We start from the raw sequence: 57,671 nt of genomic DNA, 5'->3' as shown, positions 1-57,671 counted from the left end.
CTGATCGCCCAGTTGAGAATTCCGATAACTTGATCGAACTCAAGCATGTTCAATTTGGATACCAGGGCAAAGAATTGCTGCTGACAGACTATAATTTGGAAGTTAAAGCGGGGCAGCAGGTGGCGATCGTTGGTCCAACCGGTGCCGGCAAGACGACGATCATCAATCTGCTGGAAAGATTCTACGATATCAGCGGAGGCAGTATTCGGATGAAGGGTGTCGATACGCGTGACCTTGACCGTGAAAAAGTGCGGCAGCATTTTGCGATGGTCTTACAAGACACCTGGCTCTTCTCTGGAACAATCTATGATAACATCAAATACGGCCGCGAAGATGCAACTGATGAAGAGATCATGGCTGCTGCCAAAGCAGCGCACGTCGATCACTTCGTTCGTACTCTTCCTCAAGGTTATGACACTATTTTGAATGAGTCAGGATCCAATGTTTCCCAAGGACAGCGACAACTGATCACGATCGCTCGAGCTTTCTTGGCTGACCCTGAGATCTTGATCTTGGATGAAGCTACCAGTTCCGTTGATACGCGGACTGAAGTGCATATCCAGCATGCGATGGAACGACTCTTAAAAGACCGGACTAGTTTCGTCGTTGCCCACCGGCTGTCAACGATTCAAAATGCTGACAACATTATCGTGATGAATCACGGATCTGTTGTTGAAACAGGAACGCATGATCAGTTGTTAGACCAGGATGGATTTTATGCTGACCTTTATAACAGTCAGTTTGCCAGCGGCTTGTCATTTTAGTGAAGGAGAGATGTGCAAATGAAAAAAATTAGTGGGATCGCCGGGGCGTTTCTTGCAGTCACATTACTCCTAGCTGGATGCGGCCGCGATCGGCTTTCGGTTTCAGATCAACATTTAAAAGCTGATGGTTTGGCTGTCACGGTCAAAGGAGAAACAAATCAAGATCATGTGACTTACCAGATCGATGACGGGAACAAAAAAACTGTCAAAGTGAAACAATCTGCTTTTACAGTGATGGTTCCAGTGCAAACTAAGAAACAGACGGTTCATTTGACCGCCGGTTCACAGAAAGAAACTGTGACTGTCGGCAAGGTCAAAGCACTGGGAAAATATGCCGCGATCAAGCAGAGCTATGACCAAGGACTGGTGATGACTCATCTTTCCAGCAAAGATCAGCAGACTTTAGCTGCATTAGGCAAAAAAGGCCAGCAGCTCAAAAAACAAAGCCAGTTGGTGCAGCAAAAAGTCGCCGCTGCTAAGAAGGCATTAGCCCAAGGCGACAGCACCGCAGCAGTTGAATTGCAAAAACAGGCAACAGCAGGTCAGAAATTGCAGCAGCAAGCAGCGGCATTACAGCAACAGCAGGCTGCACTTCAGCCAAAATTGGCTCAGGCCAAGAAAGCAGTGAAGGGTGATCAGCTGCCAAATTCTGCTCAAGCTGGGATCCATAACCTGGTTGATCAGCAGGACTTTTTGTTACGGGCTAACGTGAAGGGTGACCAAGTCAACGCTTTGGTTTTGGCAGTTCCTGTGAAGGCGATCAAGGATAAGGCGCAGGCAAAAACTTTCTTTACTAAATTTGCTTTGATCTCATCCAGCGTCGGCGCCGACCCTCAAGCTGTGATGAAACAATTTAAGAAACAATCGGACTCTAAACAGTCCACCAAGACGACTGCCAAAACGATCCATTCCAACGGAGTAGCATTTAGTATTGGCATTTCCTCTGATCGTCTCTATATTTATTTGAACAAATAACACTCTTAGTGGATCTTGAGAGCAGCAGACCCTGTAGTTATTGCTTGGCAATGGCTATGGGGTTTTGTTATATTTGAGTTAGGAATTGCTGACATCAGTTGGAAAGATGATAAGTGTTCCCGATTACATTTTAGTGAAGCTTAGTGTATAATCAATTTGGTATTAAAACAATGGAGGTGCTCTAGTATGCAAAAGTTCTTATTAGGTGTTAGTTTAACAGCTAACGCAATTCTAGGTTATTTGTTGTTGAAAGATGAAGACACAGTTGAAGAGCTCAGAGAACGTCTTGAACATGCCAGCGATGAGGTCGTTGGTAAAGTTAAACAAGTCAAAGGCGACCTGACCGGAGATACTAGCGATAAGGTTGCAGGTGCTGTCCAAGAAGCTAAAGGAACTGTGGCTGATAAAGCCCAAGACGTTAAAGAAGACGTCAAAGATGCTGTAGAAGACTAGCAGGATCTGTACAATCGAAATGATAGCCTCGAAAGTGAAAACTCTCGGGGTTTTTTAAATTTAAAAAGAAAGGCTGCATGAGAGCAAGTTCAAGGTCAGGGTGCAGCCGAGGTGAAAAAAGTGAGCAGTGTTTTAAAGAAAATTAGTCGTGACAAGATGTTTTTAGTGGCTTTCACAGTAACTGTGTTAAGCATGGTCTTTAGCCGACCGCAAGTTTCAGATATCGATTGGCAAACGATCAGCTCTCTTGCAGCCATGCTGGCCCTTGTTGCAACCTATGAAAGGCTTGAGGTCTTGAGCTATGGAGCCGCCTGGCTGACCAGGAAGGCTAAAAATAAACGGTGGCTGGTCCAAGTCTTAGTGGCAGTTGCCTTCTTTTCAGCGATGTTTCTAACTAACGATGCGGCTATCATCGCTGTCACGCCAATTTTAATTTTGGTTGCTAGAAAAATCGACTTGCCGGTGATCTTGCCGGTAGTTTTAGTCAACATGGCTGCTAACCTGGGCAGTATGGCAACACCTTTTGGTAACCCGCAAAACCTTTTTTTACTGAATCATTTCCATTTAAGTCTGCTGGATTTTTTACAAATGTCGCTTCCCATCGTATTAGCCAGTTTGGTTTTATTAGGACTTTTTTCACTGAAGATCCCCTCGACACCCGTGACTGAGATCAAGTTGCCGTCTTTGTCTCTTAAATGGAGTAAACTTGGTGTGACGTTGGTGGGGACGGTACTTGTGGTCGCAGGGATCTTTTCGTTGGTCCCGAAGTTCGTAATGTTGGCAGCAGCAGTAAGTGTCGTTTGGCTAGTCGATCCCCAAATTTTTAAACGGATCGATTATGGACTGTTGTTGACTTTTATCATGTTTTTTATCGCCGTTGGTGATCTGAGCCGTTTTCAAGCGATCCATGACTTCATGCAATTAATTGGTCACAGTCAAACGGTGACCTATCTCAGCGGTTTAGCAACCAGTCAGGTGATCAGTAATGTGCCAGCGGCAATTTTACTAGCACCATACACTCACCATGCCTATGCCTTATTTTTAGGAGTCAATATCGGAGGTTTGGGCACTTTGATCGCATCGTTAGCGAACTTACTGGCTTACCGCGAATATTATGCCCGTGCCAGCGAACCAAGTCCCAGGTATTTTAAAGTATTCTTGCAGGTCAACTTGTTAGGCTTGTTAGTATTAGGCGTGTTAGGCTGGTTCTTGCTTGGTTTGAAAGGCTAGTTCTAGGATAACCTTTAAAGAGCAGTAATTGGTTGGTGTTTAAGCCAAAGACCAACCGAAAGAAGAGTAATCGGTTGGTGTTTAAGCCAAAGACTAACCGAAAGAGGAGTAATCGGTTGGTGTTTAAGTCAAAGACCAACCGAAAGAGGAGCAATTGGCTGGTCTTTATGCCAAAGACCAACCAAAATATGACTATTTGGGCGCAGTCTTTCAATGTAGTTGACTACAGGAGCCGCAAACCGATAGCAGTTGACCAAAGTCACTAAATCTTGGCTTAAAAGCCAACGTTTAATTTTTTGATATGAGGAGTTTTTGAAATGAAGAATGATCCGCGCTGGCAAAAAGCGCTCTATACAACCGAAACTTATAACGAAGAAGGGCTAGAAGGCCACGCTTTCGTGGCTGATGGTCTGAAAGTTGCTACAAGCAGTCCTTTAAATGACCATCCAGGGACTAACCCAGAGCAATTACTGGGCATGTCACTGTGTACTTGCCTGGAGGCAACAATGCAGGCTGTCGAAAAGGAACACGGGCTCAAGCATACGTCCAAAGTGAGGGCCAAGATCACCTATATCGGCGAACGAGCCCACTATGAGTTCTTAGTTCATGCTCAAATTTGTGTCCCAGGTGTGGATCTTGACCAGGCTTCTCAGCTAGTTGCCGAGACAGAAAAGCGTTGCTGTGTTTCACAGTTGTTGAGCGGAAGCGAGAATTATAGCGTTGAAGCTGTCAAAGAATGGGATTAAGAACCAAGAGCTTAATAAAAGGTAAAAGTTGGTCAAACTAGGCGTGCATCATTGCCATTAAAGCCTTTTCTTGCTATGCTAATGATAGATTTTTAGGGCTTACGCTATTAACAAGATGATAGAAAGGTGAACTGAATGCCATACTACGGTTTTTTTGATCCAACTTATATTTTGGTCATTCTGGGGTTAGTACTCTCCATGGCGGCTTCCAGCTATGTGAACTCAACCTTTAAAAAGTATGACCAGTACCGCTCGCAAAAAGGTGTGACGGGGACGGATGCTGCGAAGTATATCTTGCAGCAGTCGCTGATCACCGATGTTTCTGTTCAGCGGGTCCAGGGTGATTTAACCGATAATTACAACGGGAGCAATAAGACACTGAATCTTTCGGACGCAACAGCTGATTCACAGTCTGTCGCTGCTATCGGAGTCGCTGCCCATGAATGCGGGCACGCAGTCCAGGATGCTGCTCATTATTGGCCAATGCGGTTACGGACCGGGTTGGTGCCAGTTGCCAATCTAGGTTCGACACTCTCAATGCCTTTGATTTTGATTGGACTGGTCTTGGGTTTTAACCAGACTTTGATCCACTTAGGGATTTTCCTCTTTTCATTTGCATTGCTGTTTCAGTTGGTGACCTTGCCAGTAGAATTTAACGCTTCGGCACGTGCGGTCAGGATCTTGTCTGAAGGTGGGCTTTTGACGGCTGAGGAAGTACCGATGGTCAAGAAAGTTTTGTTCGCTGCCGCACTGACCTATGTTGCTGCTTCTTTAGCAACATTCCTCCAGTTACTGCGGTTGATCTTACTTTTCGGCGGCGGCCGCGACAGGGATTAACTAATAGTACAGCTAAATAATTTGCACAGCACTTAGCTTTTTTTGTCGGCGGAGTGCTGTTTTTTTGACCAAATTTTTCTCTTGCTTAGTAAAGAAATGGATGAGTTTTTACTAAGAAACAAGGCGCTAACGGTCAAAATTATCAAAAAATGTGAAAGTTCAACTTAAATTATTCAAAATTGAATAGGATAGTTAGTAACCTCAAATTATTGTCATTTATTTTAAAGGTTGTGCAAAATTTTGATAATAAAAATTTTAAAACAAAAAAAATCATGCCAATAATCCGCTATACTATTGATATAGTTTCTTAGCAAAGATTTTTTAATCGTAGCATAAAATAGTTCAGCAAGGCTTTAGGGCTATTCCGGAAATATAGATGAAAAGGTACGTTTAGAGTAATTTGTACTTGATTTGGAAATATACTTATAAAAAGTGTGCCGTTCGCTTTTATATTCCTGATTTAAATGTTTTTTGGGGGTAAATAAGGAGGACCAGTTAATTCTGGACCTCCTTATTTTTTTGCATTCTTTTTTGAATTACGACACTTTTTAAAGCATTCCAGTCTTGCGAAGTTGGGGGACAGTTCCAGGTGATCTGGTCATTTTTGACGCTGACATCGTATTTATCAGATAAGTACAGGTCAGTACCGTTGTCAAGCTTTGTATCGATCACGATGTTGGCTTCTGTCATTTTTTTAAGCTGCTGTTGGATATAACGCGTGAAAATTCTGCCAGTCGAAAAATCGGCAACGATGTGGATCTGATCATTATAGGCGGAATTCGGGATCGCGGTCAGTAATAAGAGCGAGTAATGGTAGTAAAGTTGTAAAGATGAAGTTTCGGAGATCTGCGGATCTTGGATCTTACGGCGTAATTTGACAAAATGCGATGCTAAAACATTGATCAGCGGATAAGAATGTTTTAGACCTGAGATCGTAGCAGCATCGATATAAGTATTAATGAAAAAGAAAGGCGAAAGTGACTTGACGTTGATTTTACGCAAATAGCAGTAAAATTCAGGAAATTCACGCCGGCAATCCTTGATGTGCAGTTGTGCTTCGGTAAAATGAAGTTGCTGCTCGGTCAGCTGTTCAATTTCCGGATCCCTTTTTAACAAGGCTTGTTTATTGTGCAGGCTGTCATCATAAACGATGAGGTAGGTGTTAAAAATCATGGCTTCATGATAAGCTTGTTCTTCGGTCAATTCCCAGTTTTTTTGCAGGTATTTCTGTGCCCGCTGAAATTTAAGATCAGTGGGTGGCAGCAGTAAATCATCTTTTGCAGTTAAGATCTTGCGTCGATTTTTGATCCGAAATAATTGGACTGCCATAAAATATGTAACTTCTTTACGCTCGGAGTTGGTGAGGTCAAGGTTCCAGTTACGAGTCACGAAATTTAGGGTGTCTGTGATTTGTTCGCGGTATTCATTAAAAGGAAATTCTCCGCTGGCAAAAAAGAAAAAGGTGATGTGCTGGAGGATAGCCCGAGCTTCGATCTCATTTGAGATCTGGACAATTGGAAAATCAACTTTAATATTTTCAGACATCTTGTGTCTGATCCGGTAGTAAGTTGATTGGCTGACCCCATAGTTTTTTAAAAAGTTAGCCCGTGAACCGCCGATCCCTAGGCTTCCATTGAGCAGGACCTTTAGTGTGAGAGATTTTTTGGCGAGCAGGACGGTTAAAAACTCGATTGTTTGGGTCGTGACTCCTGCTAAAGTCAAACCTGCTTCCTTATCATAAGTGAAGTCAAAATGATCATCGCCCGCTCCAATTTCGTGCAATTGTTGACAAGCAAAATTTGCCTGGTAGGTGCTGATATTAAGCTGCATTCGCAGTTCCGTGGTCGTGATGTGAGAAATGTTGTGGCGGTAAAAAAACATCACGATCCGAACCAATAATTGCTGGTCTATATCGAGCAGGCTATAAAATCCTCGAAACATAAATTGTACTCCTTTACTCACTAATATCTGTATCAATTATTGTAAATCATTTGGCTAATAAAAGCATACAATACGCCCTATACAGACAATTAAGCAGCCAAACAGGCCAGTTATTTCCCGAGGCTTAATCTTTGATGGTGTAGTTTGGGGAAAACTGTTTTGTCTGCGACCCCGACGAAATAGCCTTGGAAGAGAAACGAAAAGACGGTCCCGATATTGATCGCCCAAATATCGCGGTTTAAGATCACACAGATGATGATCAAGCACACTGGGACCAGAAATGAACCTGTTTGAGCTTTAGCAGCGTTGCCGTGCAAAAATTTGAAACGAATTATCTGCATGAAGTCATCGTTAGGATGCAAGATCAAGTTGACCCGCTGATAGATCGAAACTCCGGCGGCAATAAATAAGATCCCAGTCAAGTCTAGCAAGATTTTAACGACGAGCGGCAGCTGGTTGAGTCCGGTGGTAGAAAGGAGATCTGCTAACATCCCAACGAGGTAGCTGAACGGCAGCATGAACACGAAGTTGCCTAAAATACGCTGCAGGTCAAAGCGGCGTAAAAGCAGTGCATTGGAGAGAACAACTGCGACCCCCTCCCAGAACAAGATCCCAGTCAGACTGAAATTTAACAGGTGGGAGAGGTTGACTGAAGATGCAGTCCATAAGGCACTCCCTAAGTTGAGTGAGACTGTCAGCGCATTGCCGAAAGAATTGAGCAGGATCGAAATTAGTAAAAAGAAAATATCACCGCTCACAGTTAGAGAGCCGTCTTTTTTTAACATCAGAGAAACAAGACCTTTCTAGGTTTAGATTGGCTATATCAAGCTGCCAGTTAATAATGTCATTATAAGCCTAAAACCAGCTTTTCGGGGGCAGCAGACTAATTTGTTGAGCAAAAAAGTCGGGATTTGCTGAGAAATAAACTTAAGTCATGGGCAGAATGACTTGAAAAATTAAGCTAAAGATGATAGTTTCGCAGTGAGCAAGAGTGAAAGCTTGCTTTTAGTGTACAACAGAGAGTTTGGAAAAGAGTGTGGGAGAAGATGATGTATGATGCTGCTCGTTAGATTCAAAGTCCCTTCACCTAAAGATGTGTACAATGAAGCTAAAAAGAAGCTTAAGGAGCGAAAAAAGAAGAGAGAAAATAAAGAAAAAGGGCCATTTGCAGTCCCAGTCTAAGGGAAGAAGACAACAGAAATTGGTCAAGTATGGTAGAAAGTATGGTGATGTGATGTGCTAGAGCAACAATGGCTTTCGCAGCTGCCGCTGGAAAATATCAGTGGGGTCACCCCTTTAGCAGGCGGCGATGTTAATCAAGCTTATCGGATCGAAACCCCGGATTGTCCCTATTTTTTGTTAGTGCAAGAAAAAAGGACTGCGGATTTTTATAGCGGTGAAATCGCCGGACTAAAGGCATTTGCCGCAGCCAAAGTCGCTGCGCCGGAAGTGATCGCTAACGGACAAATCGATGGGGATGCATATCTTTTATTAAGTTATTTGGAAAGTGGGCAAGGAAAACAAGCTGATGTAGGCCGCTTGCTGGCCAAGTTGCACCGGACAGTTAGCTCGAACCACAAGTTTGGTTTTTCTCAGCCCTATGAAGGGTCCAGTATGACTTTTGCGAACACGTGGACGGACACTTGGCGCGAATTGTTTGTTGATCAACGCTTAGATCAGCTGCGCGATGCTTTAGTCGAGAAAAAATTATGGGGCAAGTCCGAATTGGATATTTATGTCCGCGTTCGGCAGGCGATCACAGATGCTTTGGACAAACACCAGAGCCGGCCAAGTCTCTTGCATGGTGATTTTTGGGGTGGAAATCACATGTTTTTAGCAGACGGCAGTCCAGCATTGATCGATCCCTCTGCTTTTTATGGTGATCGCGAGTTTGACTTGGGATGCAGCTTAGTCTTTGGTGCCTATGATCAAGAGTTCTACTCAGCTTACCAGGCCGCTTATCCGCTTGATGAAGGCTATCAACAAAGATTGAAGTTTTACAGCTTTTATCTCTTAATGATCCACCTCGATAAATTTGGCGGGATGTATGCGAATGCCGTTAATAACATGATGCAGCAGATCCTTACTGATTTCGCACGGTAAGTGTGATTTGGCCGAAAAATTATCTGACTTAATTTTCGACTTTTGCTGTTGAGCAATGTATAATGAAACTGTACTGGATATGACCGGTATAAAAAATTAATCGCGTCACAATTGATGTAAAGTAATGCACACAAGAGTTCCCAGCCGGTTACTGGGAACTTATTTTTTTGCGTTCGTATTTAATGACGGTCGGTGAAATTGTGTGTAAAATAAACAATGTAATATAATTCTAGAATACTTTGAATAAACTTGGTGGAATGGGGGAGACTTCATGGCAGAAAATGACCCAAAAAATAGTAAAAAAAGCGAAGCGGGCAAATGGTCTAGTTCCTGGTTCTTTTATTGGATCATCAACAGCCGCTTAGCCATTTCTTTGACTGTGGTTTTACTGATTGCCCTGGTTATTTTGACACTCAGCAAGATGAAGTGGATCTTCAGTCCGTTGCTCGTAATTTTAAACACAGTGGCTTTACCGCTGATCTTGGCCGGTGTTTTTTACTACATTCTCAACCCGCTGGTCGATTGGTGTGAAAAAAAGTTCCCCATTAAACGAGTCTGGGTCGTAACCATGATTTTTATTATCTTGGCAGCTTTGCTTGCTTGGGGGATCGGCTCTTTGATCCCGTTAGTCCAAAAACAAATCACGGATCTGCTGGAAAACTGGCCAGAATATTGGCAGAAACTTGAAGACTTTGTCTTAGGTTTATTTTCAGCCAGCGGTGTTAAAGACCTGCAAAATAAATTGAGCTCGTTTAACAGTGAACTGGGTAATCTTTTCAAGCCGGGAAAAGCTGCCGGCTTACTGCCGCAATCGCTGAATTCGATCAGTAACATTATCTCCCGTGTAGCGTCAGTCGCAATTTCTATTGTGACTTTCCCGCTGGTTTTGTTTTATTTGCTGAAAGACGGACACAACTTGCCGGATTATTTGGTGGGGTTCTTTCCGAATAGGTATCGTTTGGGTTTGAAACGGGTGTTTAAAAACGTCAATACTCAACTGAGTAATTACATTCGCGGTCAGCTGGGAGTGGCTTTCTTCGTGGCAGTCATGTTTTGGATCGGTTATCTAGTGATTGGGCTTAAATTTGCCTTGCTGCTGGGGATCATCGCAGGCCTTTTGAACCTGATCCCATATCTGGGTTCGTTCTTGGCGATGGTTCCGGCTGTGGCAGTCGGACTTTTCACTTCGCCTTTTATGCTGATCAAGGTCCTCTTGGTCTTTGTGATCGAGCAGACTCTGGAAGGCAGACTAGTCTCTCCGCTGATTTTAGGCAACAGTATGAAGTTTCATCCTTTAACGGTCCTGTTTGTCCTCCTAGTTTCTGGCAAGATTTTAGGCTTGGTCGGAGTTATTTTAGGGGTCCCAGGGTATGCAGTGCTTAAAGTCCTAGTTTCAACTTACTTTGATTGGTTTAAACGCAGCCACCCGGATCTTTACCTGGAAAAACAGACTGGGGTGCGAAAAATACCCAAAGATGACTAGTGATCAAAATAGAATTTGTGTTAACAAAGCCCCTTGCTTTCTGCTAAGCAGTCTCCAAGGGGTATTTGAGTCCAAAAAAACACGCCTTTCAAAAAGACGTGCAGGGCTTGACAGATAGTTATTGAGAATTAAATTTTTCGTCAAATTTATTGACTGCATCAACCGACCCGATCACGGCTAGTGTGTCACCGAAATGAATAATGCTGCGGGCTTCGGGGTAGACGTTGACGTTATCTTGTTGAATGATCGCGATCGCATTGACATCGAACTTGTTGCGCAAGGAAAGCTCCCCTAAGGTACGTTCGGTGTACTTCTTATTAGTGACTTGGACTTCTGCCAGGGTCACATCGGCGCTTAGATCCAAGTAATCAATGATATGCGGCTGCCGGTGGTGCATGATGATCCGCTTGGCCATGTCAGATTCCGGCTGGACGATCTGATCGGCTCCGATCCGTTCGAGGATCCGAGCATGACTGCGGTCTTGGGCCTTGCAGATCAAGTCTTTGACACCTAGGTCTTTGCAGTTCAGCGCCGAAAGAACACTAGCTTGGATGTCTGAACCGATGGTAATGAAGACATGGTCAAAGGAAGCGATGTTTAGTTTGCGCAGCGCTTCTTCATCTTGAGCGTCAGCGATCACAGCTTTATTTGCGACGTTCATGTATTTATTGACTAGTTTTTCTTTAGTGTCGATCGCCAATGTGTCTTGGTGTGCAGCGGCCAATTCCCGACACAAGGCACCGCCGAACTTTCCCAGCCCGATGATCGCATAATTTTCATCGGCACGGGTGACAGTGTTTTTCTTGCGAAATTTATCCATAACTTACCGTGACAACTCCTTTTTGATTGTTTCCTAACCGATCAGTACACTTTCTTCTGGATACCTAATGTCTGCTTGGTGGCTATGGGCGTTGAGGACAGTGTACATCACGTTGAAAATTCCGACCCTGCCGATGAACATCATCAGCATGATAATAATTTTGCCAAGCAAGGTCAAATGTTCTGTTAGTCCCAAGCTGATCCCAGTCGTTCCAAAGGCAGCGAGAACTTCAAAAATAATGTATTCAAGGCCCATTTTCTTGGTCAACGGCTGCGTCATGCATAAAAAGAAAGTTGCAGCAGCGACGATCGTTAAGCCTACGACGACCAAGGTCAGCGCGCGATAAATATTTTCACGCGGAAAACGGCGGTTGCTGAAGACGACGTCATGCTGACCGCGCAATGTCGCCCAGGTCTGGATCGCTAAGAGCCCGATTGTGGTACTTTTGATCCCGCCAGCAGTCGAACCGGGAGTGCCCCCAATGAACATCAAGAGCATCGTTAAAAAGATCCCTGCTAGCGACAGGTTAGTGTAATCAAAGGTGGTCAAACCTGCCGTTCTAGGTGTAACTCCCATAAAAATCGTGTTGACAACTTTGTGAAAAGTAGATGCACCTGGTGTGATGTTGGCGAATCCGCTTTCAGTAAACCAATACAAGATAATACTCAAAGTTGTGATCACTGCTCCAGTTCGCAAAGAAAGTTTGGTGTGCAGGGAAAGATGATGCCTTTTAGGATAAGTTAACAGGTCCCGCCACACCAAAAAGCCGACAGAACCGCTTAAGATCAGTAACCCCAGGACAGTTAAAACATAGGTATTATTTTGAAAATCGCTGATGCTGTTGTCAAACAAAGAAAAACCAGCATTACAAAAGGCTGAGACTGAATGGAAGACACTGTACCAAAGACCTTTTAGCCAGCCGTATTTTGGATAAAAGTCAAAAAATAACAGCAATGCACCCAGCCCCTGGATCCCGAGTGACAGATTCACGATCAATTTGACCAAGCGGATCTGGGAAAGATGCTGCAGGTTCAACGATTCTTGTGCGAGCAGCTGAGTTGAAAGACGTAACTTCCGCCGGGCAGTAGTAAACATTAAGACCATGAAAGTCATGAAACCTAAGCCGCCGATCTCACTTAACATCATGATCACGAATTGCCCAAAAAAAGACCAATAGGTGGCGGTATGAACTAAGGTCAATCCAGTTACACAGGTTGCACTGGTCGATGTAAAAAGAGCAGTAATAAACGATGATTCGACCCCATCAACCGTGGCGATCGGAAGTGTCAACAGTGCTGCTCCGATTAAAATGACCGCCACGAACCCGATCGTCAAGCTTGATGACAGTGTGAAGTGACGGTTAGCGAATGTGAACAAGAAAAAACCTCCCTTGCTTTATCGCTTTGATTATACACTTTTGCCATTTAATTTGAAATAAGGCGGTTCGAGAAGGCTGAAACGAGCAGACTCTAAGGGATGAACTTGCGATTTTGCTGGACATATATGTTAGAATGTTGGCATGGAGGTTGAGTTTTATGACAACAAAACGAATTGATCAGCTGCTCAACATTGTGAATCAGAAGCAAAAAATTGCTGTCAAAGATTTAAGCGAGATGTTAAATGTTTCAAAGGTCACTGTGCGTAAGGACTTGTCCGAACTGGAAGCCAAGGGGCTCTTGGTCAGAAAACACGGCTTTGCGATCATTAATAACCCGAGTAAACTGAATTATCGTCTCGCCCAGAACTATGAGATCAAGCAAAAGATTGCCCTTGCGGCAAGTGAGCTGATCAATGAACAGGAAACGATCATGGTAGAGTCCGGGTCGACGTGTGCTTTACTCGTGCAAGAATTAGGCAAGCAGGGTAAGCATGTGACTGTAATTACTAATTCGTACTTTATTGCAGACTTTGTGTCTGAATATTCTAATATTGAGGTTTTCGTGTTGGGCGGCAAATATCAGCCTGAATCAGAGGTGGTAGTTGGCCCGATTGCTAAAGATGTTTTGAAAAACTTTCAGGTAGGGCGGCTCTTTATTGGCATGGATGGTTTCGATGAGCGCAACGGCTTTTACGGGCGGGACATCATGCGTGCTGATATTGTGCAGGCGATGGCCCAGAATGCCCAACAGTTGATCATTTTGAGCGACTCAACTAAATTTAGCCAGTTTAGTCTGGTCAAATTAGCTTCCTTTGAGGAAACAGACCAGATCATCACTGACCAGCAGATCCCAGACACCGTCAAAAAAATCTTAGAAGAGCAGCAAATTATTGTCCAAGAGGTTGACTAAAGTTAGCGGGGTGAAAGCATGTGCGGACGTTATCTGTTTGAACCTGAAAAAAGTCCAGAAATTGCCCGGATCTATGATCTAGCTGATCAGGCGGGGTTTGCGCCCAAAGTCGGTGAAGTTTTTCCTGGTGATCAGACAGCAGTGATCGTAGCGGGGGCAAGACAAGTCCAAGTCGTTGCGATGGAATGGGGTTTCCCTGGTTTTAGCCAAGGCCAACGGCTGATCAATGCGCGTGCCGAAACGGTGCAGGATAAGCGGATGTTTGCGCAGAGCTTTGCTGCGATGCGCTGCGTTTATCCAACGACCGGTTTTTTTGAGTGGACCAAGCAAAAGGAAAAAGTCTGGTTCAATTATCAAACCAAAGCACAGCCGCTTTATCTAGCCGGCTTTTACGGCCAATTTTCCGGTCAAGACCGGAGTATTATTTTGACGACCCAGCCTAACCAAGCTGTGGCGGCAGTTCATGATCGGATGCCGTTGCTTTTGGAAAAAAAGCAGATCAACCGTTGGATCTATGACCATGACTTTGCCAGACAGTTCTTGACGGCAGCAATGCCTGATCTGGTGGGGCAGAGGTGGGTAGAAAATTAGCAGAAAGCAAGGCTTTGACCCGCTGGCAGTAGAGCAGGTCAATTATTTTGACCAAAATTAAGAGAGCAATTCAAAAAACAGGGCAAGATTCTGTTTTTTTTGAGGAGAAAGGAAATTGATGTGAGAAAACAGGGAAAAATCTTGATCATAGGGATCATTTTGTTTGCAGGCGTAATGAGGACACCGATCGGAATGGTGTCGCCGCTGTTAAGCAGCATTCAGCATAGTTTGGGAGTCCCAGCCGGCCTTCTAGGCAGTATTACAACCATTCCGCTTTTATGCTTTGCCTTCTTTTCACCCTTTGTCCCACAGTTAGGCAGAAAATACGGCAATGAATTAGTCATGTTTCTAGCAGTGTTAATTTTAGCAGTAGGTAATTATTTCCGCGTCTTTTCAACCGCCTGGCTTTTAGGGGGAACGATGCTGATCGGTCTTTCGATCGCAGTTTTAAATGTTTTGATGCCCGTCACGATCGCCCAGAAATATCCGCAACGGGTAGGGGTTATGACTAGTCTCTATACTTTTTCGATGACGCTGTTTAGCGCCTTGGCTTCGGGTCAGAGTGTGGTCATGGCTCAACGGTTCGGCTGGCAAAAAGCAATGCAAAGTATTTCACTTTTAGCTCTGATCGGGATGGTATTTTGGCTGCCGGCACTTAAAGGCATGCACCGGGCAAAGGCTGGCAAAAAAGGCGGCAGCTCGGTCTGGAAAGCACGTGGTGCCTGGTATCTTTCATTATTTATGGGCTTGCAGTCACTATTGTTTTATACAACCTTGACCTGGGTCCCATCGATCTTGGTAGCCCACGGTCTTTCACAGGGCGAGGCGAGCCAATTATTTGGATTGATGCAGCTGGCTTCGTTGGTCCCGAGCTATGTTGTTCCGATTTTAGCTTACCGTTTCAAACGTGTGCGGGGCATTATTTTGACAATGACGGTCAGCTTTTTAGCCGGAATTGGATTATTGATGGTTCCGACTGCCAGTTTCGGCTTAACTGTCGTGATAGTGATTGTTTTGGGGGCAGCTTCAAATATTGCTTTCAGCTTGACGATGGCATTATTTAGCCTCAAAACCTCGACACCTGAACAAACAGGAGACATTTCTGGGATGGCACAAGCAGTTGGTTACGTGCTTGCGGCGATCGGTCCCGTTAGTTTTGGCTACTTGCAGCACATCACCGGCTCTTGGACGCTGCCTTTGTCCATTTTACTGGTTGTGATCATAGTGTTGACCTTCTTTGGGCTGGCCGTGGATCAAAGAGAAACGATTTTTGATGATTAGGTACCGGCTGATGGATTTTCCTTGCCCCTCGTCACTATGAGCAATGATAAAATTATACATACCACGGTGACAGGTGGATGTTAATGCCATTAAGTGAGTGAGTAATCTGGCAAAACGATCCTACTAGCGCCAGATATCCCGTAGCTGAAAATTTATATCGAACAAAAAAGCCGCATTCCACAGTTGTTGGGGTGCGGTTTTGTATTCTTAGTTGATTTAAAATTAATGCGTTGTTTCAAAAAGTTCTTTGTATTGGCCATAACCGGCTTCTTCTAAGTCAGCCACCGGAATAAATTTTAAGGCAGCTGAGTTGATGCAATAACGTAAGCCGCCTTTTTCTGTGGGGCCGTCAGGAAAAACGTGGCCTAAGTGTGAATTAGCCTCCTTGCTGCGGACCTCAGTGCGGTGCATGAAGTGGGAAAAATCATTTTTTTCGTTTAAGTTTGCGCTTGAAAGAGGTTTGGTGAATGACGGCCAGCCGCAACCGGCGTCATATTTATCTAATGAAGAGAAGAGAGGTTCTCCACTCACGACGTCTACGTAGATCCCATCTTCATAAAAATCATCGTACTTGCCTGTGAAAGGTGCTTCGGTAGCGGCATGCTGGGTGACTTCATATTCTTCATCTGTTAATCTGTTTTTTAAATCGTCTTTTGTAGTCATAGGAAGCTCTCCTTTATTATTAGCCAGAATAAGGTCCAACAAAAAGTCAGCGGCAATTCTGTTCCCTAAGCTTATTGTCTACAACCTATTTCACTTAATTATTTGTGTTTTGCGTTCAAAGCGCAAGCAACTTGCTTGGTGAGTGAACGAAGGTTGACTTTCTTGTGTCGGTGTACTAGTGTAGTAGTACACCATTGTGAAGTGTGAAATACTAAATTTTAGTAGAATTTCAATTACTGGGGAGTATGTTTGTTTTACTGTTCTGTTTAAGGAGGGACAGCTGGTGAAATTCATGGATGATGTGCCGATTTATCGACAGATCGCTCAATTTCTTGCCCGCGAGATCATTAGCGGCAGGATCCAGCCCGGTGCTCAGCTGGCTTCAGTACGGCAGCTGGCATTACAATTTTCGGTCAACACTAACACAGTCCAGCGCGCTTTACGCGAGATGATCGCAAATAATATTTTGCAGTCGCGGCGTGGAACGGGAAATTTTGTTACACAGGACTTGGAAGTGATCGAGCGAATCAGGGAAAAAGCGATCCAGCAGAGTATTTTGGGCATGTATGATCAATTGCATGCCTTGAACATCAGTGATGAGGACATCAGAGAAAGATTGAATAAGTTTTTGGAGCAAAGGAGAGATGGAGATGGAGAACGCGCTCTCACTAAAGGGTGTCTCTTATAAACGTAATCGTCGTGTGATTTTAGCTAATATTAACCTAGATGTCGCTCAAGGAACAACACTTGGCCTGCTCGGCGAAAATGGTGCAGGTAAGACGACCTTGATGCGCAGTATTGCAGGGGTCGCTAAGGGTGCTAAAGGTACGATCACAGTCAAGGGACAGACAGGTACTATCGAACGTAAGGGGCTTGTTAGTTATACCGATAATTTGGATGGTTTTTCTCGCGGAGCCAAAGTGGCTGATATTATAGAATTTTACGCTTCGGTTTATCCAGATTTTGACCAGGATAAGTACCGAGAATTAAGCGACTTTCTCGATTTTGGAGATACCACGAAAAAAATTGGTGAGTTATCCAAAGGGATGAAAGAAAAATTTGTGATCAGCCTGACCTTAGCAAGGAAAGCGGCTGTCTATCTGCTGGATGAACCTTTTGAAGGAATTGACAGCATGACACGTAAAAAAATTATCAATAGCCTGATCCAGTGGAAAGCAGCAGAATCAGTTCTGGTGATCAGTGATCATTATGTCACCGAAATTGCCGGCCTGCTGGATGAAGTTGCGATCATTAAAGATGAAAAACTGATCGCGCATGAAAAAGCCGAAAAAATCAGAGAAAATGGAAACAGTATTGAAGACTACTATGAGGGACTGTATGAAAAGGGGGCTGCTGATAATGACAAGCTTTAGAAAAATCAACCGTGTTTTGCTGGCAGATAAAATTCAGACCTCTGTCTGGGTGATTGCTGCCTACCTAGCAGCAATCGTTCTTTCATTGATCCCCACAGCCTTTAATGGTGAGCTGTTTAGCAGTCATTGGAGCGGTTACGTGATGGCACGAGCTTTAAGCTGGTCCGGGCTTGCTTTGTTATTAGCCTTCATCTTCTTGACTCGTGCGAGTGAAAAGGTTTATACCACTAACAAATACCGCTTGATACCAGTCAGTGATACTAAGCTGTATGGAGCCAATCTTTTCAGCTCGTTTGTTGCCTTTATTTTGGTATTTTTGATCCCGATTATTTTTATGCTGTTATATTATCTTTTTAATGTGAAGACGGTTAATCGGATCGTGAATTCCAGTTTTGCGGGTCTCCAAGCAAATATCTGGCTGTTCTTACTTGGAATATTGTTGGTTGGGATTGCTGGCCTGTTGTTCTGGTGGACGACAGTCAGTTTGATCCACCTCCTGACCACGGCAATCTCACGGGCTTTGCCGGCTAATAACCAGAAGTTCTATAAAGCAGTGATCTATATTGTTTTGATTTATCTGGTTGTTTGGATGTTTGGCAAAGTTCAAAATTGGTTCTCGCAATTAGCATATTTGCAATACATGCTGGGGTCTTCGAGTATTTATACTCAGCCAATGTGGACTGCACTGCTGCTGTTTGTCTTGGCTGTTGTGATCTCTGTTGTCAATGTTCTCTTAATGAATAAGCAAGTTGAAACTAAACAGTAAACTTTTTTGACCTTGCCCATAAAGGGCGGGGTTTTTTTTTTGGACTTTAGGAGTGGTACCATCCAATTTTAGAAAGTGATAGTTCCAATAAAAACAATGGCTGACAAAAGTTCGCTTTTTATCTCTTGATAATTATGCAAGTTTTCTTGTTAGTTCGTACACGATTAAAAAGCGAACTTTATCTAGAAAAAGGCAAAAAATATATTGCTTTTGAGACGGAAACAGGTATACTTATTTAAGGAAAGAGCAACAAAACATTTTCTAAGGGGTGCACATAATGAAGAAGAAAGCAACTGCGCTTTTAGCCGCAACACTGATGTTAGGAACAGTTTTAGTAGGATGCGGGAATAAGAATTCCAGTTCCTCGAAAGGAACGAAACACACAGTTGCGTTAGTTACTGATGGCGGTGGGATCGATGATAAATCATTCAACCAGTCCGCTTGGAAAGGTATGAAAGCTTGGGGAAAACAGCATAAGTTAAGCAAGGGTGTTAACGGCTATAACTATGCTCAATCTAACTCTGATTCAGATTTTACACCAAACGTCAATAAGTTGATCAAAGCTAAGTATCAAACGATCTTTGGGATCGGCTACAAGTTGGCACCAGTTATCGATAAGTCAGCTAAGCAGAACCCTAAGACCAATTTTGCCATCATCGATGACGTTGTCAAAGGTCACAAAAATGTGGCTTCTGTAACATTTAAGACAGAACAGTCCTCATTCTTGGCTGGTGTTGCCGCTGCTAAGACAACTAAGACTAAAAAGGTTGGTTTCGTTGGCGGGATCAAGAGTGACGTCATTACGACCTTTGAAAAAGGTTATATCCAAGGTGTGCATGCCGTTGATCCTAGCATTAAGGTTGATGTGAAGTATGTTGGCTCATTTACTAAAGCTGATGTCGGCAACTCACTTGCATCTGCAATGTACAATAACGGTGAAGATGTGATCTTCCATGCAGCTGGCGGTTCAGGCTCTGGTGTTTTCACTGCCGCTAAAGACAAAGCTAAAAATAGCAACAAGGTTTGGGTCATTGGTGTTGATCAAGACCAAAAAGCCGATGGCAAGTACAAGGGCGGTAATGTTACTTTAGCTTCTGCAGTTAAGGAAGTCGGCAATTCTGTTAAAGACTTGTCCAACAAGGCTATGAAGGGTAACTTCCCTGGCGGTAAAGTTGTTACTTATTCTCTGAAGGATAAAGGTGTTGACTTAGTTAACGACAATATGTCAGCAGCTACGCAAAAAGCTGTGCAACAATATAAAGATAAAATCATCAATGGTGATCTTAAAGTTAAAGCGGAGTAAACTTTTAGCTGCCAGTTAGTTAACAGCTTGTCATTGCAAGAGGCAAGGATAGCTTGAGCAGCTTACGGCAGCGTAAGAGGTGAAGGATCGGATGACCGATCCTTCACTTTTTTTCTAAGTAATTTTCGGTTTCCATGCTAAAATTGAAGTAATACTTAGTTAAGCCGTTAAAAAATAATATATTAGGAGGCAAACAATGGCGGAAACAGTCGTTGAAATGAGACATATCACCAAGAAATTTGGCGAATTTAAGGCAAACGATGATATTTCGTTGAGCTTGCACAAGGGTGAGATCCTGGCCTTGTTGGGCGAAAACGGCGCCGGGAAATCAACTCTGATGGGAATGCTGTCAGGTTTGCTGGAAACAACTTCCGGGGAGATCTTGATCAATGGTAAAGAAGTCAAGATGAAAAATCCACGGGAGGCCAAGGATTATGGTATTGGGATGGTGCATCAGCATTTTATGCTGATCCCAGCTTTTACAGTCTTGGAAAATATCATCTTGGGAGATGAACCGATCAAAAAAGGTGTCCGGATCGACTATACCGGTGCAGCCAAAAGGATCAAGGAATTATCTGAGCGTTATCAATTGGACATTGATATTCATGCTAAAGTTCGGGATATCAGCGTTGGGATGCAGCAGCGGGTGGAGATCATGAAGGCTTTATACCGTGAAGCGAACATCTTTATCTTTGACGAACCAACTGCAGCCCTGACTCCACAGGAAATTAAGCAGTTGATGAAGATCTTCGGTGCCTTGGCAAAAGAAGGCAAATCAATCATTTTCATTACCCATAAGCTCAAGGAAATCAAGCAAGCAGCGGATCGCTGTGTTGTTATCCGGAGCGGCAAGGTGATCGATACGGTCAATGTTGCGGATACAAGAGAAGAAGCAATGGCAGAAATGATGGTCGGGCGTAAACTGCGTAATTCCGTTGAAAAGCAGGCGGTCGATCAAAGCAAGCTGGTCTTAGATGTTTCACATTTAAACGTGGAAAAGAAGGGGCAAGCGCGGGTCAAAAACTTGAGCCTGCAAGTTCATAGCGGTGAAATCGTTGGGATCGCCGGGATCGATGGCAACGGTCAATCAGAGTTGATCGAGGCTATTACCGGCATGCAAAAAATCAAGTCCGGGACAGTTCAAATCAAGGATAAAGATTATACCAATAAAGCAGTCCGGAAAATCACCGAAGCTGGCGTGGGCTATATCCCTGAAGATCGACAGACGGTGGGGTTGCAGTTGCCCTTGACTTTGGCTGAAAATCTTTCTTTGAAAAATTATTACCAGCAACCTGCCAACAAATATGGTGTGTTGAACTATCAATATATCAACGAACATGGTCAAAAGTTGATCAAGGACTACGATATTCGTTCCAGAAATGAATTAGAACCAGTTGGCTCACTGTCTGGCGGCAACCAGCAAAAAGTTGTCGTCGCGCGTGAAATCGCCAGTGATCCAGACTTGCTGATCGCGGCTAATCCGACTCGCGGGGTCGATGTTGGTGCGATCGAGTATATCCATGAAATGATCAACAATGAACGGAATTCGGGCAAAGCAGTGCTGCTGGTCAGCTTTGAGCTGGATGAGATCCTGAAATTATCAGACCGAATCGTTGTTATGCATGAGGGAGAGATCGTTGGTGAAATCGATCCGAAGGATACTTCTTCCCAGGAACTTGGCTTGATGATGGCTGGTAAAAAAGTTCAACCTAATGTACAGGAGGCAGCACAATGAAATTTAAAGTTAAATCATCTTGGGTAGTGCCTCTGGTCGCAATTATTGCCGGATTTGTTGTTGGTGCGATCATCATGCTGATTTTTGGCTACGATCCGATTCAAAACTACGGCAGTCTGCTGAGCGGGGCTTTTGGCGGTGTCTATTCGATCGGTGAAACCATGCGGAACATGACGCCGTTGATCCTGACGGCTCTTGGATTTTCGGTTGCCAGCAAAGCTGGTTTCTTTAACATCGGAGGCTCTGGTCAGTATCTGATGGGCTGGTTCGGCTCAGTGATCGTTGCTTTGCACTTTTCTAATTTGCCCGGCTGGCTATTGATCATTATTTCGATCTTGGCAGGTGCACTCTTAGGCGGTTTATGGTCAGGAATAGCCGGTGTCTTGCGGGCTTATTTTGGTACGAGTGAAGTTATTACCACGATCATGTTGAATTATATTTCTCTTTATTTTGTTAACTTCGCCGTCAAAGACTGGCTTGCTGGCAAGGGTGCTGATAGTTCGCCTAATATTCCGGCAAAAGCTAGTTTGCGCGGGAATTTCTTGGAAAATCTGACTGCTAATTCGACCTTGCACTGGGGCTTTTTAGTGGCAGTCTTGGTCTGTTTTGTAGTCTGGTTTTACTTTAACCGGATGAAGAGCGGATTTGAATTACGCAGTGTGGGTCTCAATGAACAAGCTTCAAAATATGCTGGGATGAATGTTAAGCAGACGATCATCGCTGCGATGCTGATTTCCGGTCTGTTAGCCGGCTTGGGCGGAGCGCTTGACGGCTTAGGCAACTTCCAGAATATTTCGGTTTCTAACTCGTTGCCGCAGGTTGGCTATGATGGGATGGCTGTCGCTTTGCTGGTGAATTACAGTCCGATCGGCATCATCTTCTCGGCGCTCTTATTCTCTGCTTTGCAGATCGGCGGAATGAGTATCTCTGTTTTCTCAGATACTCCAACAGAGATCGTCAGCATCGTGACAGCGGCAATTATTTTCTTTGTTGCTATCAAATATGTGATCGAACTGCTGATCAGCAAATACAATAAGAAACAGAAAAGTAAAAAAATGACGATCAAACAAGAGGGGAGCGGCGAATAATGAACTTAACTACAACATTGATGACGATTTTGTCAACGACTTTAGTCTATGCGGCTCCACTGATTTTTACTGCGCTTGGCGGAACCTTCTCCGAACGTAGTGGGATCGTCAACGTTGGCTTAGAAGGCATGATGATCGTAGGCGCGTTTAGCAGCAGTATTTTTAATTTGAGTTTTGACCGCATGTTCGGCGACGCAACGCCTTGGATCGCCCTCTTTGTCGGTGCGGCCTTCGGTTGCCTCTTCTCTGTGCTCCATGCGGTAGCTACGATCAGTTTCAGAGCGGATCACATTATTTCTGGGACCGTTTTGAACATGATGGCTCCTGCCTTGTGTGTCTTCTTGACGCGGATCTTTTATGACGGCAAGGGACAAACTCCAGAGCTTAATGATGGGTTGGGAACAACTACGATTGCGGGATTATCGAAAATTCCATTCTTAGGAAAAGTCATGTTTACCCAGACCTCTTTAGTTGCTTGGTTTGCGATCTTAGTTTCTGTGATCTGCTGGTACGTCTTGTACCGGACCGGTTTCGGACTGCGTTTGCGGTCTGTTGGTGAAAATCCAGCTGCTGCAGATACCTTGGGGATCAATGTTTACCAGTATCGTTACATGGGTGTTTTGATCTCTGGGTTCTTAGGGGGATTAGGCGGTGCCGTGATGGCTCAATCGATCACCCTTAGTTTCTCGATCTCCACGATCTCAGGTCAAGGCTTCATGTCGCTGGCTGCGATGATCTTTGGCAAGTGGAATCCGCTTGGAGCAATGGGCGCCGCGGTTTTCTTCGGTTTGGCACAAAGTTTACCGATCATCGGGGCTTACATTCCCGGCTTGGAAGGGATCAATTCGGTCTGGTTCCAAGTTGCCCCATACTTGATCACGATCGTTGTTTTGGTACTGTTTTTAGGTAAGTCGGTTGGACCGGCTGCCGATGGCGAGAATTACATTAAGAGTAAATAAAATATAGGGCTGCTCATTTGCAGTCCTGAGAAAGAGGAGCAATTCTGCGTCGACGTGGAATTGCTCCTTTTGCTTTATAATTCGCACGGATTCAGTTAGAATTAACATGTGAAACCCGACAAAATAATGATTAGGTCGGTAAAAGCTCGAGGTCGTTAGCTGGGCTTGATGTTTGGAAAACATGAGGAGGAACAAGAATGAACAACGGACGTAAAACCATTGGAGGGACTAAAAAACTTGGGACCGGCTGGATCGTTACAATTGTGATCGCTGCTTTGGTTCTGGTTTTTGGCGGTTCCTATATTCATTATTCGAATAGTTTAAATAGTGCTAAGCAAGATTATGAACAGCAACAAGGTGACTTGCAGAGTGCCTTGCAACGGCGGGCTGATTTGATCCCTAACTTGGTGAACAGTGTTAAAGGATCGATGAGCCAAGAAAAAAAGGTCTTTAGTCAAATTGCCAAAGCACGTGAAAACTACAGCAGTGCGGCTAAATCTGGTAATACCAAAGAACAGGCGAATGCTAGTCAGCAACTTTCGGGGACCACTTCCAATTTGATCAACGTTATTAATGAACGCTATCCGAAGTTAGCTTCGAATAATAATGTCAGACGATTGATGGACCAGCTGGAAGGTTCTGAAAATCGGATCAACCTTGCACGCAGGAGGTACAACCAGGCGATCAAGACCTATAATAATCGCGTTGTACGTTTCCCATCCTCAGCTGTGGCGAGCATGAAGGGTTTGAAGACTCAGCAATATTTTCAGGCGGATGAGGGAGCGCAAAAAGTTCCTGACGTTGACTTAGGGGAGTAGAGCAGGAAAAGCATGGAAGAAAAGGCAAAAAAGTTTATCTGGTCAGTCGTAACAGCATGTCTTTTTCTATTGACCTTTGGTGTTTCGGCTCAAGCTGAGAATCCGAAAACTTTACGACCTGACGCGAACCACGTGATTTTGACCGACAAAGCACAGATTTTGACTCAAACTACACAGGACTTGGTTTTAAAACAAGAAAAATACTACCAAACGACCAAGCAAAAACCACAGATCGCTCTTGTGACCATTAAATCCAGCCAAGGTGAAGAACTTAATGATTACATTAATGATATGTACCTGACTGATAGGTGGAATATCGGTGATAAAGATCGTGATAATGGTGTTCTGATCTTATTTGCCCAGAACAAAGGCAAGAATAATGTCTTTATTTCTACTGGTGAAGGGGCTGAAACATATCTAACTGATGCCAAGACCTCCGATATACTAAATGACAACAAGTCTTTGCTGAAGAGTTCTGATCCTACAGAGGTCAACCAGGGCTTGCAAAAAACATTCAAAGCCGTTGTTAAGGTAACCAATGCACATTACAAGTTGAAAAATCAGTATGGATCGGATGAATACCAAGAAGATGATGATAACGGTGGAACTATCGGTTATATTGGAACCGGGATCGTGATCTTGATCTTTTTCATCTACTTGATCACTGGTTCCGGCGGCGGTCGTGGCGGTTCTGGCGGCAGCAGACGAGCAAGAAGACGTGGAATGTACATGGGCGGCTTTGGCAACTCTTCTTGGGGCGGCTGGGGCGGTTCCGGCGGCTCCGGTGGTTTTGGCGGCGGAGGCGGAGGCTTCGGCGGCGGCAGCTCCGGCGGCGGTGGTTCCGGGATCTAGGCTCAAAACTACTGCAGTTTCGCAGAGCATGGTAAGAGAAAAAATTAGTGAAGTTTATGAGAAGCAATTGGCTGGTTTTTAAGCCAAAGACCAACCAAAAAATGATTATCTGGGCGCAGTCCTTCAATCATGCAGTGCCCAACAAAGGAAACAACAAAAGTCACTAAAAATTGGTTTAAAAGCCAATGCTTAATTTTATAATACGAGGAGTGTTATCAGTGGTTTTAACCAATCAGACACCGCAAAAGGAAGTTGCAGATTTATTTGATCGGATCTCAGGCAAGTATGACACGATGAACAACGTGATCACCTTAGGGATGCATCAGCGTTGGCGAGAAGAAACGATGGCGATCTTGCGTGTTCAGCCAGGCGACCAAGTTTTGGACCTCTGCTGCGGTACTGGAGACTGGACCATTGAGTTGGCCCAAGCTGTTGGCCCGAGTGGACATGTCTATGGATTAGACTTTAGTCCTGATATGTTAAAGGTCGCCCAGCAAAAAGTACAACAAGCAGGTCTCAGTGAGCGCATCACCTTGTTAGAAGGGGATGCGATGCAGCTGCCTTTTGATGATGAACTCTTTAATTTTGTCACGATCGGTTTTGGTTTGCGCAATGTCCCTGATGCCGGGCGGGTTTTGAGTGAAATGACCCGTGTCTGTCAACCAGGCGGAGCTGTGGCCTGTCTAGAGACATCACAACCGGAAGGGCCGGTCCTGCACAAAATGTGGAGTGCCTACTTTAAGGCAGTTCCGGTACTTGCCAAAGTCTTCGTTGATCACTACCAGGATTATGATTACCTGCAAAAGACCAGTAAAAATTTTTTAACAGCACGACAATTGCTGCACCTGTTCAATGAGGTCGGGTTACAGCCGGCCTCGTACAAAATGTTTTTATTTGGGGCAGCAGCTTTACATTTGGGCTTTAGAAAGCCGACTGTTACCAGATGATGGTTAGGGTTTTTGGTGTAAACGTTCTAATTAATTAGCGGTTCATGTTATAATGAAAGGTAGAAATTGGGTCGGGTGCTTTCTTTTCGAGCTGGCTTGGCTCAACAATATAGAATTCGAGGGGGAATCGTAGTGAAAATTGTAAATGCATCTTTTGTTGTCCGCTCTGGCTGGCAGCCGTACTATGAACAATTTATCTCTGAAATGGTAGCACGTTCGCGTCAAGAAAATGGGAATATTTCTTATGACCATTTTAAAAAGGTCGATGGAGGCAATGAGTATGTGATCATTGAACATTGGGCTGACGATGAGGCATTGCAGGCGCATAAAGACAGTGCTAGTTATAAAGAATTTTGGCGTGGGATCGGGCATTATGTTAAATCCGAGCCGACAGTACTCGTTTTTGAACACTAAAATAATTTGCAGAAGAACGTTTCATTTTGATGGGGCGTTCTTTTGTATTACCATAAAAAGATACTGAATTTTTCCTAAAGTCATTTCAAGCAGAGTAGAGATTGCTTTTTGTGCTAAATTTTTCTAAGATAACTGTGATCAGACTTTGAAGCCCGAAAGAATATTTGTTGGCTGGCATATGCTGGTTACAAGGGCAAAGCCTCCTGCAAATAATTATGAGATGAGATGAAAGCTATGGAACGAATTGATTATTATATCGTTGTTCGTGATAACAAAATAAAACTTTTTTTGCCCGCTACTGTCAAAAACTTTGAACGTGCGCAGCAGTCCGCCCATGACAATGCGGCTCAGTTGCTGCAAGGTACTAACATTTTGACCGAAGATGATTTGGAGCCGGAACCAAACAATGATTACTTTTTGATCCTGGTCAACAATCAGTTAAAAGATAAAGTCATGGATTATGATGAGGCGAAGGAAAATATTCATACTTACAAAATTGCCCTGGGGGCTTTAGATGTTCCTGGGAGTGTTCAGCTGGTGCAAGTCAAAAACAATCCGAAAAAACGGTCACTCCATTTTCCTTTTGAGGGACTGGATGAGTTAACCCTGAAGAAATTTCATGTGGATCGGCATCAACAAGCAAACTGTGAATTCTGTCACCCGAATTATCCAGCCCAGCCTTACCAGAACTTTAAGTTTTGTCCGCATTGTGGGCGTTATCTTCAGCAATAGCATTTAGGAGGAATTTGATGGTTAATTGGAAACGCTGGTACAAAGTGGCGCTGCTGTTTATCCTCTTTCATATTTTATATTTTGGCGGACAGTACTTTGTTTTGCTCCCTGCTAGTCAGAGAAGTGTCTCACTGGGAGACTTAGTTCAAATTGGCGGTGTTTCTGCCATCCTGCTGCTGTTTTTTGGCGGATATGCCTGGCACATTGAGCATCGAGTAAAAATTGCACCGCATTACTCTTTGCCAGTTCATCTGGGGCACCTGGTCTCCTCGGTGACGACCGGGATCTTGCTGATCATGGTTCTTGATGCTGTAGTTGTTGCTTTGCTCCAGCTTTTGCATATTGCCCCAGTTACCTCGCAGAATCAAGCCGGTATTAATGAACTGGTTCAAGTCAGCTCAACAAGCAAGTACGTCACAATTTTTCTAGCGGTGGTGATCGGTCCAGTCTGTGAAGAAACGATTTATCGCTTGCTTTTGATCGGACCAAAGCAAGTCCCTGGCCTGCACCCGGCTCAAAAACATCGCTTGTATTTGGCAATTTTTAGCTGGGCCGCCTTTATTTTTGCACACATGGCTGAACAGATCTGGGCGGTAATTTTAAACCCAACTTGGAATGGGATCACGGCTGCTCTTAGTGCCTCCTTGATTTACGGCTGTTTATCTTTTGTGATCACGCGTGAGTATTATCTGCATGGAAGTTTAGCGCGCTCGATCGCTGTGCATATGAGCTGGAATGCCTTGGCAGCCAGTGCGCTCTTTTTTTCTTAGGATCGCTCAAAAGTTTGCGGATCAGCAAATTTTTAGGGCGATTTTTTGTTCAGCTCTAAATCTAACTGGTTTAACTTGCTTATTATAAGTAAGCGTATTATAGTGGACATGTAAAAGATTCAAGCAGCTAATATAGATGAGAAGGAGTTTTGTCATGAGTGCAAAAATTAATGCAGCAGAAGCAATGTTAAAAGTTTTGGAAGATTGGCATGTTGACCATCTTTTTGGCCTGCCAGGAGGATCATTTGATTCTACGATGAATGCGATCCACAACCGGCAAGATACGATCAAATATATTCAAGTTCGGCAAGAAGAAACTGGAGCAATTGCTGCTTCCGGGGAGGCCAAGTTAACTGGCAAGATCGGGGTGACCTTTGGTTCAGCCGGACCTGGGGCTGTCCATTTGCTGAATGGTCTTTATGATGCTAAGCACGATCATGCACCTGTTTTGGCTTTGGTTGCACAGGTGCCGACCGATACTATGAATACTGATTACTTCCAAGAACTGAATCAAAATCCGATCTTTGAAGATGTTTCCGTTTATAACCGCACGGTCATGACTGCCCAACAATTACCAGCAGTCGTAGATCAGGCGATCCGCCAAGCATACGAGCATTCTGGTGTAGCAGTTGTGACGATTCCCAAGGATTTGGGCTGGGCTGAGATCGACGACACTTTCCAAGCGACTGCTGACAGCTTTGTCTTTACCGACAATTATCCGCTGCCGGATGAAACAGCTGTCCAGAAAGCCGTTGAGATCTTGCGGGATGCTAAACGTCCGTTGATCTACTTTGGCTTGGGTGCCAAAAAAGCAGCGGAAGAATTGAAGGAACTATCAGAAAAACTTCAAATCCCATTGATGTCTTCTGCACTGGCTAAGGGAACGATCGAAGATGCATATCCGGCTTATATGCTTAGTGCTGGGCGTGTTGCAAGCAAAGCAGGGGTTGATGCAATTTCTAATGCCGATGCTGTTTTGTTTATTGGCACGAACATGCCTTTTGTTCAATTCTTCGCTCAACCGGATGCCAAGTTCATCCAGGTTGATGTCAAACCGACCAACATGGGCAAGCGCCATAAAATCGATGTTGGGATCTTGGCTGACGCTAAGACGACTTTGCAGTCAATGATCAAGGCCAGCGAACCAGTTGCCAGCCGGCCTTACTATGATGCATTGGTCGCTGATAAGAAGAACTGGAACGAGTGGTTAAGCAAGTTTGAAAATGAAGATAAGAGTCCCTTAGGGGTTGAACCAGTCTTTGCCCAGATCAATAGGATCGCAGAAGATGACGCAATTTTTGCCGTTGATGTTGGTAATGTGACAATTGACAGCTATCGTCTCTTAAAGATGAAGCCGACACAAAAGATCACTACTTCAGCTTGGTACGCTACGATGGGCTATGGATTGCCGACTGCGATCGGAGCTAAAGAGTCCTACCCGGACCGGCAAGTCTTTTCGATCAGTGGCGATGGCGGCTTTACTATGGTTATGCATGATATTTTGACTCAGGTCAAATATCATGAGTCGATCATTAACGTCGTCTTGACCAATGAATCTCTGGGCTTTATTGAAGGTGAACAAGATGACAGCCGCCAGCCGCACTCAGGTGTAGACCTGATCGATGCTAACTTTGGCGATGCGGCTGAAGCCTTGGGGGCTAAAGGCTATGAAGTTCGCACGTTAGCCGAATTAAAACAAGCCTTTACTGAGGCCAAGGATATTGAAGGCCCAGTTGTAATCGATGTTAAGATCGCCAATGATCGTCCTTTGCCTGTTGAACAGTTGGCGCTTGAACCTAACGAGTACTTCAACCAAGATGCTGTTGACGCCTTTGTTGAAAAATATCGCACTGACGGTTTGAAACCAATGAGCTATTTTCTCAAGGAATTCAATGTTGAATAGGATCGTCTTGAAAATAATTGTTTGATTATCAATAGAGCAGACATTCCGTGGCACTAGTCAGGAATCTCTACCAGCAAATAGTACGAAAGTCTCCGGTGCTTTGGGACTTTCGTACTATTTTTTGATGCTGCACTGATAAGAAAACTTGCATTGTGTGATACAATAAAGTTTGTTGCTTTTTTGAAAACAATAATGAAATTTTATGAAAATATAGGGGTGTTTGAATGAATCAGGCTCAAGGGAAGTCTGAACAAGTCCTTGATCAGAATGGTAAACCGTATAATCGGCTCTTACTTGTTTTAACGATGCTGGTTGGGACTTTCAGTACTTTCATGACTTCAACTATGTTAACCACAGCTTTTCCAACTCTCATGAGTTCTTTTAAGATCTCTGCTAACACTGTTCAGTGGCTGACCACTGGTTTTATGTTAGTTATGGGGATCACCATGCCGATCAGCGGCTTTTTTATTCGGCGTTTTGATTCGAAAAAATTATATTTAAGTGCGGTTGCTATCTTTTTAACTGGTACCATAATTTGTTTTTTTGCCCAAGATTTTGCTGTGATCCTGGCCGGACGGTTAATTCAGGCCGCTGGCGTTGGGATCACTGCTCCCGTCTATCAGACGATCATGGCCTCGATTTATCCGCCTAACAAACGCGGGACGGCCATGGGGACAGCTGGGATAGTTATCGGTTTAGCACCAGCGATCGGACCATCACTTTCCGGTTGGATCTTGATGAACTATTCGTGGCGGATGCTATTTTTGGTGATCATGCCGATCTCTGTGCTCGTTTTAGTGATGGGCTACTTTAATTTGCGCAAGGTTTTGCCGACACGCAAAGCACCGATCGATTGGTCCTCTGTTTTAATGTCAGTCATTGGCTTTGGCAGTATGCTGTTCGGCTTCTCTTCTGTTGGTGATTACAGCTGGGGAGACCCGGTCGTTTACGTGACTTTGATCGTTGGTGTGCTCTTCATTGCTTTTTTTGTCTGGAGATCTCTAAAGATCAAGAATCCTTTGCTGGAATTTAATGTTTTCAAATCTAAGGACTACACGCTGTCAGTGATCTTGGTCGCTGTGTCCTTCATGTCCATGAATGGTTTCACCTTAATTTTACCTTTATACTTGCAAACTGTTCGCGGCGAGTCACCACTGGTTTCTGGCTTGACTTTGCTGCCAGGCGCGATCGTAACCGGACTGATGAATCCAATCACCGGGCGAATCTTTGATATGATCGGTGGAAAAAACATGGCAATTACGGGGATGTTTCTGCTGACGGCCATGACCGCTACTTTCATTCCGGTCACAGACCAGACGCCGATCTCTTATTTAGTTGTTTTCTATATGATCCGGATGTTTGCGATCTCGATGGTCATGATGCCGACGACAACTACGGGGATCAATGCGTTGCCGATCGAATTGATCGGATCTGGGACTGTTGTTAATAACACCATCAGGCAGGTCTTTGCCTCAATGGGGACTGCAATTTTGGTTTCCGTGATGTCTAATGTGACATTGAACCACATGCCAGCCCATGCTATTGCAGGACAGACTCCTTTCTTGTTCAAACATTTGGCGCTTCAGGCAAATATCACCGGCTTTAGGTATGCATTTGTGATCTCGACTTCATTTGCCTTGCTTGGTTTTATCCTAGCATTCTTCTTGAAGTCTAATAAGGAGGCGCTTTAGAATGGGAATCGCACTTCTTTTTGTCAGCGTACTCTTTTTAACTTACTGTATGATCTTTTTGCCTAGCGGTTCAGCTAAGCATTTGTGGGTGGCTGTGGGGATCTTGATCTTCGCCTTGATTGCCGGAAGTTTGATTTTAAATGATGCCAACCACTTTGGGATGAAACAAGTCACTGAAACTTCTCAGCAGACTTTGTATTCAAGCACCCCAGGCGGCAAAAAGGAAATTATCTATCATTCATTAGGGAATGGACAGGAAAAGATCTACTATTATCGAACTAGTCCTAACCAAAAGAAACTGTATCAAACTAACCCAGCAACGACCACAGTGACGGTGAAGAGAAATCACTCCGACCGCCTGACCGTTCAGAAAAAGTTTTGGGTTTATCATAGCGGCTTTGCCAAGTTCTATTTTGCAGGAGGACAGCCTGATCACCAACTGATAAGTCAACGGCTGACCTTCCATTTGCAAAAAGCCTGGCAGGTTGTTGAAAAATAACAAATAATTTTCATCACATAGCAGTGATCTCATGGAAAATGGGTTCGCTGTTTTTTTAATGCTGTTATCAGTTGCAGTTTTGTCAGTGACGACGGAAAATATAAGAAAGCGTTGGCAAATTATCAGAGAAAGATGGTGGCGATATGGATATTATTAAACCGGTCAGATTAAAATGCGGCGACGAAATTAGGATCATTGCGCCCAGCGACTCCTTGGCCAGAGTTGGGGGGATGGAGGCCAACCTCAGCGCTAAACGAAAACTAGAGGATTGGGGCTATCAGGTTAGTTTTGGCGAGAACGTAGAAGAGGTCGATCTGCAAGGCTCGTCGGCTATCACTTCGCGGGTCAGTGATCTGCACCAGGCTTTCGCAGATGACCATGTCAAAGCGATCTTGACTGTGATCGGTGGAACTACTTCCAATGAGCTGCTGCCTTATTTGGACTATGAACTAATTGCTCAACATCCCAAAATTATTTGCGGCTTCTCAGATTTTACCGCTCTGTGTAATGCCATCACGGCGCGGACTGGAATTATCACCTATTATGGACCGGCTTATGCTACGCTCAAAATGCATGGTCAGCAAGGAAGATACCAAGATCAATACTGGCGGCAAGTCTTGGGTCGGAATGGTTCGATCACTTTAAATTCGTCAAAAACTTGGACCAGTGATGCTTGGTATGATGATACGATCACCCATGATTTTCAGCCAAATGAATGGAAAGTGTATAATTCTGGAGAAGTTGAGGGCGTCACCGCTGGCGGAAATCTCAATACGCTATATCTCTTGCAAGGCACCCCTTATCAGCCACAATTGGATGACCGGATCATTTTAGGCGAGTTCGCCGAAGAAGGCGACTGGAGCGAATTTTCGCGGATCTTAGCCTCCTTGCTGCAAGTTGCGCCCCATCCGCGCGCCTTGATCTTAGGACGTTTTCCGCGTGAGTCGCAAATGACTGAAAAACGGCTCTTGTATATCTTAGGCAAGTTTCCAGAGCTAAAGAAGATCCCTGTGATGTATAACGTCAATTTCGGCCATGCTCAACCTATTTTTACTATTCCGATCGGAGCAGAGCTCAAAGTTGACACTAGAAAAAAAGAACTGACAATTCTTTAAGTCAATGACAAAAACTGCTAATTACGCTTGTGGTGAATAATAATACATCAAAGATGAAAAATATTTGCTTATCTGCATAAAAAAAGATAAGGTTAAAATTATCTCATTAGGTTATAATTACTTTATAAGTTTGAATTTAGTCACCTGGGTACCGCGTAATTTGGAGAGTCCCAGAGATCGGGGGTACATATGAAAAGTGTACGAACTAAAAAAGTTGTATTGACCACAGCAGTGTTGAGCTTGGGCATAGTCCTAGCAGCTTGCGGAAGCAATAGTCAGGGGAAAGCGGATAAACAAGTACTTAACTGGAATGAAGAGACCGAATTGCCGACTCTTGACCCGTCGCTTGCGACTGACGGTGTAAGTTTCGACATGCTTAACAACAGTATGGATGGTTTGTATCGTTTGGGCAAAAAATCGCAGATCACGCCGGGACTGGCAAAATCGACGAAGGTTTCAAAGGATGGACTGAAATATACATTCAAATTACGGAAGGACAGTAAGTGGAGCAATGGCGATCCGGTGACAGCGCAAGATTTTGTGTATTCATGGCGGCGGACAGTCGACCCGAAAACTAACTCCAGCTATGCCTACCTCTTCGATGGGATCAAGAATGCGATGGACATCGCGAATAATAAGAAACCTGCTAATACACTGGGAATCAAGGCGCAAGGCAAGTATCAGCTGGTCGTGACCTTAGATAAGCAGCTGCCTTATTTCAAATTATTGATGGGCTTTCCAATTTTCTTCCCGCAAAATGAAAAGGCAGTCAAGCAATATGGTAATAAGTATGGCACGGAGTCGAAGTATATGGTCTATAATGGACCATTTAAAATGGCTGGCTGGACCGGCACGAACTTAACCTGGCATTTGAAGAAAAACCAGGATTACTGGGACAAAAAAGCGGTCAAGTTAGACCAGATCAACTTTAAAGTCAATAAGAGCACAACTACTTCGTATAATTTGTACCAGTCCGGCAAGTTGGATGAGACCGAACTGAGTGCCGAACAGTCAAAAGCTTTGGCTAATAAGAGCGGTTATCAGGTTTTGCCGTCAGCGACGACTTATTATCTGGGCTTCAACAAGGAACGTAAGAACGGGTTAGAAAACGAAAAGATCCGGCAGGCGCTCTCATATGCCATTGATCGTAAACAATTCGTGAATAAGGTTTTAGGCAATACGGGGATGGCTTCCAAGGGGGTCGTTAGCTCCAAGCTGGCCAGTTATCAAGGAAAAGATTTTGCGGATGCAGCCAAGACTAAGGCGGGGATCAGCTATGATCCTGCTAAAGCCCGGAAACTGCTGAAAGAAGGACTGGCTGAGATCGGGCAAACCAAGCTCTCGTATAACCTGTTGACCGATGATACGGATGCTAATAAGAAGAGTGTCGCCTTCTTGCAAAGCCAGATCGAAGAACATTTAGACGGTAAAGTTAAGATCTCAACGACAAGTGTTCCGTTTAAAACTCGTTTGGCACGTTCAACAGCCGGCGACTATGACATCGTCTTGCAATACTGGGGTGCCGATTTCGCCGACCCGATCACTTTCTTGCAGATTTTTTCCGGTGATAATCCCTCTAAAACGGGCGGTTGGAAAGACCAGACTTTTGACGATATGATCACTAAGTCAATGACAACAGATGCCTTGGATAAAGGCAAACGCTGGAATGATATGATCAAAGCTTCTCAGATCTTGAGCCAGCAGCAAGTGATCGCGCCGCTTTATCAAGGTAAGACGCCAGTCATGATCCGTTCGAACGTCAAGGGATTGATCACGAACACTGCGGGTGTTTCGAACAACTGGAAAGAAACATATATTAGTAAGTAACATTAATTGGAGGAATCAAAATGGGGTTGCAGCAACCTTTATTGGATAATATCAGTGAGACTAAAGCAGGAAAGATGAACTTGATCAGCGACGTTTTGGGGATCAAAGTCGGGCACAAGACAATTCAGACTGAACGCCTCAAGACAGGTGTCACGGTCATTGTCCCGCCGGTAGATAATATTTTTGCCCATAAACTGCCGGCGGCTGTCCAGGTGATCAACGGTTTTGGCAAAAGCACTGGGCTAGTGCAAGTGGAAGAATTAGGGACCTTGGAAACACCGATCGTCTTGACTAACACCCTCTCGGTGGGAGTGGGTTATAATTATTTGGTCAAAAAAGCCTTGGTTGAAAATCCAGAGATCGGGCTCAGCACCGGGACAGTCAACCCGTTAGTGATGGAATGTAATGACGGGGCAGTTAATAACATTCGCGATCTAGGTGTCAGCGAGGAAGATATTGCAGCTGCATTCGATAATGCTTCCGCCGAATTTGCTGAGGGGTGTGTCGGTGGTGGAACTGGAATGTGCTGCTATGACCTTAAAGGCGGGATCGGCTCTGCATCACGGCAAATTGAAATTGACGGGCAGACATTTACCCTGGGTGTTTTAGTGATGTCCAACTATGGGTATGTGCAGGACTTAAATATTTATAATCAGCCGGTCGGACAGAAGATCAAGGAGTTAGATGAATACCAACGGCGGGATGAAGACGGCAGTATTATCTCGATCATTGCGACGGACATCCCCTTTAATTCCCGCCAGTTAAAAAGGATCGCGAAACGTTCGAGTGTTGGGATCACGCGGACTGGTTCCTTTATTGGAAATGATTCAGGTGAGATCACCTTAGCTTTTTCAACGGCTAATCAGATCGACCATGAGCCTAAAAAACAGTTGACGACTCAGCTGGCAATCTCAGATGATCAAATGGATCGTTACTTTAGAATGACTGTCGCAACAGAAGAAGAATCAGTTTTGAGTTCTTTGGTCCATGCCCAAACAACTAAGGATCGTAAGGGCGAGTATCGTTTAAGCCTAGCGGATGCATTGAAAAAGGTCCAAGAAAATGGGATAGACCCAGCGATCAGCAAATTACAGGAGCAATTAGGGTTATAAAAAATAAGGTATCTCAAAAGTCAATTTGATCTTTGAGATACCTTTTTTCAGCGCTTAAAAAACGGAGGCGGCTGCTTTTTTGTGGTCAAATTCATTCCGGATCCTAGTGATTTTAACAAAATCATCGGTAATGATCCCAGCGACACCGTGTTTGAGCAAGAGACGGGCTGTGCGCGGATCATTGATGGTCCAGACTCGCTGCAAGAAACCAGCGGATTGATAGTGCTTTAAATGCAGTCCGCTCAAACCTTCTTCTTTAATTTTTTGTTCGGGGTGAAAGATCCGGTGCGAGGAAAGAAAATTATAGTTTTGCTCAGGGTCGATCTGGCGGCAATTGCGTAAAGTCTGCAGGTCAAATGATGAGTAGATCACTGGGTGGACTAAAGTTGTTTGCTTGACTTGGTCAAGAACAATTTTTTCGATGCCTTGATAATGAAACTTATTGGTTTTTAATTCGATATTTAAGGCAACATCTTGTCCAGCCAAGAGAGTCAAGACTTCAGCCAAGGTTGGTACAGGTTCGCCATTGCCTAAATGAAATGAACGCAGCTGATTTAAGGTGAAGTCTTTAATAAAGCCGCTGCCGTCTGTAGTTCGGTCGATCGTTTCGTCATGGATCACGACGGGAATCTGGTCTTTAGTCAGGTGAACATCAAATTCCAAGCCATCGATCTGGTGGGCAACGGCGTAGTGAAAACCAGCTAATGAATTTTCCGGAAATTTGACCGGGTAGCCGCGGTGACCAAAAATCAAGGTATGTTGAGTCATTTGTGTGCTCCTTTTCTAGCCTTTTGAAGTGACTGAGCTCTTTGTCTAATTTTGAATTGATCTTGGAACGGTTCCAAATTCTAACACATCAGCGTTGAAAAACAAACATATTCGTTTGAGGAATTCTGCTTTTAAAGAGAGTTTAATTTTTGTTAGAATAGATAAAGCTGTTTTGATTAAAAATACATAGGTGGATGGGAAGTTTCCAAAATGCTGAAAAATCGCCTCACAATTAAACACATTACCTTGCTTGGTTTGTTGACCGCATTATGTACGGTTGCCAGGATCGCAGTTTTACCCTTGCCAAATGTCCAGCCGGTGACAGATACGCTGATGCTGATCACTTTGTTTTTAGGAGTGGGCGATGGTCTGGTTTTAGGGATCCTCACGATGCTCGTGTCAAATATGTTTTTGGGTTTTGGAATCTGGACTTTACCTCAAATCGCTGCCTATGTAGTTTGCATTTTACTTGTCGGCGGCTTAAGCAAGATCACACCGTTAAAAAAGGTGACTTGGTTACAACTGGCAGTCTGTGTTTTTTTAGGCTTTTTCTATGGCTTTTTGGTCAGTTTAGGGATGGCTGTGATCGGGCAGGCACCCGCATTTTGGGCTTATTTGATCAGTGGACTGCTGTTTGATTGTTATCACGCAATCGGCAATGTAGTTTTTTACCCGTTGCTGGCTTGGCTTTTGCCTAAGTTATTAGCAAGATATTTTAGTGAATAAAAATAACTTGAATAATGGACAAGTACCAAATGTTTCATTATCATAAGAAGTAACGTCAAGAATGGGGCACGAGAGGAGAAATGTATGTTAGATCTCAAGCACGTCAAGAAATATTATACGGTTGGAGAAACTACAACTAAGGCTTTGGACGATGTTTCTGTTTCGTTTCGTAAAAAAGAATTCGTCTCGATCTTAGGTCCGAGTGGTTCAGGAAAAACAACTTTGCTGAACATTATCGGCGGGTTAGACCGCTATGATTCAGGGGACTTGGTGATCAACGGCAAGTCGACTAAAACTTTTCAGGATAAAGACTGGGATGCTTACCGGAATAACTCGATCGGTTTCATCTTCCAGAGCTACAACATCATTACACATTTGAGTATTATCGACAATGTCACGATGGGGATGACTTTAAGCGGCGTCGCCAGTGATGTCAAAGATAAAAAGGCAAAAGACGCCTTGATCCGCGTTGGTTTGGAAAAACATATGAATAAAAAACCGGCACAGCTGTCTGGCGGTCAATTGCAGCGGGTGGCGATCGCGCGTGCTTTGGCCAACGACCCTGACATCTTGTTGGCTGATGAGCCAACGGGTGCTTTAGATACTCAGACTAGCCGCGAGATCATGGATTTGATCAAAGATCTGGCTAAAGACCGGCTGGTGATCATGGTGACCCATAATCCTGAGTTAGCAGAGGAATATTCGGACCGGATCATTAAGTTCCATGACGGCAAGATCATCGATGATTCAGAACCGTACACGAATGAGGGAGACGACAGCGGCTTTGCTTTAAACCGGACTAAAATGAGCTTTTGGACGGCTTTGCGTCTGTCATTTACCAATATCCGGACTAAGAAAGGCCGGACTTTCCTGACGATGTTTGCTTCCAGTATTGGGATCATCGGGATCGGGATCGTGTTAGCTTTGTCCAACGGTTTTCAAAAGCAGATCGACAGTACGCAGTCTGAAACATTGTCCCAATTTCCGGTGACGATCTCTAGGGTCGGGCTGGATTCACAAGCCGCTATTCAGAGTGCGCAAACTGGAAAAAATAATTTTGCCGATGGGTCCAAAGTAACGGCTAAGAAGAGCGCGCAAGAATCAGCGCAGCATGTCAATAAGCTCGACCAGGACTACGTTGATTTTGTGAAAGACATTAAAAAATCAGCCGCCAAAAATATTGCATACACCTACACTACTGGCTTTAATCTGATCCGGCAGGTCAACGGCAAGTATCAGTCCGTGACATTCTCCAATCAGGATCAATCGCAATCGCAAACTGCCAGCATGGATCCAAGTTCGACGATGGGGGTCGGCGGTGCAGTTTACCCCACAGACCGCAATGGCAAGATGTCGTTTTTAAAAGAGAATTATAAGGTACTGGCCGGGGCGTATCCAACTAAGAAGACGGATATTGTTTTGATCGCTGACCAGCATAATAATGTCAACATCAATGCCTTGAAGAATCTTGGCTTTGATGTTAAAAATAACCAGCAGCTCAAGACTTCTAAGTTAGTCGGGACAACCGTTAAGTTGATCTCAAATGATGATTACTACCAGCAGCTGCCGACTGGCAATTTCATTCCGCAACAGGTTTCCGCCAAGATGGCTGATTCGTCAAAGACAAAGACATTAAGGATCACCGGGATCTTACGGACTAAGTCCAAAAACTCCGATGGTCTGCTGTCCAATGGTGTAGCGTATAATGACCGTTTGACTAAAGACGTTGTTGATCAAAATAAAAATTCGGCGATCGCCAAGGCTCAAGCCACCAGCGATAAGAATGTCATTACCGGAGCTGCGATCAAATCTGCCGACCGAGCTAATTTATTAGCCTATATGGGTGCTGCCAGTGTTCCAAGCACGATTCAGATCTATCCAAATAGTTTTAAGCAAAAAGACAAAGTGACAAATTATTTGGATAAGTTTAATAAGGGTAAAAGTTCTGAAGACAAAGTCGTTTATAATGACTTGGCTGGCAATATCAGTTCACTGACGGGTGGCTTGATGGATGCGATCACTTATGTCCTCATTGGATTTGCTGCAATTTCACTGGTCACTTCGATGATCATGATCGCTATCATCACCTATACCTCGGTACTGGAAAGGACCAAAGAAATTGGGGTCCTGAAAGCTTTGGGAGCTCGTAAAAAAGATATTACCCGGGTCTTTGATGCTGAAACGACGATCCTGGGTGTCGGTTCTGGCGTCTTAGGTGTGGTGATCGCTTGGCTGCTGACATTCCCAGCAAATGTGATCCTTGAACGAGTGACTGATCTAAGCAACGTAGCTCAGCTTAATCCGCTGCACGCTATTTTACTCGTGATCATTAGTACAGTACTGACGGTTCTGGGAGGTCATATTCCTGCACGCATCGGTTCGAAGAAAGATGCTGCGATCGCGTTACGTTCAGAATAAGACTGAGGAGCAACTAGTTTTTTAACATGAATTAAGTTTGACTGTGGACATGCTGTGATTTTGCAGCATGTCCTTACATATGTCTACAGAATAGAGGATGCAATATGAGTGGTGATAAAAGTTTAAAGCAGGGGATCAGTACCTTGGGCCTAATTTCTTTAGGTGCTGGTGGAGTGATCGGCAGCAGCTGGATCTATACTAACAGCCAGTTTTTTAATAAGTATGGGGCTGGCGGCGAGATCTTCGGCTTGCTGGCGGCTGCTGTTCTGGCAGTCTTTGTTTCGTTGTCTTTTGCTGAATTATCAACGATCTATCCTAAAGCCGGCGGTGAAGTCGTTTATGGCTTTGAAGCTTTTGGCAAAAAGGGCGGTTTGTTTGCCGGTTGGGCTTTGTTGGGAGCATATTTGAGTGCGCTGGCTTTTTATGTCACGGCTTCAAGTTTCTTACTGGGAGAAATATTTCCGCAGATCGCAACCGGACCAGCCTATACATTTGCCGGTGTCAAGGTTCATTTCAGTGAACTAGCGCTGGGGGTCTTGATCACATTAGTCATTTTTGCCGTTAACTATCTGGGGGCTGAATTAACCAGTCGAGTTCAGATCGTCTTATTTGTTTTGCTGGTTCTTTTGGGCTTGACTCTGGTCGTTGTTGGATTTACTCATGGGCACGCCAGCAATTTCACCCCGGCGTTCTATGAACATCAAGCAAAAACCCCAGCGATTTTCCGGTTTATTTTGCCAGCGATGACCTTTTTAACTGGTTGGGAGTCGATTGGGATCCTCGCAGAGGAAGTCAAAACTCCAGCTCGCAAGATCGGATTGATTATTGTTTTGGCGATTTTCATCGCTGCGGCTTATTATATTTTAGTCCTGTTATCTTCAGCCTGGGTTTATCCATGGAAAGAAACCGCCCAGATGCAAATGGGGTCGATCGATGCCTTTAAGGCTGCTGGTTTCCCGCACTTGGGTACGATTGCTTTCATAATTTCGTTTTTAGGTTTGGGTACCAGTTTCTTGACTTTGTTCTCTGCAGCTCCCCGCTTGATTTATTCACTGGCGGAAAAAGAAATTTTGCCCCAGTATTTTGCTGCGATCCATCCCAAGTACAAAACGCCGGCACGGGCGGTCGTCTTGACCCTGGTTCTTGTTCTTGGTTTAGGCTGGATGGGAAAAGGTGCATTGACCTATTTCCTAGATATTGGCGGATTTCTAACCGCCTTAGCCTGGGGCGTGAATGCCTTTAACTTGGCAGCAATCAGACGCAAGCACCCGGAGCTTAAGGGCGGTTTTCGCAACAGACACCTTGCTTTGCCATTGCTGGGTGGAGTGATCGCCATTGTGATCGCTTGTGCAACGCTTTATCCAGGCACAGCAGTCTCTTTGGTCTGGCCTTACGAATACGTGGTCTTGGGCATCTGGATCGTGATTGGTTTAGCCGCTTACTTTAGCAGCAAGAAAGATAGCTAAAGATTGGAAGTTAAGTCGGAAGATGCAAGCTTTTTATGGCAGAGCAAAGCGACTTTAAGCCGGACTGATTTAGTTTGGAGCAAACTTCGACCGACTTGGAACCAGACAGATTCCATCCGGTTCCATTTTCGGCTGACATGGCGCCAGACTGATCCTAACTGGCTCCATCTTCAACGGATCTGCAACCATTTGAAAAATCAGTAAAAAATCCTTGTACGCTGAGACAATGTTTCTCAGTGGACAAGGATTTTTAAATGTTTCTTGGTGAAATAACCAGAAATCAGACTAATTTCAGATCATGAGAGGTGTCAAAAGCTGGGTCGTAGTGGTTGTCGCGTAAATTGAAGTTTTTGATATCTTCGACAGTCTGAGTGCCGGCAAGCTGCATGACAAGTTTCAGTTCAGCCTGCAGTTTTTCGAAGACTTGCTTGACACCAACGCTCCCGCCAAGACCTAAGCCGTAGATCACCGGTCTGCCAAGAGCGACCAAGTCGGCCCCTGAAGCGATTGCTTTAAAGATGTGCTGCCCGCGGCGGATCCCGGAATCAAAGATCACTGGTACGCGGTGATCCACTGCTTGCGCAACTTCTTGTAAAGAATCAAAAGCTGCTGGACCACCGTCTAGTTGGCGGCCGCCATGGTTGGAGACCCAAATTCCGGCTGCTCCAGCTGACAAGGCACGATCAACATCTTCTTTACTTTGCGGTCCTTTGACATAAACTGGCAAACCAGAATATTCAGCGATGAATTCTACGTCTTTAGGGGAAAGCTTCTGCTTAGCTGATTTGTAAACATAATCCATCGTTTTACCGACACTGTCTGGCAGGTATTCTTGAACGATCGGTAAAGTTACAGGGAAGGTGAAGTTGTTCCTGGCATCGGTTTCGCGATTGCCCCCGACCATCGCGTCTGCAGTCAATACGATCGCCTTGATCCCTTGTTCTTTGACGCGGTCCATGATATGCCGGTTGATCCCGTTATCCTTGCTGAAATAAAACTGGAACCATTCGGGTGCCCCATGCAGAGCAGCAGTGACTTCTGGCAAATCGACCGAAGAGTAGGAACTAAGAGTATAAATTGAACCAAAGTCAGCTACACCCTTGGCACTGGCGGTTTCACCTTGTTCATTAGCCAGCTTGTGAGCTGCGACTGGTGCCATGATCATCGGTGCAGTCAGCTTTTCGCCGGCAAATATTGTCTTTGTTTCGGGCTCTTCAACGTCCATGAGAGTATGCGGTACGATCAATTTATGGTTGAAGGAGCGAATATTTTCGTGCAGGGTAAATGTGTCGCCGGCACCACTGGCAATGTAACCGAACGCCCCCTTAGGGATCACTTTTTGCGCCATTTTTTCTAAATCAAAAGTATTGATAAAATCAACTGGACCCTCTGCACTGCTTGTTTTAAAAGCCATAATTCTTTCCCCCCTAGCAAAAGATTCGCATGACGGTGATATGTAATTGACGGATGCGAATCTTGAACTGTATTTGTTTAATTAGTTCTACACTAATATTATATGCACAGTTAGAAACCGGTTACAAGGGATTTTGGAAAATAAGTTGTGTAAAATATAAAAATTATTTCAGTTCAAAAGAAAAGATCGATCATAGGGACTGCTGCTTTGCTTCTTATGCTATTTGGGCGCGGATAATGAAATACTCGAGCAAAAAAATAGCCCGGGCGGACATCCCGGACTATCTTGGAGTGAACTGTATTCGGACAAGTATGGGGGACTTTCCGAAGAGAAGTATTGTTTGGGTTTGTTCTAACTACCTTAGAACAATTATTACTATAAAGGTGGAAGCTTAAAGCTAGCTTAAAATTAATATTTTATTTGTATTTTGGGAAAAATGCTCACTTTAAAGCAGGTGCAAGGGTATGCGGAGCGGGAAGTTTGCTGAAATGAGTGAAGCTCTAACAGCATCCTTACTCTAACCGTTTTATAATGCTGGGGTTAGCGCTTGGTGCTATTTTTAGCAGATAAATTTTCATGTTGACAGATTTAAGTTGAAAACATTGACTGTTCTGACCTGACATTGTAAGAATGTAATTGTTAAAAAACAGGTTGACATATTAAAAAATGATGTTAAGATTAAATTCAATTAAATGATTGATGATATAAAGCGTTGAAAAAGCAAGTACCAAAATGGTCATCTGGCAGAGAGCTCGGGTAGATGGAAACGAGTAGATGATGTGGCGGGAAACTCCCTTTTGAGCTGACGGTTGAACTTAGAGTAGGCCGCCACGGTGACAGCCGTTAGCATGTGCGGATCAGCAGAGCATTAAGCTGTTTATCCGTGAGGCTTGTGCAGCAAAAAAAGGTGGTACCGCGCGATCGCGCCCTTTCAAAGATAGAGATATCTTTGAGGGGGCGCTTTTTTTATTGGTCGATCATTTAGCAAAAATTTAACAACATGCCGACAAGGTCGTGTTTTAAAAGGAGATGGCAGGATGAAAGTCAAGAGTAGATCTATCAAGGGTGGAGTAATTTTATTAGGTGGTGTTGTCCTACTTTTAGCGGGTTGCGGAAAACAAGACCAAGGTAAAGCTGCTACGCAAAATAAAACTCTGAACGTCATGCTGCCCAGCGAACCAATGACGGCCGACCCCAACAAGTCGACTGATACCAATAGTAGTTCAATGATCCGACAAGTCATGGAAGGTCTGTATGCTTTTGATCAAAATAATCAAAAAATAGTGCCTGGGGTCGCAACTAAAGTGGTCAAGCCGACTAATGACGGGAAAAGGTATACGATCCCGCTTAAACACGATGCGAAGTGGGCCGATGGCACTCCAGTTACCGCGCAAGATTTTGTGTATGCCTTTCGCCGGATAGCAGATCCGAAAACCAACGCCCAAAACGTTTCAGCGTATGAGAACGTGCAAAACTTTACCGCCGTTCAGAGTGGCAAGCTCCCAGGCAGCAGACTGGGGATCAAGGCGCTTGATAAACATACTGTCCAAATTAATTTAGCCCGCAAGACACCTTGGTTTAATTACTTAGCGGCCATCGCATTTTATCCTTTGCAAAAAGCGACGGTCGAAAAATACGGCAGTAAGTATGGCACAAGTTCAGCTAAAGTGATGACTAATGGGGCTTATCGTCTCAAAAATTGGAATGGAACCAGTACTTCCTGGAATTATGTTAAGGATCCTAATTATTGGGGCGCAAAGAAGGTTAAGATCAAAAATATTAAAGTTAAGGTCACCAAAGAACAAAACACCGCGGTCAACCTCTTTAAAACTAATAAACTGCAAGAGGCAACTTTAACGGGTCAATATGTCAAAGGCAATGCAAATAACCCGCAAATGCGCAAACACTTGCTCAACCGGATGAATTATCTCTATTTCAATGCCAAGGACCAGTCAGTGGCTTCTGAGGACTTGCGCCAAGCATTCTCATACGTGATCAATCGCAAGACGATCACTAAAAATGTTTTAGGCGACGGCTCAGAACCGGCCTTGAGTATGATCCCGCGGGGAAATCAAAAGGAACCTGTCACCGGTAAAGATATGGCAGCTGAGATCGGAAACTTAGTTCCAACTGATGTTAAGCAGGCAAAAGTCTATTGGAATAAGTATTTAAAAGAGCAAGGCAAAAAGAATGTGACCTTGGATCTGATGATCGATGACACTGATGAAGATAAACACATTGGCGATTATATTCAGTCAGTAGCGGAAAAGGACTTTAAAGGACTGAACGTTACCGTAACTTCTTTGCCGCACGCACAGCACATCAACCGTGAATTTGCCAATAAGTTTCAGATCAGCTTGTTAGGATGGACTTCCGATTGGGGCGATGCAGCAGACTTCCTCAACTTGGCTGCTGGGGGAAACACAGTCAATTTCTCCAACTGGACTGATCAAAAATATGACTCAGACCTAACTAAAGCACAGCAAACTGACGGTCAGGCACGCTATCAAGCCTTGAAGTCGGCTGATCAGCGACTGATGGAAGTTAAAGGTGTCGTTCCGTTGTACCAGCCAGCAGAGGGCAAATTGGCAGCCAAAGGAGTTGGCGGTCTGAAGTATTCGCTGTTTAACGGGGCTCAGTATAAAAATGCTTATTGGAAATAAAGTGACATTTACCACACACGAGGAGGACAATAAATGACAAAAGAACAGCAATTTAAAGACTATGTGATGGACCGTTTACCAGAGTATTATGATTATCTGCGGATCCCGGGGGTCTCAGCGCAAGGGACTGGGATCGATGCTACCGTCGACTGGCTGAAAAATAAATTTGCAGAGGTCGGCGCGAAAAAAGTTGAAGTCTGGCATGAGCTGGGCGGCAATCCGGTCGTTTATGCTGAATTTGCCGGGCACAGTGACAAAACAGTACTCTTCTATAATCACTATGATGTTCAACCGCCTGAACCTTTAGATGAATGGGAATCTGAGCCGTTTGAACCAACAGAAAGGGCTGGAAAATTATATGCCCGCGGGGTGGCGGACGATAAGGGGGAGCTGATCTCGCGGCTGGCAATTATCCAGTATTACCAAGAAAATGGCGGTTTGCCCTCTAAGATGAAATTCGTGGTCGAAGGACAAGAGGAGGTTGGCAGCCCCACGATCCAAGATTATGTCCATGCCCACAAAGAACAGTTGGCAGCCGATGCTTGTATCTGGGAGGGCGGCGGCAAGGATGCTAACGAAGCCTTTCAGATCACTGCCGGGTTAAAGGGGGTCGTTTCCTTTGATATGACAGTCGAGACGGCTGAAAAGGATCTGCATTCATCGACTGCCAGTTACGCCGATAACGCAGCTTGGCGCTTAGTTCAGGCTTTGAATTCGCTCAAAGATGCTTCCGGACAGGTCTTGGTCGCTGGTTTTTATGATGATGTTAAACCGCTTGAAGCTGCGGCTCAAAAGGCAGTTGAGGAAATGGAGTTTAATGGGCAGGCGATCAAGGAACAATTTGGCTTAAAAAGACCGTTCGTGACCGACAAACCAGCTTATGCTCTGATCAATACCCCGACGATGACGATTAACGGCCTGAGTTCAGGGTACGAGGGCGCAGGCGTTAAAACCGTGATCCCAAGAAGGGCTTTGGCTAAGTTTGACTGTCGTTTGGTCCCAGACCAAGAACCGCGTAAAATTTTTAACTTGATCAGAGCACACTTGGACCAGCATGGATTTGAAGATGTCAAAATTACCTTTAATATTGGCGAGCCGCCTTTTAGGACTTCCCTGGAAGATCCGTTCGTCAAGCTGAACATTGAAACAGCCCAGGAAATTTATGGTGCAGAACATACAACAGTGATCCCTAACTCGGCTGGCAGCGGTCCGGCAGCTCAGTTTGTGGAAGAACTTGGTGTCCCGCTGGTTGAAATTGGGATCGGCTACGGTGGAAATGGACCCCATGCTCCAAATGAACATATCCGGCTGCAAGATTATCGCGATGGGAGCTGGTTCTTGTATCAATTGCTGAATAAATATGCTGTCAAGTAAGGCAGCAAAAAGGATTTCTCTTTGTAAAAGGGGAAATTCTTTTTTTAGCTGCTTTAAATTTGAAAAAATTGGAAGCGAACCGATGTTTGAATTAATGCAAAAGATGTATAATTGAATTAGTTATTATTTCGGATTTCATTTTCTGCAGCTGCAAGGCAAACAAAGGAGCAAGACAGGATGACAACAGTTATTTTGGCGGAAAAGCCAAGTCAAGCCAGAGCCTACGTCGAGGCTTTGCACCACAGTACTAAAAAAGCCGGTTATTATGAAGTTAGCGACTCGATTTTGCCGGCTGCCACTACGATCACCTTTGGCTTCGGCCACTTGGTAGAGTTGGCGACCCCAGACAAATATGACCGTAAATATCAAAGATGGTCGCTTAAAAATTTGCCTATTTTCCCTGCTCACTACAAGTTTGTTGTTCCGGCTGACAAAAGAAAACAGTTCAACGTGGTTAGGGAGCTATTAAAACAGGCAGATACGATCATTATCGCGACAGACAGCGACCGCGAGGGAGAAAATATTGCCTGGTCGATCATGAAGCAAGCGAAAATCGACCTGAAAAGTAAAACTCTGAAACGACTCTGGATCAACTCTTTGGAACCTGAAGCAATTCGAGACGGTTTGATGAATTTACGTCCTGGCTGGGATTATTATCCCGCTTATCAGGAAGCACAAACGCGTCAAATCAGCGACTGGCTGATCGGAATGAATGGCAGTCCTTTGTATAGTCTGTTATTACGCAAAGTCGGTGCAGCAGGAGTCTATTCGATCGGAAGAGTCCAGACGCCGACTTTGTACATGGTCTATCAACGTGACTTATCCATCAAAAACTTTCAATCAGAACCCTATTTAGAATTGCAGGCAAAGGTTGCAGCCCAAACGGCTCATTTCACCGCCCAGTTAGAGCCCAATCGGCGCTTTAAAAATGAAAATGAATTGCAAGACTGGACGCGGTCCAAAAATGTAGTGGCAGGACCTCAGCCTGGGGTGATCCGCAGTGTCCAAAAACAGAATAAAAAAATTGCCAGTCCGCGGCTCTTTTCCTTATCGAGCCTCCAAAGTGAGGTCAACCGGCGTTTCCATGTCAGTGCCAGCCAGACCTTAAAAGCCGTCCAAGCACTTTATGAAGACAAGCTCCTAACTTATCCACGGACAGACTGTAACTATATCACAGAAAAAGAGTTTGCCTATTTAGTGCAAAATTTAAGCAAATATCAGACAATAGCCGCGTCTCAAGCAGTTCTGAATCGCACTCAAGCTCAAGCAAGATATGTGAATGGTGCCAGAGTTCAGGAACATCATGCTATTATCATGACCAAAAAAGTTCCCACCAAGGCTAAACTTGAAGCGTTGCCCAGCTTGCAAAAAAAGATCTATGATCTCGTTTTGCGCACGACTTTAGCGATGTTTGCTCAGCCGTATGAATACCAGGAAACAACGATCATAACTCGTGTTGGACAGGCTGATTTTAAAGCTGTGGGGAAAATCCCCTTAAAGCCGGGTTGGAAACTTTTATTTGCTAAAGACGAGCAGAACAGCAAAAATCAGACACAGACTCTCCCAGAGGTTGAGCAAGGTCAAAAGGTCAGCGCAGATGTCAAAAGTGTCCAGAAAATGACACAGCCGCCGAAAGCCTTTACCGAAGGAACACTGATCACCGCGATGAAAACAGCCGGCAAAACTTTGGATGACGAGCAGGCGCAAGCGATTTTGAAAGATACAGAGGGGATCGGGACTGAGGCGACTAGGGCTAATATCTTGGAGGTTTTGAAAAAGCGCAAGTATTTGATCACGCAGAAAAATCAACTTCATGTGACAGCACAAGGGATGACGCTTTGCCAAGCCGTGGAATCCGAGCCTTTGCTCACCAGCCCGGAAATGACCGCTAAGTGGGAAACCGCCTTGAAACAAATTGGTCAAAATCAGCGGACGCAAGCTAACTTTTTACATCAGATCCAGCAATTCATCGGCAAAATGCTGGAGGAAGTTCCCCAGCAGCTGCAAGCTAATGCCGAGCTGAAACAAGCCGTTATCAGCAGAAAGGAAATGGTTCAACCAGCTGCTGGTAATAGTAAGGTCGTCATGGGAACGTGTCCGGTGTGCCATGAAGGTCAGATCGTTGATAAGGGTAAATTTTACGGCTGCAGTAATTATCGTGCGGCTGCCCCGTGTAAATTTACTTTACCCAAGAAATGGAGCAGCAAGACTATTCCTCAGACTGCCGTTAAAGCCTTGCTGATTACAGGGAAAACAAGGCTTTTAAAAGGATTTACATCCAAAAAAACCGGCAAGAAATTTGCCGCTAAATTAGTGCTAAAAGATCAGAAGCTGCAATTTGATTTCACTTAGATTTAGTGGATGGTGTTTGTTTTGGATGACTGTTTCAGCTAGAATTGAATAAACAAAGTTCTTCAAATTAGGGGTGGATGGACATGAGACCACAATTAACGGTGACAAAAGATTTTATTACGATCGATACCAAAACAGCTTTGACTGGTGAAGATATCTTACATGTGACTGGTGCACACGCCAGCGATGCCCAGTCTGGTCAGGACCTCACGAGCAAATTGCTGGTGAACATGGCCGATGTTTCGTTTGGACAGCCGGGCCTTTATTCGGCCAATATTGCAATCGTGGATGATACAGGCAGTTTGGAACCATTACAACAAATTACGGTTAAAATTACTGCAGCAAGAAGTGCCGTACAAGCCCAACAACCGCTCAGACGAGAGAGTAATTCCGGGCAAGAAACAAACCATGCGACCAAACACGCTCAGCCTGCTGCCGCTGAGAAAAAAGCAGCGCCTAAAAAGGCACCAAAAAAGAAAAAGGGCTGGGTCAAAAAGGTACTTTATTTGGCGGCTGCATTGCTGGCAATTTATCTGATCTGGACTGGTATTAGTTATTACCAGACGCGTCAGCAGGTTGCAGATCAAGGAAACAGGATCGGCGAACTGCAACGTCAAAACGATTCGTTGGGGGATGAATTAGACACCGCAACCTCTCAAATCAATGAGTTAAGAGCAAACTACCGGACATTAAAAAGCTCCTTGAAAAATTATCAGAAGGACGAAGAAGGGTACCGGCAGCAATACGTGACCCAAATGCAGCAAGTTTCTCAATCATTGGCTAACTTGAAACAGCAGTTAGATAATCAAACGCAACAGACCGGGATTTTATACAGCGTCTTGAATGGGCGCTTAGACAACTTGCAAACGACGGTCAATCAGATGGTCAGTGCGCAATCAGCTAGTCAAGCGCAGCAGATCTTGGACAACTATAAATGGTACAAATAACTGCCAAAATTAACAAAGGAGTGAGCCGCATGGCAGTAAGAGCACATCAATATTTCTATACTTATGATACAGTGGGCAGTTTTTTGCGGCCAAAAAAGCTTAAATTAGCCTATGATCAGGTGAAGGCGGGTGAAATCAGCTCTGAAGAATTTGCTGAAATTAAACACACTGCTATTAAAGAGCTGGTTCAAAAACAAGTGGCGCATGGCTTGCACGTTGTGAGCGATGGCGAATTTAACCGCAAAAACTTCTTTATCGATTTTTTAGCCGGTTTAGCCGGGATCAAAGTGATCCCAAATGGGTTCAAACTAAATTTCAGCGGACATGAGTTGGTTGATGACGGCTTAGAGTTAGATGGAAAAATCGGCTATGACCCGGCGCATCCATTTTTTGCAGACTTTGAATTTTTGGACAGTATTACTCCAAAAGATGCAACTACTAAAGTTACGATCCCAGCGCCGACTCCGCTCCTGTTTGAAGGCGATTTTGCGGTGATCAGCAATTACCGCGAATTCTACGCAGATCGTGAAGCCTACCTCGCTGACATCTTAAGTACTTATCAACAGACGGTTGCACATTTTTATAAACTTGGTCTGCGTTATTTGCAGCTGGATGATCCGTGGCTTTTAGGCGTGACCTTGCCTCTGGCCGGTTTAGAAGGAAAAGAAAATGAAACTCGTGTTGCTAAGCTTGAAGGCGAGATCATTTCCTTGATCCAGCAAATCATTGCAACGGCGCCGTCTGATATGATAATTACCACCCATATTTGCCGCGGTAATTTTCACTCAGCTTCTTTAGGCGGTGGGACATATGGCTCGATACTAAACGTTTTGAAGAAACTTCCTTATGATGCCTTTTTCTTGGAATACGATGATCTGCAAGCTGCGGGTGGTTTTGAGCCGCTTGCGGTAATACATCGCGCCCAACTGCAGGCTGTTTTCGTGCTGGGGCTGGTAACGACAAAAACGCCGCAGTTGGAGTTAGAAAGAGAGTTGCAGCATCAGATTTTGCTAGCTGAAGATGCTGTGCCTTTAAGAAATTTGGCGCTCTCTCCCCAGTGCGGTTTTGCTTCCACTAAGGAAGGCAACGATCTAAATGAACCGCAGCAATGGCAAAAGGTTGATCTTGTCGTCCGAACTGCCAGAGATACCTGGAAAACCGATGCTTGCCGCTTTGATTAATTTTTTTTCGCAGTTGGTTTTAGAAGTGGTAAAATAGACGGTGGATGGATAACGAAAAAGTAAACCGAATTTGGAGTGATCTATTTGGCTAAGTTTAGTGATTATTACCAGAAAGTGCCCGCGACGTTCGCCATCGTCAGCATGTTTGAGTTCGTGCTGTCATTGGCGTTAATGATCTATCTACCGCGGGAAATTCCCATACAAATGACATTAAATGTTCTAAGTTTTTATCAGCATCCTAGGGTGTTGGTGTTTGTGTTCCCAATACTTACGTTTTTGTTGTCATGGCTAGGTAATAATGAGCGGATCGGTAAAATTCATTCACCGGTCAAAGCAATGACGATCGGCGGCACACTAAGTTGCGTCCAGCTGGTCTTAACTGTTACGGCAGCTGTCTTTTATTTTGAGATTTTCAATCTAATAGGATAATTATTTTCGTATGTCGTGGTGACTTCTGCGTAAGGCAGAGGTCTTTTTTTTGCAAATGAAGCAAGGGGAAAAACAGCGGCGGCGTTAAAATTGCTAAGCTTTTCAAATTGATTTATAATATCAATGTGATATTATCACGGTGGAGGGAGGATAAGAATTATGGCAACGCAAATGACAACTATTCGCTTTCCGAGCGATGTGTATCAGCGCTTAAAAAAGTACGCTGAAGACAAACACCTCAGTGTTAACCAGGTAGTCGTCGAGAGTGTTTCACAGATGTTGAGCGAGTCATCAGTTTCAAAGACGACGATTGAAAGCAGGTTGATCTTAAACGAGGTCATCCCGCCTAAAAAGATATTTGCGGAAAGCGGCTTAGTACTTGTCAATGGTATTTATTATCGCTTTTTAACCAATGATAATCAGCCGATCATCCCAGACACATCGTATGTGGTGGTCGAAGCAGTCGGAAATATTTTAACAATTCAGTCAATACGAAAGTGAGGAAATTTTTATGCCATTTGGAATTAAGGTTGTTCCGCAGAACTGTCAGGGACTAGTCGAAACTTTTGGTAAATATAAGCACACCGTTGAATCAGGACTGCATTTTTATGTCCCATTTATGCAGGGGATCAGGACTGTTAGCTTAGCAATGCAGCCGATCGAGCTGCCGCATTATTCGATCATCACCAAGGATAACGCGGAAGTTTCAACTTCAGTGACTCTCAACTATCATGTGACTGACTCCAAGAAGTATGAATACAATAACACGGATTCTGTAGAATCTATGGCACAGTTAGTGCGTGGGCATCTGCGTGATATTATCGGGCGCATGGAACTAAACGATGCTTTGGGATCTACAGCAAGGATCAATGCCGACCTGGCTGAAGCGATCGGTGATCTGACCAATACCTATGGGATCAACGTCGACCGGATCAACATTGATGAATTATTGCCGACCGAAGAGATCCAGCGGGCAATGGATAAGCAGCTGACGGCTGACCGGGAGCGGATCGCTGCTATCGCTAAGGCTCAAGGTGAAGCGGAATCGATCCGACTAACTAATGAAGCCCAAAACAACGCCTTGATGGCAACAGCCAAGGCCCAGGCTCAAGCAACTAAGACTAAGGCGGATGCTGAGAGATACCGGATCGATACAGTTCAAGCCGGTTTAACCAATGCAGACGACAAATACTTCAAGAACCAGTCGATCGCAGCATACAGTCAGTTGGCACAATCCAAGGCTAATGTTGTTGTCGTTCCAAATGAAGACAGCAGCAGTTACGGACAGACAGCACTCTTAGCTCAGGCACTCAAAGATCAGGCTAAGTAGCACACATCTTTGCAAGACAGCAAGGAGGTCGACACAATGGCAGTTATTAGCAGCATAATTGCAGTAATAATTGGTATTATGATACTGTTAATTGGTATTATCCTGATGGGTTTATTGATTTGGGGGGCTATCCGACTCGACAGGTTTCGGCGAGATCGCATGTTGGGGATCCAGCCAATTAAAAAAAATGAGAGGCAAGGGAATTTAGCGGCACAGATGGTGCAACAGCAAAACCGGCAACATCAGCGGGAACGCAAACGAAAAGCACCCTTGAAAGATCAACGCGGCAAACAGGATGCGCCGGGTGGGGTGCTCTACCAGACAAAGCATTACCGCACCTCGCATTTCACAGATAATTTGCTTTCTAACCAAACAACTTATCGCAACAATAACCAGACTTATGGGCGAAATTACCAGCATGCAACTAGTTCGAACCAAGCAGAAGCTGCAAAACGCCGGCAGAAAAACTCTCAGAAAAAACAAAAATCACACAATCGGATGATGAATTCGATTGCTGATTCATATGCAGAAAGTATGAAGTATACTCAAGGTTACCAGCAAGCACTCAAACGCAGCCAAAAAAAATAGCAGCAGCAAGCGGGCTGAACACATCCATAACTTGGAGTGTTCAGCCCGCTTTTTTTATGGGAGTATTTTAGTCATCTGCAAGCAGTTTGAGTTTGGCTGGGCCATAGGAATGCTTAGCTAATTTATTGGTTGGTGAAAGCTGGTAGGAATGACCGACTTTTTTGATCGTAAAGTGTTTAGTCGGTGCCCGGTGCGAGACATTCTTATGACCTGAAAGGATAAATTCGGTCTTGCCATATGCTTTCTTCTTGAGCTGATAAGGATAGGTCCGACTTTCATTATTTTCGATAAAAGTTACATTTTTATCATCAAATTGAGCGGTCATTGGTCCTTGCTGCGTTTTTTGTGCAGTGAATTCCCATTTATGGTCTTGGAGGTCGCGTGAAATAGAGGCAGAGCAGCCTGCAAGACTAAAAAGTAAGACTAGAGCTGTGAATAGCTTAAAAAATTTCAAATCCTCACTCCCTTACCGTGCGTGGTTCTTCCTTTCTTAACTTTCTTAACTGATAACGTTTGTTTAACTCGAGCAATAATGCCGGAATAAAGATACTAATGATCACAATTAACCAGGCGAGACCGGAGATCCCGGTAAATTCAAAAACTTCTCTGACTCCTGGGACGGCAGCGATCAGTGTGATCGCCAGCATGGTCGTGGCTAGGCCAAGGTTAAGCGCGGAATTGCTGATCAAAGTCTGAGGTGAGACCTGTTGCCGGCTTTTGATGACATAAATGTCGATCATTGATCCGAGGGCCAGTGTCAAGAACAGCATGGTGCGGGCAAAGGTGATATTTTGGTCTGATAAAACGAAGAAACCAAGAACAAAGATAACTAGGGTCAGAATGGTAAATGCGGCTGCCCGAAAGGCGACCCGTTGAGCCAACCCGTCCGCAAAAATGCTGGACTTCCGTTTGATCGGTGCTTTATCCATATTATTATCTTCGGCGGGTTCACGACTAAGGTAAAAACCAGGGATCCCGTCTGCTAGGACGTTGATCAAGAGCAGTTGCTCGGCTAAGAGCGGCGAGCCCCAGCCGGCAGCGACCGCGATGATCATCAGCAATAACTGAGCAAAGTTGACCCCAATTAAGAATTCAACCGCCTTTAAAATATTCTGGTAAATCGTCCGTCCTTCCTCAACTGCAGCAACGATCGTTTCGAAGTTGTCGTCTGTGAGGATCATGTCAGCTGCCTGTTTGGAAACATCGGTCCCGGTGATCCCCATGGCGATCCCAACATCAGCTGCCTTTAATGCCGGCGCATCATTCACGCCGTCGCCTGTCATAGCTACCGTTGAATTATTAGCCTGCCAGGCTTTGACGATGCGGATCTTGTCTTCGGGTGAAACCCGGGCATAAACAGTGTATTTTTGGATGTTGCGCTGCAACTGCTCATCAGATAATTGGCGCAAGTCTTGGCCGCTCATGACTGGTGCATCTGCTTGCGCGATCCCCATTTGAACCGCAATCGCCTTTGCAGTTTCCGGATGATCTCCAGTGATCATTAAGGTCGTGATCCCGGCACGTTTGGCTGTTTTGATGGCGGAAATTGCTTGTGGTCGCGGCGGATCAATGATCCCGATCAGACCGGCTAACTTGACAGGGGTTTGCGTGGCATCCAACGGCAGTGCGGGTTTTTCATCCAGCAAAGCGTAACCGACCGAGAGCACACGCAGCGCTTCTTTGGCAAACTGCTGGTTGATCTGGTCGACCTGCCGGTGCTCTTCATTGGTTAGCTCCGCCGGCAAGCGGTCGATCGCGCCTTTGACGATCAGCAAATATTTGCCGTAAGGTGTTTTGTGCAGAGTAGCCATCAATTTTTTGTTGGAGTCAAAGGGATCTTCAGCTACCCGTGGATATTCTTGTTCCAATTCAGCTCTGGTAGTTTGAGCCTTTTGCAGCCAGCGAATAATTGCTAATTCAGTGGAATCACCGATCTCGACTTTTTCACCATCAACTTCTTTGATCTGGGCATCGGTTGCTAAGCCCATAAAGCGCATCAGCTGGAATTCGGGTGAATCATGGTCGATTTTTGCGGCAGTCGCTGCCGGCTGTTCATTTGGTGTCCAGTATTTGGTAACGGTCATTTGATTTTGTGTCAGAGTGCCAGTTTTATCTGAAGCAATGACATCGACACCGCCTAGGGTCTCAACTGCGTTCATCCGGCGCATGATCGCGTTTTTCTTCGACATTTTGACCACACCATAAGACAGGCTGATCGTGACGATGATCGGTAAGGTTTCAGGGACAGCCGCAACCGCCAAGGAAACACCCATGATCAAGCCGGAAGAAAGCTCAAAACCGCGGAAGAAAAAGCCGATGATGAAGATCAGCAAACCGCCGGCCAAGGCGACAGAAGTTAGTTTTTTGGAGAGGGTATTTAATTTTTCTTGCAGAGGGGTCTTTTGTTTTTCAGTCGTGTTCAGGAGTCCGGCGATCTCACCGAGTTCAGTCTCCATTCCGATCGCGGTGACGACCATCACCCCAGTTCCTTGAATCACATCTGTCCCAGAGAAAACTTCATTGAAGCGGAGACTGATTTCTGCGGTCGGTTCTTGGTCAACGGCGGTTTTTTCAACCGGCTCACTTTCACCAGTCAAAATAGATTCATTAATGCTGAGATTGTTGGCAGTCAGCAGGCGGCCATCCGCTGGGACCTGGTCACCGCCGCTTAAAATCACTAGATCGCCGACAACCAGTTCCTTGGATCTGATCGTCATGTGTTCGCCGTCGCGGATCACCGTTGACTCGGGGACATTTAAGTTTTTGAGTGCATCTAGTGCTTTTTCAGCACTATGTTCTTGGTAAAGACTAATTGCAACATTGAGGACTAAGATACTTCCAATAATCAGCGGCTGGCTCCATTTTTCAGAACCGGTCGCCGCCAGGTAGGTGGAGAGAAGCACAGCGAATAAGAGGACTAATGATGCAACATCGGAAAAGTGTCCAATGATTTTTTTAAAGAGATTGTCGCCCTTTTTTTCCTGCAGTTCGTTGAGACCGTCTTGACTACGCTGTATAACCTGTTCTTCAGTCAAACCTTCTTGACTGGTTCGGTAGCGAGCGTAAATCTTCGCGCTAGGCGAGCCGAGGTTTGGCACAAAAATCATCCTTTCATTTTAGACAATGGGTTAAATAACGACGTTGTCCTTACAAGCAAGGTGTCAAAGCAAATCAAGCGAAAGCGGCGGTGTTTGTGAGAGAACATTACTTTCTGAAATGGTTATGTTTTTCACTCCAACTTAAAAGAACATAAGCGAAAAATATTTGGAATAAAAATAAGACGGTTAACCGGCGTCGTTCTCTAAAAGAGAGTGAGCCTAGCTGAAAATGGGTACAAAATAGTCAGCTGGCTGCTGATATTATAGGGGCCGGCCGTAGCAATCAATCAATGTTAAAAAACAGTGGGTTTGATTTAAAACGATGAAAGGTGGCCGGTACATGCAGAGCCGGTCAAATGTTTTAGGTGAAAAAACTTTGGTCAGTAATAACTGAGCTCATAGTTCTGAGCTAGTGGTTGATGTGAAAAACAGTGTTCAATTTAGAATGGTTCTTTCAGAGTTGAAATGCAAAACGTTGAACTTTAAGGACAAGGCAAGGGTGAAATATATTCAACCTTTCACTAATTAGCGTATCATCTTTCATCGATGACTGTCAAATTCAACGAATGAGTGAACAAAAAAAGCATCCGCACTAGACGGATGCTAAGTAAGCTGCTATTTTTTGTACTGTTGCTTATTTTGCCAGGACAGTGTTTTGCATCAGCTTTTCGTAAACGAAACACTCGTCCGTGGGACCATAGACGCCTAGCAATTCGCCGACTTTTTTGAAGCCGGTTTTGGCAATGACATGCTGCATGGCCTGGTTATTTTTATGGGTGTCGATCCGGATGCTGTCAATGTTTGGATGGTTATTGGCAACTTCAGCAATAATTTTTTT

The 57,671-nt window shown here is 44.5% G+C and carries 52 protein-coding genes, 1 pseudogene and 1 other annotated feature (1 of these 54 only partly in view); of the genes and pseudogenes, 43 read left to right on the top strand and 10 right to left on the bottom strand.

Going from position 1 to position 57,671, the window contains the following annotated elements; translation table 11 throughout:
* The 6 genes from LFYK43_RS01270 to LFYK43_RS01245 all read left to right on the top strand — a co-directional run.
* Positions 1-764, top strand: the 3' portion of a protein-coding gene (locus LFYK43_RS01270) for an ABC transporter ATP-binding protein (protein WP_124974631.1). 1,072 nt of this gene lie to the left of the window's left edge; 764 of the gene's 1,836 nt are visible here — the last part of the coding sequence; its start codon lies off the left edge, out of view; the stop codon is at positions 762-764.
* An 18-nt stretch (positions 765-782) separates the two neighbouring features.
* Positions 783-1,739, top strand: coding sequence for a hypothetical protein (locus LFYK43_RS01265; RefSeq protein WP_124974629.1), 957 nt, complete (start codon positions 783-785; stop codon positions 1,737-1,739).
* A 186-nt stretch (positions 1,740-1,925) separates the two neighbouring features.
* Positions 1,926-2,192 carry a CsbD family protein gene (locus tag LFYK43_RS01260; protein ID WP_124974627.1) on the top strand — a complete coding sequence of 89 codons (267 nt, stop codon included), beginning with the start codon at positions 1,926-1,928 and terminating at the stop codon, positions 2,190-2,192.
* Positions 2,193-2,303: 111 nt separating this feature from the next.
* A complete protein-coding gene (locus tag LFYK43_RS01255) occupies positions 2,304-3,422 on the top strand; it encodes an SLC13 family permease (RefSeq protein ID WP_229717867.1) in 1,119 nt (372 codons plus the stop codon).
* 317 nt (positions 3,423-3,739) lie between these two features.
* Positions 3,740-4,168 (top strand): OsmC family protein, encoded by a 429-nt coding sequence (locus tag LFYK43_RS01250; RefSeq protein ID WP_124974625.1) that lies wholly within the window; start codon positions 3,740-3,742, stop codon positions 4,166-4,168.
* Positions 4,169-4,303: 135 nt separating this feature from the next.
* A complete protein-coding gene (locus tag LFYK43_RS01245) occupies positions 4,304-5,005 on the top strand; it encodes a zinc metallopeptidase (RefSeq protein WP_124974623.1) in 702 nt (233 codons plus the stop codon).
* 495 nt (positions 5,006-5,500) lie between these two features.
* Here the strand turns inward: LFYK43_RS01245 and LFYK43_RS01240 are convergent, their stop codons facing one another.
* Positions 5,501-6,946 carry a hypothetical protein gene (locus LFYK43_RS01240; RefSeq protein ID WP_124974621.1) on the bottom strand — a complete coding sequence of 482 codons (1,446 nt, stop codon included), beginning with the start codon at positions 6,944-6,946 and terminating at the stop codon, positions 5,501-5,503.
* Between the two features lie 110 nt (positions 6,947-7,056).
* Positions 7,057-7,731: a DUF6198 family protein gene (locus LFYK43_RS01235; protein WP_124974619.1), complete on the bottom strand. Its 675-nt coding sequence runs from the start codon at positions 7,729-7,731 to the stop codon at positions 7,057-7,059.
* A 268-nt stretch (positions 7,732-7,999) separates the two neighbouring features.
* Here LFYK43_RS01235 and LFYK43_RS12935 point away from each other — a divergent pair, with 268 nt between their 5' ends.
* The 3 genes from LFYK43_RS12935 to LFYK43_RS01225 all read left to right on the top strand — a co-directional run bounded on the left by LFYK43_RS12935 (position 8,000) and on the right by LFYK43_RS01225 (position 10,532).
* Positions 8,000-8,128, top strand: coding sequence for a hypothetical protein (locus LFYK43_RS12935; RefSeq protein WP_268226824.1), 129 nt, complete (start codon positions 8,000-8,002; stop codon positions 8,126-8,128).
* A 54-nt stretch (positions 8,129-8,182) separates the two neighbouring features.
* On the top strand, positions 8,183-9,049 hold the full coding sequence (locus LFYK43_RS01230) for a fructosamine kinase family protein (protein WP_124974617.1): 867 nt from the start codon (positions 8,183-8,185) through the stop codon (positions 9,047-9,049).
* A 271-nt stretch (positions 9,050-9,320) separates the two neighbouring features.
* Positions 9,321-10,532: an AI-2E family transporter gene (locus LFYK43_RS01225; protein ID WP_124974615.1), complete on the top strand. Its 1,212-nt coding sequence runs from the start codon at positions 9,321-9,323 to the stop codon at positions 10,530-10,532.
* 118 nt (positions 10,533-10,650) lie between these two features.
* On the opposite strand, the gene LFYK43_RS01220 is transcribed toward LFYK43_RS01225, so the two are convergent.
* Together LFYK43_RS01220 and LFYK43_RS01215 are read right to left on the bottom strand one after the other, a co-directional pair.
* Positions 10,651-11,352, bottom strand: coding sequence for a potassium channel family protein (locus tag LFYK43_RS01220; protein ID WP_124974613.1), 702 nt, complete (start codon positions 11,350-11,352; stop codon positions 10,651-10,653).
* Positions 11,353-11,385: 33 nt separating this feature from the next.
* Complete coding sequence (locus LFYK43_RS01215) at positions 11,386-12,729, bottom strand: TrkH family potassium uptake protein (protein ID WP_124974611.1); 1,344 nt, start codon at positions 12,727-12,729, stop codon at positions 11,386-11,388.
* A 158-nt stretch (positions 12,730-12,887) separates the two neighbouring features.
* Between LFYK43_RS01215 and LFYK43_RS01210 the strand changes: the two genes are divergently transcribed.
* The 3 genes from LFYK43_RS01210 (at position 12,888) to LFYK43_RS01200 (ending at position 15,512) form a co-directional block, all read left to right on the top strand.
* Positions 12,888-13,640 carry a DeoR/GlpR family DNA-binding transcription regulator gene (locus LFYK43_RS01210; RefSeq protein ID WP_124974609.1) on the top strand — a complete coding sequence of 251 codons (753 nt, stop codon included), beginning with the start codon at positions 12,888-12,890 and terminating at the stop codon, positions 13,638-13,640.
* An 18-nt stretch (positions 13,641-13,658) separates the two neighbouring features.
* The gene (locus LFYK43_RS01205) at positions 13,659-14,231 is read left to right on the top strand and encodes an SOS response-associated peptidase (RefSeq protein ID WP_124974607.1); all 573 of its coding nucleotides are present in this window, start codon (positions 13,659-13,661) and stop codon (positions 14,229-14,231) included.
* Positions 14,232-14,351: 120 nt separating this feature from the next.
* Positions 14,352-15,512, top strand: a complete 1,161-nt coding sequence (locus LFYK43_RS01200; RefSeq protein WP_229717866.1) for a CynX/NimT family MFS transporter — start codon at positions 14,352-14,354, stop codon at positions 15,510-15,512.
* A 222-nt stretch (positions 15,513-15,734) separates the two neighbouring features.
* Here the strand turns inward: LFYK43_RS01200 and msrB are convergent, their stop codons facing one another.
* Positions 15,735-16,175, bottom strand: coding sequence for a peptide-methionine (R)-S-oxide reductase MsrB (gene msrB / locus LFYK43_RS01195; protein ID WP_124974605.1), 441 nt, complete (start codon positions 16,173-16,175; stop codon positions 15,735-15,737).
* A gap of 292 nt (positions 16,176-16,467) precedes the next feature.
* Here msrB and LFYK43_RS01190 point away from each other — a divergent pair, with 292 nt between their 5' ends.
* The 19 genes from LFYK43_RS01190 to LFYK43_RS01100 all read left to right on the top strand — a co-directional run bounded on the left by LFYK43_RS01190 (position 16,468) and on the right by LFYK43_RS01100 (position 36,079).
* The gene (locus LFYK43_RS01190) at positions 16,468-16,863 is read left to right on the top strand and encodes a GntR family transcriptional regulator (protein WP_229717873.1); all 396 of its coding nucleotides are present in this window, start codon (positions 16,468-16,470) and stop codon (positions 16,861-16,863) included.
* Positions 16,826-17,548 carry an ATP-binding cassette domain-containing protein gene (locus tag LFYK43_RS01185; RefSeq protein WP_124974601.1) on the top strand — a complete coding sequence of 241 codons (723 nt, stop codon included), beginning with the start codon at positions 16,826-16,828 and terminating at the stop codon, positions 17,546-17,548. The genes LFYK43_RS01190 and LFYK43_RS01185 overlap by 38 nt, the downstream gene beginning before the upstream one ends.
* Positions 17,535-18,314, top strand: a complete 780-nt coding sequence (locus tag LFYK43_RS01180) for a hypothetical protein (RefSeq protein ID WP_229717859.1) — start codon at positions 17,535-17,537, stop codon at positions 18,312-18,314. The genes LFYK43_RS01185 and LFYK43_RS01180 overlap by 14 nt, the downstream gene beginning before the upstream one ends.
* A 277-nt stretch (positions 18,315-18,591) precedes the next feature.
* Positions 18,592-19,617 (top strand): BMP family lipoprotein, encoded by a 1,026-nt coding sequence (locus tag LFYK43_RS01175; protein WP_124974599.1) that lies wholly within the window; start codon positions 18,592-18,594, stop codon positions 19,615-19,617.
* 196 nt (positions 19,618-19,813) lie between these two features.
* Positions 19,814-21,352, top strand: coding sequence for an ABC transporter ATP-binding protein (locus LFYK43_RS01170; RefSeq protein WP_124974597.1), 1,539 nt, complete (start codon positions 19,814-19,816; stop codon positions 21,350-21,352).
* Positions 21,349-22,440, top strand: a complete 1,092-nt coding sequence (locus LFYK43_RS01165) for an ABC transporter permease (RefSeq protein ID WP_124974595.1) — start codon at positions 21,349-21,351, stop codon at positions 22,438-22,440. Before LFYK43_RS01170 ends, LFYK43_RS01165 begins: the two co-directional genes overlap by 4 nt.
* The gene (locus tag LFYK43_RS01160; protein WP_124974594.1) at positions 22,440-23,399 is read left to right on the top strand and encodes an ABC transporter permease; all 960 of its coding nucleotides are present in this window, start codon (positions 22,440-22,442) and stop codon (positions 23,397-23,399) included. Before LFYK43_RS01165 ends, LFYK43_RS01160 begins: the two co-directional genes overlap by 1 nt.
* Before the next feature lie 197 nt (positions 23,400-23,596).
* The gene (locus LFYK43_RS01155; RefSeq protein WP_124974592.1) at positions 23,597-24,217 is read left to right on the top strand and encodes a LemA family protein; all 621 of its coding nucleotides are present in this window, start codon (positions 23,597-23,599) and stop codon (positions 24,215-24,217) included.
* Between the two features lie 12 nt (positions 24,218-24,229).
* Positions 24,230-25,069 (top strand): TPM domain-containing protein, encoded by an 840-nt coding sequence (locus LFYK43_RS12930; protein WP_124974590.1) that lies wholly within the window; start codon positions 24,230-24,232, stop codon positions 25,067-25,069.
* A gap of 218 nt (positions 25,070-25,287) precedes the next feature.
* Positions 25,288-26,016, top strand: coding sequence for a demethylmenaquinone methyltransferase (locus tag LFYK43_RS01145; RefSeq protein ID WP_124974588.1), 729 nt, complete (start codon positions 25,288-25,290; stop codon positions 26,014-26,016).
* A 132-nt stretch (positions 26,017-26,148) separates the two neighbouring features.
* On the top strand, positions 26,149-26,430 hold the full coding sequence (locus tag LFYK43_RS01140; protein WP_124974586.1) for a putative quinol monooxygenase: 282 nt from the start codon (positions 26,149-26,151) through the stop codon (positions 26,428-26,430).
* A gap of 234 nt (positions 26,431-26,664) precedes the next feature.
* Complete coding sequence (locus LFYK43_RS01135) at positions 26,665-27,162, top strand: hypothetical protein (RefSeq protein WP_124974584.1); 498 nt, start codon at positions 26,665-26,667, stop codon at positions 27,160-27,162.
* A 17-nt stretch (positions 27,163-27,179) separates the two neighbouring features.
* Positions 27,180-27,932, top strand: a complete 753-nt coding sequence (locus LFYK43_RS01130) for a CPBP family glutamic-type intramembrane protease (protein WP_124974582.1) — start codon at positions 27,180-27,182, stop codon at positions 27,930-27,932.
* Positions 27,933-28,086: 154 nt separating this feature from the next.
* A complete protein-coding gene (gene spxB, locus LFYK43_RS01125) occupies positions 28,087-29,835 on the top strand; it encodes a pyruvate oxidase (protein ID WP_124974580.1) in 1,749 nt (582 codons plus the stop codon).
* A gap of 224 nt (positions 29,836-30,059) precedes the next feature.
* On the top strand, positions 30,060-31,526 hold the full coding sequence (locus LFYK43_RS01120; protein ID WP_124974578.1) for an MDR family MFS transporter: 1,467 nt from the start codon (positions 30,060-30,062) through the stop codon (positions 31,524-31,526).
* A 1-nt stretch (position 31,527) separates the two neighbouring features.
* The gene (locus LFYK43_RS01115; RefSeq protein ID WP_124974576.1) at positions 31,528-32,025 is read left to right on the top strand and encodes a DUF4811 domain-containing protein; all 498 of its coding nucleotides are present in this window, start codon (positions 31,528-31,530) and stop codon (positions 32,023-32,025) included.
* A gap of 143 nt (positions 32,026-32,168) precedes the next feature.
* Entirely contained in the window at positions 32,169-33,140 is a 972-nt protein-coding gene (locus tag LFYK43_RS01110; RefSeq protein ID WP_174713943.1) for a S66 family peptidase, read from the top strand.
* A 189-nt stretch (positions 33,141-33,329) separates the two neighbouring features.
* On the top strand, positions 33,330-34,967 hold the full coding sequence (locus tag LFYK43_RS01105; RefSeq protein ID WP_124974574.1) for a peptide ABC transporter substrate-binding protein: 1,638 nt from the start codon (positions 33,330-33,332) through the stop codon (positions 34,965-34,967).
* Positions 34,968-34,987: 20 nt separating this feature from the next.
* Positions 34,988-36,079 (top strand): DmpA family aminopeptidase, encoded by a 1,092-nt coding sequence (locus LFYK43_RS01100; RefSeq protein ID WP_124974572.1) that lies wholly within the window; start codon positions 34,988-34,990, stop codon positions 36,077-36,079.
* A gap of 54 nt (positions 36,080-36,133) precedes the next feature.
* Here LFYK43_RS01100 and LFYK43_RS01095 read toward each other — a convergent pair whose 3' ends face one another.
* Positions 36,134-36,847, bottom strand: coding sequence for a glycerophosphodiester phosphodiesterase family protein (locus tag LFYK43_RS01095; RefSeq protein WP_124974570.1), 714 nt, complete (start codon positions 36,845-36,847; stop codon positions 36,134-36,136).
* A 210-nt stretch (positions 36,848-37,057) separates the two neighbouring features.
* Between LFYK43_RS01095 and LFYK43_RS01090 the strand changes: the two genes are divergently transcribed.
* The 3 genes from LFYK43_RS01090 (at position 37,058) to LFYK43_RS01080 (ending at position 41,457) form a co-directional block, all read left to right on the top strand.
* On the top strand, positions 37,058-37,573 hold the full coding sequence (locus LFYK43_RS01090; protein WP_124974568.1) for an ECF transporter S component: 516 nt from the start codon (positions 37,058-37,060) through the stop codon (positions 37,571-37,573).
* A gap of 84 nt (positions 37,574-37,657) precedes the next feature.
* Positions 37,658-39,991 carry an ABC transporter ATP-binding protein/permease gene (locus tag LFYK43_RS01085; RefSeq protein ID WP_124974566.1) on the top strand — a complete coding sequence of 778 codons (2,334 nt, stop codon included), beginning with the start codon at positions 37,658-37,660 and terminating at the stop codon, positions 39,989-39,991.
* Between the two features lie 104 nt (positions 39,992-40,095).
* Positions 40,096-41,457, top strand: coding sequence for an APC family permease (locus LFYK43_RS01080; RefSeq protein ID WP_124974564.1), 1,362 nt, complete (start codon positions 40,096-40,098; stop codon positions 41,455-41,457).
* Positions 41,458-41,737: 280 nt separating this feature from the next.
* Here the strand turns inward: LFYK43_RS01080 and lctO are convergent, their stop codons facing one another.
* Positions 41,738-42,871: an L-lactate oxidase gene (gene lctO, locus LFYK43_RS01075; protein ID WP_124974562.1), complete on the bottom strand. Its 1,134-nt coding sequence runs from the start codon at positions 42,869-42,871 to the stop codon at positions 41,738-41,740.
* A 703-nt stretch (positions 42,872-43,574) separates the two neighbouring features.
* Positions 43,575-43,805: a binding site (T-box leader), on the top strand.
* Positions 43,806-43,908: 103 nt separating this feature from the next.
* Between lctO and LFYK43_RS01070 the strand changes: the two genes are divergently transcribed.
* From LFYK43_RS01070 to LFYK43_RS01030, 9 genes are all read left to right on the top strand, one after another.
* Positions 43,909-45,534, top strand: coding sequence for a peptide ABC transporter substrate-binding protein (locus tag LFYK43_RS01070; protein ID WP_124974560.1), 1,626 nt, complete (start codon positions 43,909-43,911; stop codon positions 45,532-45,534).
* A 33-nt stretch (positions 45,535-45,567) separates the two neighbouring features.
* Positions 45,568-46,908 carry a M20/M25/M40 family metallo-hydrolase gene (locus LFYK43_RS01065; protein WP_124974558.1) on the top strand — a complete coding sequence of 447 codons (1,341 nt, stop codon included), beginning with the start codon at positions 45,568-45,570 and terminating at the stop codon, positions 46,906-46,908.
* Positions 46,909-47,085: 177 nt separating this feature from the next.
* Positions 47,086-49,260 carry a type IA DNA topoisomerase gene (locus LFYK43_RS01060; protein ID WP_124974556.1) on the top strand — a complete coding sequence of 725 codons (2,175 nt, stop codon included), beginning with the start codon at positions 47,086-47,088 and terminating at the stop codon, positions 49,258-49,260.
* 83 nt (positions 49,261-49,343) lie between these two features.
* A complete protein-coding gene (locus LFYK43_RS01055; protein ID WP_124974554.1) occupies positions 49,344-50,207 on the top strand; it encodes a coiled-coil domain-containing protein in 864 nt (287 codons plus the stop codon).
* Between the two features lie 29 nt (positions 50,208-50,236).
* Positions 50,237-51,388, top strand: coding sequence for a uroporphyrinogen decarboxylase/cobalamine-independent methonine synthase family protein (locus tag LFYK43_RS01050; RefSeq protein ID WP_124974552.1), 1,152 nt, complete (start codon positions 50,237-50,239; stop codon positions 51,386-51,388).
* Positions 51,389-51,472: 84 nt separating this feature from the next.
* Entirely contained in the window at positions 51,473-51,817 is a 345-nt protein-coding gene (locus LFYK43_RS01045) for a hypothetical protein (protein ID WP_124974550.1), read from the top strand.
* A gap of 159 nt (positions 51,818-51,976) precedes the next feature.
* Positions 51,977-52,318: a hypothetical protein gene (locus LFYK43_RS01040; RefSeq protein WP_124974548.1), complete on the top strand. Its 342-nt coding sequence runs from the start codon at positions 51,977-51,979 to the stop codon at positions 52,316-52,318.
* Positions 52,319-52,328: 10 nt separating this feature from the next.
* Positions 52,329-53,147, top strand: coding sequence for an SPFH domain-containing protein (locus LFYK43_RS01035; protein ID WP_124974546.1), 819 nt, complete (start codon positions 52,329-52,331; stop codon positions 53,145-53,147).
* 36 nt (positions 53,148-53,183) lie between these two features.
* Positions 53,184-53,735 carry a hypothetical protein gene (locus LFYK43_RS01030; protein ID WP_124974544.1) on the top strand — a complete coding sequence of 184 codons (552 nt, stop codon included), beginning with the start codon at positions 53,184-53,186 and terminating at the stop codon, positions 53,733-53,735.
* A gap of 67 nt (positions 53,736-53,802) precedes the next feature.
* Here LFYK43_RS01030 and LFYK43_RS01025 read toward each other — a convergent pair whose 3' ends face one another.
* The 3 genes and pseudogenes from LFYK43_RS01025 to LFYK43_RS01015 all read right to left on the bottom strand — a co-directional run.
* Positions 53,803-54,189, bottom strand: coding sequence for a hypothetical protein (locus tag LFYK43_RS01025; protein ID WP_124974542.1), 387 nt, complete (start codon positions 54,187-54,189; stop codon positions 53,803-53,805).
* A gap of 4 nt (positions 54,190-54,193) precedes the next feature.
* Complete coding sequence (locus LFYK43_RS01020) at positions 54,194-56,842, bottom strand: cation-translocating P-type ATPase (protein WP_124974540.1); 2,649 nt, start codon at positions 56,840-56,842, stop codon at positions 54,194-54,196.
* 625 nt (positions 56,843-57,467) lie between these two features.
* A pseudogene (locus LFYK43_RS01015) lies at positions 57,468-57,671 on the bottom strand (GNAT family N-acetyltransferase); the annotation flags it as partial.

Origin of the sequence: Ligilactobacillus salitolerans (genome assembly GCF_003864415.1) — a bacterium.
Lineage (GTDB): Bacteria > Bacillota > Bacilli > Lactobacillales > Lactobacillaceae > Ligilactobacillus > Ligilactobacillus salitolerans.
The sequence above is the reverse complement of the archived record's forward strand: the minus strand, read 5'-3'. Positions and strand labels throughout refer to the sequence as shown.

Excerpts from the sequence above, each read along its gene's own strand:
- LFYK43_RS01105 (WP_124974574.1), top strand. The coding sequence starts at position 33,330 with ATGAAAAGTGTACGAACTAAAAAAGTTGTATTGACCACAGCAGTGTTG.
- LFYK43_RS01095 (WP_124974570.1), bottom strand. The coding sequence starts at position 36,847 with ATGACTCAACATACCTTGATTTTTGGTCACCGCGGCTACCCGGTCAAA.
- LFYK43_RS01260 (WP_124974627.1), top strand. The coding sequence starts at position 1,926 with ATGCAAAAGTTCTTATTAGGTGTTAGTTTAACAGCTAACGCAATTCTA.
- LFYK43_RS01205 (WP_124974607.1), top strand. The coding sequence starts at position 13,659 with ATGTGCGGACGTTATCTGTTTGAACCTGAAAAAAGTCCAGAAATTGCC.
- LFYK43_RS01170 (WP_124974597.1), top strand. The coding sequence starts at position 19,814 with ATGGCGGAAACAGTCGTTGAAATGAGACATATCACCAAGAAATTTGGC.
- LFYK43_RS01165 (WP_124974595.1), top strand. The coding sequence starts at position 21,349 with ATGAAATTTAAAGTTAAATCATCTTGGGTAGTGCCTCTGGTCGCAATT.
- LFYK43_RS01130 (WP_124974582.1), top strand. The coding sequence starts at position 27,180 with ATGGTTAATTGGAAACGCTGGTACAAAGTGGCGCTGCTGTTTATCCTC.
- LFYK43_RS01065 (WP_124974558.1), top strand. The coding sequence starts at position 45,568 with ATGACAAAAGAACAGCAATTTAAAGACTATGTGATGGACCGTTTACCA.
- LFYK43_RS01030 (WP_124974544.1), top strand. The coding sequence starts at position 53,184 with ATGGCAGTTATTAGCAGCATAATTGCAGTAATAATTGGTATTATGATA.
- LFYK43_RS01250 (WP_124974625.1), top strand. The coding sequence starts at position 3,740 with ATGAAGAATGATCCGCGCTGGCAAAAAGCGCTCTATACAACCGAAACT.
- LFYK43_RS01160 (WP_124974594.1), top strand. The coding sequence starts at position 22,440 with ATGAACTTAACTACAACATTGATGACGATTTTGTCAACGACTTTAGTC.
- LFYK43_RS01190 (WP_229717873.1), top strand. The coding sequence starts at position 16,468 with ATGGATGATGTGCCGATTTATCGACAGATCGCTCAATTTCTTGCCCGC.
- LFYK43_RS01080 (WP_124974564.1), top strand. The coding sequence starts at position 40,096 with ATGAGTGGTGATAAAAGTTTAAAGCAGGGGATCAGTACCTTGGGCCTA.
- LFYK43_RS01225 (WP_124974615.1), top strand. The coding sequence starts at position 9,321 with ATGGCAGAAAATGACCCAAAAAATAGTAAAAAAAGCGAAGCGGGCAAA.
- LFYK43_RS12930 (WP_124974590.1), top strand. The coding sequence starts at position 24,230 with ATGGAAGAAAAGGCAAAAAAGTTTATCTGGTCAGTCGTAACAGCATGT.
- LFYK43_RS01265 (WP_124974629.1), top strand. The coding sequence starts at position 783 with ATGAAAAAAATTAGTGGGATCGCCGGGGCGTTTCTTGCAGTCACATTA.
- LFYK43_RS12935 (WP_268226824.1), top strand. The coding sequence starts at position 8,000 with ATGATGCTGCTCGTTAGATTCAAAGTCCCTTCACCTAAAGATGTGTAC.
- LFYK43_RS01110 (WP_174713943.1), top strand. The coding sequence starts at position 32,169 with ATGGATATTATTAAACCGGTCAGATTAAAATGCGGCGACGAAATTAGG.
- LFYK43_RS01135 (WP_124974584.1), top strand. The coding sequence starts at position 26,665 with ATGGAACGAATTGATTATTATATCGTTGTTCGTGATAACAAAATAAAA.
- LFYK43_RS01155 (WP_124974592.1), top strand. The coding sequence starts at position 23,597 with ATGAACAACGGACGTAAAACCATTGGAGGGACTAAAAAACTTGGGACC.
- LFYK43_RS01040 (WP_124974548.1), top strand. The coding sequence starts at position 51,977 with ATGGCAACGCAAATGACAACTATTCGCTTTCCGAGCGATGTGTATCAG.
- LFYK43_RS01090 (WP_124974568.1), top strand. The coding sequence starts at position 37,058 with ATGCTGAAAAATCGCCTCACAATTAAACACATTACCTTGCTTGGTTTG.
- LFYK43_RS01100 (WP_124974572.1), top strand. The coding sequence starts at position 34,988 with ATGGGGTTGCAGCAACCTTTATTGGATAATATCAGTGAGACTAAAGCA.
- LFYK43_RS01240 (WP_124974621.1), bottom strand. The coding sequence starts at position 6,946 with ATGTTTCGAGGATTTTATAGCCTGCTCGATATAGACCAGCAATTATTG.
- LFYK43_RS01175 (WP_124974599.1), top strand. The coding sequence starts at position 18,592 with ATGAAGAAGAAAGCAACTGCGCTTTTAGCCGCAACACTGATGTTAGGA.
- msrB (WP_124974605.1), bottom strand. The coding sequence starts at position 16,175 with ATGACTACAAAAGACGATTTAAAAAACAGATTAACAGATGAAGAATAT.
- LFYK43_RS01085 (WP_124974566.1), top strand. The coding sequence starts at position 37,658 with ATGTTAGATCTCAAGCACGTCAAGAAATATTATACGGTTGGAGAAACT.
- LFYK43_RS01020 (WP_124974540.1), bottom strand. The coding sequence starts at position 56,842 with ATGATTTTTGTGCCAAACCTCGGCTCGCCTAGCGCGAAGATTTACGCT.
- LFYK43_RS01220 (WP_124974613.1), bottom strand. The coding sequence starts at position 11,352 with ATGGATAAATTTCGCAAGAAAAACACTGTCACCCGTGCCGATGAAAAT.
- LFYK43_RS01035 (WP_124974546.1), top strand. The coding sequence starts at position 52,329 with ATGCCATTTGGAATTAAGGTTGTTCCGCAGAACTGTCAGGGACTAGTC.
- LFYK43_RS01185 (WP_124974601.1), top strand. The coding sequence starts at position 16,826 with ATGGAGAACGCGCTCTCACTAAAGGGTGTCTCTTATAAACGTAATCGT.
- LFYK43_RS01210 (WP_124974609.1), top strand. The coding sequence starts at position 12,888 with ATGACAACAAAACGAATTGATCAGCTGCTCAACATTGTGAATCAGAAG.
- LFYK43_RS01050 (WP_124974552.1), top strand. The coding sequence starts at position 50,237 with ATGGCAGTAAGAGCACATCAATATTTCTATACTTATGATACAGTGGGC.
- LFYK43_RS01070 (WP_124974560.1), top strand. The coding sequence starts at position 43,909 with ATGAAAGTCAAGAGTAGATCTATCAAGGGTGGAGTAATTTTATTAGGT.
- LFYK43_RS01115 (WP_124974576.1), top strand. The coding sequence starts at position 31,528 with ATGGGAATCGCACTTCTTTTTGTCAGCGTACTCTTTTTAACTTACTGT.
- LFYK43_RS01055 (WP_124974554.1), top strand. The coding sequence starts at position 49,344 with ATGAGACCACAATTAACGGTGACAAAAGATTTTATTACGATCGATACC.
- LFYK43_RS01120 (WP_124974578.1), top strand. The coding sequence starts at position 30,060 with ATGAATCAGGCTCAAGGGAAGTCTGAACAAGTCCTTGATCAGAATGGT.
- LFYK43_RS01180 (WP_229717859.1), top strand. The coding sequence starts at position 17,535 with ATGACAAGCTTTAGAAAAATCAACCGTGTTTTGCTGGCAGATAAAATT.
- lctO (WP_124974562.1), bottom strand. The coding sequence starts at position 42,871 with ATGGCTTTTAAAACAAGCAGTGCAGAGGGTCCAGTTGATTTTATCAAT.
- LFYK43_RS01060 (WP_124974556.1), top strand. The coding sequence starts at position 47,086 with ATGACAACAGTTATTTTGGCGGAAAAGCCAAGTCAAGCCAGAGCCTAC.
- LFYK43_RS01235 (WP_124974619.1), bottom strand. The coding sequence starts at position 7,731 with ATGTTAAAAAAAGACGGCTCTCTAACTGTGAGCGGTGATATTTTCTTT.
- spxB (WP_124974580.1), top strand. The coding sequence starts at position 28,087 with ATGAGTGCAAAAATTAATGCAGCAGAAGCAATGTTAAAAGTTTTGGAA.
- LFYK43_RS01245 (WP_124974623.1), top strand. The coding sequence starts at position 4,304 with ATGCCATACTACGGTTTTTTTGATCCAACTTATATTTTGGTCATTCTG.